This is a genomic window from Streptomyces sp. CMB-StM0423 (genome assembly GCF_002847285.1).
Classification (GTDB): domain Bacteria; phylum Actinomycetota; class Actinomycetes; order Streptomycetales; family Streptomycetaceae; genus Streptomyces.
Genome location: NZ_CP025407.1, coordinates 5,450,344 through 5,504,319, shown reverse-complemented (window position 1 = coordinate 5,504,319; position 53,976 = coordinate 5,450,344). Strand labels below are relative to the sequence as shown.

The window sequence follows — 53,976 nt, the reverse complement described above, 5'->3', positions numbered from 1 at the left end:
CGGGGACCGGATCGGCGTAGTGCCGCCGCCGTACGGATGCGCGGGGCGCCCGCGTCGCGACCCTGGGAGTGAGAGCTCCCGGAGGTCCCATGCGCCCGGTCCGTGTCTGCCTCGCCGCCGTGCTGCTGCTGACGGGTGGCGGCGCCGTCTCCTGTGCCACCGACGCGTTCGCGCAGGGCGAGGTGACGGTGACCCCGTACCGCGTGCAGCGCGGCGATCCGGTCCAGGTGAGCACCGGCGCCTGCCGGGGCGACTTCGCGTCGGCGGCCTCGGAGGCGTTCGAGGCGCCGGTGAACCTGCGGCCGGAGAACTTCGGCGGGCTCACCGGCCGCGGGAAGATCAAGTGGACCGCGCAGGCGGGTACGTACCCGGTGTGGGTCGACTGCGACGGCGGCAAGCGGGTGGCGCGCGGCCGGGTGGTGGTGGAGGAGCGGCACGAGCGCCCGGAACACTGGAAGAACAACTGGCACCACCAGCCCTGGTCGCCGGTGACCGCGGGCGGCGGCGGCACGGCCGAGAAGACGGACACGGCGCAGGCGCAGGCCCAGGAGAAGAACGGCTCCGTGCCCGTCCTGCCCCTCGCCCTCGTCGGCGGCGGCGCGGCGGTCCTGGCCCTCACCTTCGTACGCCGCCGGAGGCGCACCACCGCTTCCGGCGGGCCGGACGGCGGCACCCCCGATGGCCGATAAGCCCGCCCGCCGTCCGGGTCCCGTCACCGCCGCCGCCTGGGCCGTGCTCCTGCTCGGCCTGGTGCTCTGGGGCCGCGGCCTGAGCGAAGGGGACGGCGGCGGCGCGGTCTCCGACGGCGCCGCCGCCGCGCAGGTGCTACGCGACGGGCCCCCGGCGGCCCGCCCGTTGCCCGGCTCGGTGCCCGCGGGCGTCGCGGTGCCGTCGGTCGGGGTCGAGGGCCCGGTGACCGGCCGCGGGCTCGACGGGGACGGCGCGGTGGCGGCGCCGCCGTTCGGCAACGCGAACGAGATCGGCTGGTACCGCGGCGGCGCGCGCCCCGGCGCGGCCGGCGTCGCGGTCTTCGTCGGGCACATGGACACCCGCGCCAAGCCGGCGGTGTTCTACCGCCTCGGCGACGTGCGTCCCGGCGAGGAGGTCACGGTGACGCGCGCGGACGGCAGGACCGCGGTGTTCACGGTGGAGCGGGTGGAGACCGTCGCCAAGGACGGCTTCGACGCCCAGCGCGTCTACGGGCAGCACAAGCGCGGCCGGGCCGAGATCCGCCTGCTCACCTGCGGGGGCGCGTACGAGTCGATGGCCAGGAGCTACACCGGCAACGTGGTGGTCTCCGGCTATCTCACGCGGGCGAAGTGACGTCGAGATCCTTGAGGAGCTTTGCGACATGACCGGTGGCCTTGACGTTGTACAGCGCCCGCTCGACCTTGCCGTCCTCGTCGACGACGACGGTGGAGCGGATGACGCCGGTCACCGTCTTTCCGTAGAGCTTCTTCTCGCCGAAGGCGCCGTACGCCTCCAGCACCGTCTTGTCGGGGTCGCCCACGAGCGTCACCTTCAGCGACTCCTTCTCCCGGAACTTCGCCAGCTTCGCCGGCTTGTCGGGCGAGACGCCGATGACGTCGTAGCCGGCGCCGGCGAGCAGGTCGAGGTTGTCGGTGAAGTCGCACGCCTGCTTGGTGCAGCCCGGGGTGAGCGCGGCCGGGTAGAAGTAGACGATGACCTTGCGGCCGCGGTGGCCGGCGAGCGACACATCCTTGCCATCCGCGTCCGGCAGGGTGAAGTCAGGGGCGGTGTCGCCGGGCTGCAGTCGCTCGCTCATGGTGCTTTCCCTACTCCTCGGTGCGGGGCGGATGTCGCACCCGAGCGTAACGGCTGACAGACTGTCGAAAAGCAGACGGACGGCGAGGACGGAGGCACCGCGGTGTCGGACGGCAGGAATCCCGCGCAGATTGAGGCGGACATCGCCCGCCGGCGGCAGGATCTCGCCGCGACACTCGACGAGATCTCGCTTCGGGTGAGCCCCAAGAACCTGGTGGACGAGGCCAAGGCCCGGACGAAGGGTGCGGTCGACCGCACCGCCGGGCAGGCGTTCGTGGTCGCGAACCGCGCCGTCGACAGCGCCCGCGGCGTGCTCGTCTCGCCCGACGGCGGCCCCCGGATGGAGCGCATCGTGCCGGTCGCGGTGACCCTCGTGGCGGTGGCCGGGCTGCTGGCGCTGGGCTCGCGCCGGCCGGGGAAGTCCCGGGGCAGGCGACGGCGCCGCTAGTGGCGCGGGTACCGTCGGGTCCGTGAATACGCCCCACGACAAGCTGCCCATCCGGATGCTCCACGACCGGGTGCTCGTCCGCACCGACACCGCGGAGGGCGAGCGCCGGTCGAGCGGCGGCATCGTGATCCCCGCGACCGCGGCCGTGGGCCGCAGGCTGACCTGGGCCGAAGTGGTGGCCACGGGGCAGAACGTGCGGACGGTCGAGCCGGGCGACCGGGTGCTGTTCGACCCGGAGGACCGCGGCGAGGTCGAGGTGCGGGGCGTGGGCTACGTGCTGCTGCGCGAGCGCGACCTGCACGCGGTCGCCTCGGAGCGGCTGGAGGGCACGGAGGACTCGACCGGCCTGTATCTGTAACGGCCGCTGTCTTGTGACGGCCGCCGCCTCCGGCAGCGGCGCCCCGGCGGTCTTCTCCCGCGGCTTGCTACGGTTGGAGTAACCCGACGAGACGCGCCGTACCGGGTCACGCAAAGACGACGCACCCCCGTCAGTCCGATTACGGAGGTCCGTCTCATGGCCTGGATTCTGCTGCTCGTCGCCGGTGTGCTCGAAGTGGGCTGGGCGATCGGCATGAAGTACACCGAAGGCTTCACCCGCCTGTGGCCCAGCGTGTTCACCATCGCCGGCATCGCCGCGAGCATGATGCTGCTCGCGCAGGCCGCCAAGACCCTGCCCATCGGCACCGCGTACGGCGTGTGGGTGGGCATCGGCGCCGGCGGCGCGGCGCTGCTCGGCATGGTGGTGCTGGGCGAGCCCGCGACGGTGGCGCGGGTGTTCTTCGTCGCCCTGCTGCTGGTCGCGGTGGTCGGGCTGAAGGCGACGTCGGGGCACTGATCCCGTACGTCCCCTGCCTGCCCCCGGCCCGCTCCGCCGGCCCACTCCCCCGACCGCTCCTACTGCGGCACCGGCGGCGCCGCGCCCGCGGGTGCCGCGGGTGCCGGTGCCGCCGGGACCGGCGGCGCGGCCGGGGCGGGCGGTGCCGGGAGCGCCGCCGGGGCGGGGACGGGCAGCGGTACGGGGGCCGGATCCGGTGCCGGGGGCGGCACGTACGGCATCCGCTGCCGGTGGCTGACCTCCAGGTCGAAGTCGCTCGCGGGCACGTCCCACAGCGCGTCCCTCGTGTACGCGCCCCAGATCTTCGCCGGCACCCCGCCGCCGCTGATCCGGTCCTCCCCCAGCACCCCGTGCAGCGACTTCTGCGCGCCCGTCTCCGGGTCCTGCCCCATCACGCCGACCACCGTCGCCAGCTCCGGGGTGTAGCCCGCGAACCACGCCGAGCGGTCGTGCTCGCCGGTGCCGGTCTTGCCGGCCGCCGGGCGTTCGGCGATCTGCGCCTCCTCGCCGGAGCCGTTCTCGACGACGTTCTGCAGCATCGCGGTCGTCGCGTCCGCCGCGTTGCGGGAGACCACGGAGTGCGGGCGCTGCGGCGGGAGCTGGAAGATCTCGCCGTTGCGGCTGAGCTTGTCCACGAGCCGGTAGCCGCCGTGGTCGCCGTGGCCGGCGAGCGTGGCGTACGCCTGCGCGAGGTCGAGCGCGCTGGGGGTGGCGGTGCCGAGGCCGATGGAGGGGTGGGCCTTCAGCTCCGGGGTGGCGGACGGCAGGCCGAGGCGGACGGCGGTGCCGCGGACCTGCTTGGGGCCGACGTCCTGGGCCATCTGCGCGTAGACGGAGTTGACCGAATCGTTGGTGGCGTCGGCGACGTTGAGGCGGCCGTACGAGACGTCGTCCTGGTTGCCCGGCGCGTAGCGGAGTGCCTTGCCCTTCTTGCCGATCACCCGGCGGCCGGTGTCGCCGTCGTACATCGTCCGCGGCGTGATCCGCTTGCCCTCCCAGTTCTTCGCCTTCTCCTGCACGGCGGCGGTGAAGACGAACGGCTTGAAGGTGGAGCCGGCCTGGTAGTCGCGGCGGGTGGCGTTGCTGACGTACTGCTGGGTGTAGTCGGTGCCGCCGTAGAGCGCGACGACCTTGCCGCTGGCCACGTCGATGGAGGCGCCGCCGACGCGCACGTAGGCGTCGGCGGGGTTGGACTCCGGGTCGAGCTGGTACGTTAGTTGCTCCTCGACGGCGCCGACGAAGGCGTCCTGCTTCTCGGGCTGGAGCGTGGTGGCGATGCGGAAGCCGCCGGCGGCGAGGGTCTTCTCGTCGATGATGCGGTGCTCGGTGAGGTAGCTGTTGATGGCCTCGACGAGATAGCCGCGCTGCCCGGACAGGCCGGGGTCGAGCCGGGACGGCCCGGGCACGGGGAACTTCAGGCTGCCGCGGCTGCCGGGCGCGAGCCAGCCCTCCTTGACCATGCCGTCCAGCACGTAGTTCCAGCGGGCCTCGGCGGCGGGGCGGTTGTCGGGGTGCACAGCCACGTCGTACGTGCTCGGGGCCTGGAGCAGCGTCGCGAGGAACGCGCCCTCGGCGACGGTCAGTTCCTCGACGTCCTTGTCGTAGTACGCCTGGGCGGCGGCCTGCACGCCGTAGGCGTTGCGGCCGAAGTAGCTGGTGTTGAGGTAGCCCTCCAGGACGTCGTCCTTGGTGACCTCGCGGTCCAGCTTGATGGCGATGAACGCCTCGCGGAGCTTGCGGCTGATCGTCTGCTCCTGGTCGAGGTAGTAGTTCTTCACGTACTGCTGGGTGATGGTCGAGCCCGACTGGGTGCCCTTGCCGGTCAGGGTGTTGAAGCCGGCCCTGACCATCGCCATCGGGTTGACCGCGGAGTCGGAGTAGAACTCGCGGTCCTCGGCGGCCAGGACGGCCATCCGCACGTGGTCGGGCACGCGCCGCAGCTCCACGCTCTCGCGGTCGACCTCGCCCTTGTCGGCGAGCTTGGTGCCGTCGGCGTAGAAGTAGTGGTTGCTCTGGGCGGTCGCCATGTCGTTGGGCCGCGGGATGTCGACGGTCAGATAGCCGACGGCGAACGCCCCGGAGGCCAGCGCCACCGTCAGCATCGCGGCGCCCAGCAGCACCTTCCACCAGGTCCTGCGGTACGTGCGCCGCCGGCGGTCCTGCGCGGGGCGGCCGGCGGGCGGGGCGGGCGGGGGCGCCGGTTCGGGGTCCGTGCGCTCGCCGTCCTCCGGCTCCGCCTGGGGGCCGAAGCTCCGGGTGCCCTGTCGCATCTCCGTGTGGCTCATCTGCCGTCCGTGGGCTCGATCCATCGTCTGATATGACACTTGCGAGCAGTTTGTCATTAAGAATGCAGATATCCGGTAGGTGTAGATAATCGGTCGCAGTCCTCAACCCGACTGGACTAGAGTCGGGCTCTTTGTGCGCGGGGCTCATCGGCGGAGCCCCCGGGGAGAGCGGGGGTGGCGGGAGCATGCGCGGCTCGGAGGCCCTGCGGGACGCGCCCGCCGTGCAGGCGCTGCGGCTCTACGGGCTGGTGGCCGCCGGCGGCTTCCGCCGGTTCTCGACGTACCGCGCGGCCACCGCCGCCGGCGTCTTCACCAACACCGTCTTCGGCTTCATCCTGGCGTACACCTTCGTCGCGCTCTGGCACGAGCGCCCGCAGCTCGGCGGCTACGACCAGGCGCAGGCGCTCACCTTCGTCTGGATCGGCCAGGCGCTGCTGGCGCCCGCCGCGCTCCTCGGCTACGGCTTCCAGGAGGACCTCCAGGAGCGCATCCGCTCCGGCGACGTGGCCGTGGACCTCTACCGGCCCGCGGACCTGCAGCTCTGGTGGTGCGCCCACGACCTGGGCCGGGCCGCGTTCCAACTGCTCGGCCGCGGCATCGTGCCGATGGCGGTGGGCGCGCTGGCGTTCGAGCTGGCGCTGCCCACGGCGGCGCACACCTGGCTGCTCTTCCTGCTCTCCGTGACGCTGGGCTGCCTGGTGAGCTTCGCCATCCGCTACCTGGTCGGCCTCACCGCCTTCTGGCTGCTCGACGGCCAGGGGATCAACCTGATGAACTCCCTGGTGGCGATGCTCCTGTCCGGCACCCTGCTGCCGCTGACCGTCTTCCCCGGCGCCGCCGGCGACATCGCGCAGGCGCTGCCGTGGGCGGCGATGCTCCAGGTCCCCGCCGACGTGCTGCTCGGCCGGCACACCGGTGCGGGCCTCGCCGGGGCGCTGGCGTTCCAGGTGGCGTGGGCGGTGGCGCTGCTGGCCGCCGGGCGGGCGATGCAGGCGCTCGCCACCCGCAAGGTGGTGGTGCAGGGTGGCTGAGCTGGCCGCGGGGGTCCGGGGGTACGGGCTGATCGTCGCCATGTGGGTGCGTACGACGATGACGTACCGCATGTCGTTCGCCATGACCGCGCTCGGCAACCTGCTGATGACCGCCGCCGACTTCGCCGCGATCGCGATCATGTTCTCGCATACCGACGTGCTCGGCGGTTTCACCTTCGCCGAGGTCGCGCTCCTCTACGGCACCACCTCCACCTCCCTGGGCCTGGCCGACCTGCTGCTGGGCAACCTGGACCGGGTCGGCCGCCGGATCCGCGACGGCACGATGGACACGCTGCTGGTCCGGCCGGTGCCGGTGTTCGCGCAGATAGCCGCCGACCGCTTCGCGCTGCGCCGGATCGGGCGGGTGCTCCAGGGGCTGATCGTGCTGGTCTGGTCGCTGACGGCGCTGGACGGCGTGGCGTGGACCCCGGTCCCGGTGCTGCTGGTCCCGGTGATGGTGCTGTCGGGGGCGGCGATCTACGGGGCGGTGTTCGCGTGCGGCGCGGCGTTCCAGTTCTGGGCCACGGACGCGGCCGAGGTGCAGAACTCCTTCACGTACGGCGGCAGCACGCTGACCCAGTACCCGCCGACGATCTTCAGCAAGGAGCTGGTGCGCGGCGTGACGTTCGCCGTGCCGCTGGCCTTCGTCAACTGGCTGCCCGCCCTGCACATCCTCGGCCGGGACGACCCGCTGGGCCTGCCCGGCTGGGTGGACTTCGCCTCGCCGCTGGTGGCCGCCGCGTGCTGCGCGCTGGCCGGGCTGGCGTGGCGCACGGGGCTGCGCGGCTACCGCAGCACGGGAAGCTGACGCCACGGTGCACACGACGCGAAGGAGGGGCACGTGATCGAGGTCGAGGACCTGGAGAAGGTCTTCGTCGTACGCCGCCGGGCGGGCCGGCTGCGCCGTACGCGGCACGAGGTGCGCGCCGTCGGCGGCATCAGCTTCTCCGTGCCCCGCGGCGAGATGGTCGGCTACATCGGCCCCAACGGCGCGGGCAAGTCCACCACCATCAAGATGCTCACCGGCATCCTCACCCCCAGCGGCGGCCGGCTGCGCGTCGCGGGCATCGACCCGGCGCGCGAGCGGACGAGGCTGGCCCGGCGCATCGGCGTCGTCTTCGGCCAGCGCACCACCCTGTGGTGGGACCTGCCGCTGCTCGACTCGTACCGGGTGATGCGCCGCATGTACCGCATCCCCGACGACCGGTACCGCGAGAACCTGGAGCGCTGCACCGAACTGCTGGGCCTCGGCGACCTGCTGGAGGTGCCGGTGCGGCAGCTCTCGCTCGGCCAGCGGATGCGCGGCGACATCGCGGCCGCCCTGCTGCACGACCCCGAGGTGCTGTACCTGGACGAGCCGACGATCGGCCTGGACGTACTGAGCAAGGCGAAGGTGCGGGAGTTCCTGCGCGAGCTGAACACCGAGCGCGGCACGACCGTGCTGCTCACCACGCACGACCTGTCCGACATCGAGCAGCTCTGCAAGCGGGTCATGGTCATCGACCACGGCCGGCTGATGTACGACGGCGACCTCGACGGGCTGCACGCCGTCGGCGAGAGCGAGCGGATGCTCGTCGTCGACCTGGAGCGCGAGCTGCCGCCCATCGACCTCGCCGGCTGCCGCACGGTGAAGGTGGAGGGCCCGCGGCAGTGGCTCGCGTTCCCGGCGGGGGCCAGCGCGGCGCCGCTCGTCGCGGAGGTGGCCGCGCGGTGGCCGCTGGTGGATCTCTCGGTGCGGGAGCCCGACATCGAAGACGTCATCGCCCGCATGTACGCATGACGGCCCCGCCCGCGAGAGGACGTGGAGTAGCGAGCGGCGTCAGACGCGGTGCATCGCAAGGCGGAGGGTCGATCTCATACCGGGCGTATTCGATCGAACCCGACAACGCAGCGAGGCGCCGTGACCGGCGTCGGGAGCCCGCGTCCTGTCGTGGGCGGGGCCGTAAGCTCGATGCCATGACGAGCGATGAGCACCTGCCGGAGCTGCGCGCCTCGGACGCCGACCGGGAGCGGGTCGCCGACATCCTGCGTGACGCGCTGGCGGAAGGCCGGCTCGCGATGGACGAGTTCGAGGAGCGGCTGGAGGAGACGTACCGGGCGAAGACCTACGCCCAGCTCGAACCGCTCACCCGCGACCTGCCCGCCGCGGGCACCGCGCCCGCGCCGCGCGAGACGGCCCCCGCGCCCCGGCCCGCATCCGGCTGGGCCGGCCGCATCGGCGGCGAGGCGACGTCGCACCGGGGCATCGCGATCATGAGCGGCTTCCAGCGCAAGGGTGCCTGGACGGTGCCGCGGCGCTTCACGATGTTCTCGTTCTGGGGCGGCGGCGAACTGGACCTGCGCGAGGCGGACTTCGAGGCCGCGGAGGTGGAGATCCGCTGCATCTCCATCATGGGCGGCGCTCACGTCATCCTGCCGCCCGACCTGGCACTTGAGGTGCGCGGCATCGGCATCATGGGCGGCTTCGACCACTCCCAGACCGGCGTCCCCCACACCCCGGGCGCCCCGCGCGTCACGCTCACCGGGTTCGCCTTCTGGGGCGGCGTGGGGACGAGCCGGAAGAAGACGAAGGCGGCCAGGCGCGCGGAGGCGTCGGCGGCCAGGGAGCAGCGGCGGCTGGCGCGGGAGGAGCGGCGCCTCTCGCGCGAGGAGCGCCGCAAGCGGCTGGAGTAGCACGGGACTTGCCCGGCGCCCGGGTCAGAGCACGGCCTGGGCGCGGGGCTTGAGGTCCGCGGGGTCCAGGGTCAGGGCCATCTCGTGGAAGCCCAGGTCCGTCAGGTGCAGATGGTCGCCCGAGTCGTACGCCGGGTGCAGGCGCGCGGGCCGGTCCGGGTCGCGCAGGGCGGCGTCGAAGTCGAGGACCTCGTCGAAGACGCCGCCCGCGCGGATCAGCTCGTTGACCTGCTGCCGTACGCGCTCCGCCCGCGGCGTGTACGCCGGGTGCCCCCGGAACGGCATCAGCGTCGCGCCGAGCACCCGCAGGCCCCGGTCGCGGGACTGCCGGGCGGTCTCGCGCAGGCCGGCGACGATGGCGTCGGCGTCGGCGGTCCCGGGGGACTTGAGGATGTCGTTGATGCCCAGTTCGACGACGACGGCCTTGACGCCGGTGCGGGAGAGCACGTCGCGGTCGAGGCGGTTGAGCCCGGAGGGGCCGTTGTCGGGGAACTCGGTGCCGCCGTCGGTGAGGATCCTGTTGCCGCTGAGGCCGAGGTTGAGCACCCCGTAGCGCGGCGCGCCGGGCTCCTCGCGCAGGCGGACGGCGAGGTAGTCGGTCCAGCGGCGGTTGGCGCCCGGCGTGGAGGTGGTGCCGTCGGTGAGCGAGTCGCCGAGGACGGCGACGGCGCCGGTGACGTGCTCGCTCCAGACGTCGACGGCGGTGACGTAGCGCCAGGACCGGAACTCCCGGTCGTACGCGGCCCCTTCGGCGTCCCGGGTGTGGTCGCCGGCGGCGAGGTAGGAGGTCTGCAGCGCGTGCGGGTGGTACGTGACCGGGCCGGCCGGCGCCGGCGCGTACGTCGTCACCAGCAGGTCGGAGTCGGCCGGCACCCGCAGCCGTACGGGGTCGCTGGTCACCGTCCGGCCGGCGGGGATCGTCACCGCGCCGCCGCCGCCGAAGGTCAGCGGGCGCATCGTCTCCGGCTGCGCCGCCGGGGCGCCGGCCCCGGCGGCGACGGCGACGCTGGCGCGGGTGAGGGTCAGCGGCGTCTCGCCGTACTCGTTGGACAGTTGTATCCGGGCCCGGGCGCCGCCGATGGAGGTGTGCACCACGTTGCGTATGGACATCCCCGCGAAGCCGTCCCGGGTGCCCGGCTCCGCCGCGGCCTGCGCGGCGGCCCAGGTGCCGGCCCAGCCGCCGACGGACGCGGGGGCGGCGGCGTCCGCGCTGCCGCCGGCGCCCGGGGGCGCGGGCGCGCCGGGGCGGTCGGTGAGGGCGTGGACGCCGGCGACGAGCAGCGCCACGACCGCCACCAGGGCGGCGAGCACGGCGTAGCCCGTCCTGTTCCTCACGTCAGCCTGCTCCCCCGGGAGTTCGTCGTCCGCGCCGTCTCCGGCGGTCCGCCATCCTAGCGATGGGAGGGAGGCGTTCCGGTCACAGCCCCGGCGTCGTCCGGTCCGCCGCCGGGGGTCTCGTCCTCCTCCGGCGTCGCGGTGGCGGTGCGGTGGCCGAGGAGGAGGCGGGCGGCGACGCCGCCGGCGGCGAGCACGGCGACGCTGATGACCAGCGTGAGCGTATAGCCGTTGTCGAAGGCCGCAGCGGCGCTCTCCAGCAGTGACCGCGAGCCGTCCGGCGGGAGTTCACCGGCGACCGCGCGGGCCTCGTCGATGCTGTCGGAGGCCGCCTCGGGGGTGCCGGCGGGCAGGTCGACGGTGGCGGTGTAGACGGCGGTCAGGACGCTGCCCAGGACGGCGACGCCGGTGAGGCTGCCCAGTTCGAACGAGACCTCCTCCACCGACGACGCCATGCCGGCCCGGTGCGGCGGCGCGCCGCCGATGATCGCGGCGGAGGCCGCGGTCATGACCGCGCCGAGCCCGAGACCGGTCAGGATCACGCCGGGCACCACCCAGCCCGCGGCCCGCCCGGCGTCCAGCAGCGGGCCGATGCCCGGCGTGAGCAGCAGGGTCAGCACGACGCCGAGAGCGCCGACGAGCAGGCCGCCACCGATGAGGTGCCGCGCGGGTACGCGGTAGACCAGGCCGCCGACGACGACGCCCGCCGGGATCGCGCCGACGGCCGAGCTGGCGACGACCAGCCCGGCGTGCAGCGGGCTGAGGCCGAGCACGAGCTGGAGGCGCTGGGCGAGGATCAGCTCGACGCCCGCGGTGGCGAACATGGAGAGCCCGGCGCCGAGGACCCCGGCGAGCAACTGCCGGTTGCGGAAGAGCGCGAAGTCGATCAGCGGGTACGTGCGGGTGCGCTGGCGGCGTACGAAGACGGTGAACCCTGAGGCCGAGACGAGCAGCGCGGCGACGATGTGCACCGGGTCGGGCTCCGGCCGGGCGCCCTCCTTGATCGCGTACACCAGGCCGACGAGCCCGGCCATGACCTGCACCGAGGCCACCGGGTCCCACGGCCGGTCCTTGCTGCCGGAGCCGCCCGGCGCCAGCACCGCGGTGGCGACGAGCGCCGCCAGCACCACGGGCACGTTCACGAGGAAGACCGAGCCCCACCAGAAGTGGGCGAGCAGCAGCCCGCCCGCGACCGGCCCGAGCGCCGCGCCGACGACGGCGACCGTGCCCCAGATGCCGATGGCGATGCCGCGCTCGCGCTCGTCGTCGAAGGTGATCCTGACCAGCGCCAGCGTCGCGGGCATCATCGCCGCGGCGCCGACCGCGAGGAACGCGCGGGCGCCGATCAGCACCGCCGCCGAGGGCGCGAACGCGGCCAGCGTGGACGCGGCGCCGAAGAGGACGAGCCCGGTCAGGAACATCCGCTTGTGGCCCACGCGGTCGCCCAGCGTCCCGGCGCCCAGCAGCAGCCCGGCCATCACCAGCGGATAGGCGTTGATGATCCAGAGCTTCGCGGACGCGTCGGCGTCCAGGTCGGCGGTGAGGGTGGGCAGGGCCGTGTAGAGGATCGTCACGTCGAGCGAGATCAGCAGCAGTCCCGCGGAGACGGTCGCGAGCACCCACCAGCGTCGCGCCTGGACCATGGAGCACCTTGCTTTCTGCCTGTGTGTACGTGCGCGTGTGTACGTGCGCGGGCGGGCGTCAGGACGCCGGGTCGGTCAGCGCGGCGAGCCGGCTGCGCACCGCCTCTTCCACCTCGGGGGCGAGCGTGGACTGCGCGGTGGCGTGGAACAGCCACAGCCCGTCCGCCGCCACCCGGGCCAGGAACAGGTCGACGGCCTCCGGATCCGGGTCGGGGCCCGGCGGCTCGGGCGCCCAGCGGTCCGCGAACTCGTCCCAGATCCGCGCCAGCTCCGGCCGGGTCGCGGACGCGACCATGAAGACGAAGTCCGCCGTCCCGCCGCTCTGCCCGCAGCACCGCACGTAGGCCGCGGCCCGCTCGCGGGCGGTGGCCTCCTCGAACGGCTTGCCCAGTTCGGCGCGGAGGTGCTCGTCCAGGGTCTCGGTCAGGTGCCGCTGGATGGCCAGCAGCAGCGCGTCGCGGTTGGGGAAGTGGTACATCAGCCCGGGCTTGGTCAGCCCGGCCTCGGCCGCGACGGCGTCGAGCGTGAGCGCGGTGATCCCCGCGCGTTCGACCACGCGGACGGCGGCTTCGAGGAGCTGGGTGCGGGAGCTGGGTCGCATGGAACGTAACTTTACCATCCGGAAGGTAAAGTTACGGGGAGCGCCGCCCGGCCGCGCCCGGCACACCGGGAACCCGCGATCCGTTCCTGAAGTGAAAGATGGTGCCGAGCCCGGGGACAATGGCCCCCGGGGAACGGCGTGAGCGGACGGAGCGCGATGGATCTGCCGGCAGCGGACGGACCGGGTGGCTTTGCCTATACGGACGCCGACGCGGAGAAGCGGCGCGGCGTGCGCCGGATGAAGACCATCGCCACCGGCCTGCTGCTGCTGGCCGCCGTGGTCTTCACGCTCGCCCGCTGGGCGCAGCACAACGGCGCCGGCGCCTGGTCCGGCTACGTGGCCGCGGCGGCGGAGGCCGGCATGGTCGGCGCGCTGGCGGACTGGTTCGCGGTCACGGCGCTCTTCAAGCGGCCCCTCAGGCTGCCCATCCCGCACACCGCGATCATCCCCACCAAGAAGGACCAGCTCGGCCAGAGCCTCGGCGACTTCGTCGGCGAGAACTTCCTCTCCGCCGACGTCGTACGCGCCCGGCTGCACGCACTCGGCCTCGGCAGCCGCGTCGGCGGCTGGCTCGCCGAGCCCGACAACGCCGACCGCGTCACCGCCGAGGCGTCGACCGTGCTGCGCGGCGCGCTGACCGTGCTGCGGGACAACGACGTGCAGGCCGTCGTCGGCGAGGCCATCAACCGCCGGGCCGCCGCCCTGGAGGTCGGCCCGGGGCTCGGCAAGCTGCTGGAGAAGGTCGTCGCGGACGGCGGCCACCGCCGCGTCGTGGACCTGGTCTGCGAGCGCGCCGAGTCCTGGCTGATCCTCAACGGGCCCTCGGTCGTCGGCGCCGTCACCGGCGGCGCGCCCGGCTGGACCCCGCGGTTCGTCGACCGCCGGGTCGGCGAGCGGGTCTACAAGGAACTGCTGCGGTTCATCGGCGAGATGCGGGACTCGCCCGAGCACCCGGCGCGCGGTGCGCTCGACCGGTTCCTCTCCGACTTCGCCGCCGACCTCCAGGGCGACACCCCGACCCGGGCGCGCGTCGAGCGGCTCAAGGGCGAGATCCTGGCCCGCGACGAGGTGCAGGACTTCATCGCCTCGGCGTGGACGTCGCTGCGCGGCGTGATCGTCGGCGCCGCCGAGGACGAGCGCAGCGAGCTGCGGCTGCGGGCGCGGACGGCGCTGCTGTCGTTCGGGCAGCGGATGGCGGCGGACGAGCGGCTGCAGGCGAAGGTCGACGGCTGGGCGGAGGACGTCGCGACGCATGTGGTGACGACGTACCAGCACCAGATCACATCGCTGATCTCGGACACGGTCGCGGGCTGGGACGCGGACCAGACGTCGCGCAAGATCGAGGCGAACATCGGCCGGGACCTCCAGTTCATCCGCATCAACGGCACGGTGGTGGGCTCGCTCGCGGGGCTGGTCATCTACACGGTGTACCGGGCCGTCGCGGGCTGAGCGGGGGCCGGTCCGCACCGGCGCCGCGTTAGGATGCGCGCAGACGTCGCGTACGCCTCATACGGGACGGCGAACAGAAGGGAGGACGGCCCGATGCTCCGCATCCTCGATGCCGCCACACGCTGGCGCATGGTTGCCGTCGCCCTGCTCCTCCTCGCCGCCGACATCGTCCTCGACGAGACGGGCGTCGCCACCGGCCTCGCCGGTGCCGCGGCCTCCGCCGCGTCCGCCGCCCTGACGCTGCTCGCGGGGCTCGCGCTCTGCGCCGCCGCCGCGCCGCCGGCGTCCGCCGCCGGCATCCGTACCGCGCTCCGCGAACGCGCGCTGCGCACCGCCTTCCTGTCCCAGCGGGACCCCGACGCCGCGGGCCGCCCGCGGCCCCGGGCGCCCGGCCGTCGCCTGCCGACGGCCGTGTAGGCGCCACCGGTTCGGTCCGCCCGCAGCCCCGCAGCCCGTTCGCTGCCCGCTGCCCCCGCGACGCCTCGCCCGCCGGGCGCCCCGCACGGCTCGTCACGCCGCCCCTCATCCGGCACGACGAGACCTGTGGAGTCCTTCCATGTCCGTATTCGGCGCGCTCTCCTCCCTTCTGTCCAGCCTCGCCGACACCCTCGACCCCCTCTTCGGCGCCTCCGCCACCGGCGTCGCGATCATCGTCTTCACCCTGTGCGTACGCCTCGCCCTGCACCCCCTCGCGCGGGCCGCCGCGCGCGGCGACCGGGTGCGCAGGGACCTCGCGCCGCAGGTGGCGGAAATCCAGCGCAAGCACCGCCACGACCCCGAGCGGCTGCGCCGCGCGCTCACCGAGACGTACGCGGAGGCCGGCGCCTCGCCGCTGGCGGGCTGCGGCCCGATGGTGCTGCAGATCCCGGTGTTCATGGTGATGTACCGGCTCTTCACCGGCCACGACCACGACCTGCTCACCCATACCCTGCTCGGCGCCCCGCTGGGCGGGCGGTGGTCCGACGCGCTCGCGGACGGCGGGGTGTTCGGGGCGCACGGGATGGTCTACGCGGGGCTCTTCGCGGTGATCGCGGGAGTGGCCGCGTACACGTTCTGGCGCAGCCGCCGGATGATGGCCGAACGCAAGGCGGAGACGGAGGCCATACGGAAGGCGGCGGCCGCGAAGAGCGCGGGAACCGGGAAGGGCGGGAAGGGCGGGAAGGGCGGGAAGGCGCAGCTCGCCACGCCGCCGCCCGAACTCCCGGGCCCCGCCGCGGGGCTGACCCGCTGGCTGCCCCTGCTCGCCTTCGGCACCCTGGTCACGGCCGCGATCGTGCCGCTGGCCGCGGGCCTCTACCTGGCGACCACCACCGCCTGGACCGCCGCGGAACGCACCCTCCTCTACCGCCGCCCGGGTCCACGGGCTGAACAGGGTATTGCGGAATGAACAGCGGTCAACGGATGATCGATCGACCGCGGAGAGGGGAGTCATCACATGAAGCTGCTGCGTGTCGGACCGCCGGGGAGCGAGCGCCCGGCCCTGCTTGACGACGGAGGGGCCCTGCGGGACCTGTCCGGAGTCGTGTCCGACGTGGACGGAGCGCTGTTGTCCGACGACGCGGCGCTCGCCCGCGTACGGGACGCCGCCGCGGCCGGCGACCTGCCGGTGCTCGACGCCGAAGGGCTGCGCACGGGCCCGCCGGTGGCCCGGATCGGCAAGATCGTGTGCATCGGGCTGAACTACCACGACCACGCGACCGAGACCGGCGCGGCCATCCCGGCGGAGCCGATCCTCTTCATGAAGGCCCCGGACACGGTGGTGGGCCCCGAGGACACGGTGCTCGTGCCGCGCGGCAGCGAGAAGACGGACTGGGAGGTGGAGCTGGCGGTGGTCATCGGCCGTACGGCCCGCTACCTGGAGTCCGACGCGGACGCGCTGGCCGCGGTCGCGGGCTACGCCGTGGCGCACGACGTCTCCGAGCGCGAGTTCCAGTTGGAGCGCGGCGGGCAGTGGGACAAGGGCAAGAACTGCGAGACGTTCAACCCGCTGGGCCCGTGGCTGGTGACGGCGGACGAGGTGCCGGATCCGCAGGCCCTGGGGCTGCGGCTGTGGGTGAACGGCGAGAAGCGGCAGGACGGCACGACGGCGGACCAGATCTTCCCGGTGGCCCATGTGGTGCGGTACCTCAGCCAGTTCATGACGCTGTACCCGGGCGACGTGATCAACACCGGTACGCCGGCGGGGGTCGCGCTGGGCATGGCGGAGCCGAAGCCGTACCTGCGCGCGGGCGACGTCGTGGAGCTGGAGGTCGACGGCCTCGGCCGGCAGCGGCAGGAGATCAAGGGCGCGTAGGCGCAGCACACACCGAGGGCGCCGCCGGAAGGATCCGGCGGCGCCCTCGGTGTCCGTACGGCGGCGTGCGTACGAGCCCCGCGGGGCGGGCCCGTACGCGGCGCTCAGCCCTTGAGCAGCTCCCGCACCGCAGGGGCCAGCGCGCGGAACGCCTTGCCGCGGTGGCTGATGGCGTTCTTCTCCTCGGGGCTCAGCTCGGCGCAGGTGCGGTCCTCGCCGAGCGGCTGGAGGACCGGGTCGTACCCGAACCCGCCGGTGCCCGCCGGCTCGTACCGCAGCGTGCCCTCCAGCTTCCCCTCCGCGACGCGCTCCGTGCCGTCCGGCAGCGCGAGCGCCGCGGCGCAGGCGAAGTGCGCGGCCCGGTGCTCCGGGCCGACGTCGGAGAGCTGGGCGAGGAGCAGGGCGAGGTTCGCGGCGTCGTCGCCGTGCCGTCCCGCCCAGCGCGCGGAGAAGATGCCGGGGGCGCCGCCGAGTACGTCGACGCAGAGCCCGGAGTCGTCGGCGACCGCGGGCAGCCCGGTGGCCCGGGCCAGCGCGTGCGCCTTGAGGAGCGCGTTCTCGGCGAAGGTGACGCCGGTCTCGGGTACGTCCGGGACGTCGGGGAAGTCGGCGGCGCCGAGGAGTTCGGCGTCGACGCCCGCCTCGCCGAGGATGGCGCGCAGCTCGGTGATCTTGCCCGCGTTGCGGGTGGCCAGGACGAGGCGGTGCGCGGTCACGAGGTGCAGACGTTCGTCAGTTCGCCGGCGGCGTCGCCGACCGGCTGGAAGTCGGGTACGTCGCCGCGGTCGGTGGCCTGCTGAGCGTTGTCGACCGCCCGCTGGAGGTCGTCGACCGCCTTGCCGACGTCGGCGTTGTCGGCCTGGTCGCCGAAGTCGTCGAGGTTCTTGTCGATCTCGTTGAGGGCGTCCGCGGCGGCCTGCGGGCTCTCGCCCGCGCCGGAGACGGCTTCCTGCAACTGGTCGACGTCGGCCGCGATCCTGGTGGCGAGCCGGCCGCAGTCTATGGCCTTGCTCACCGCGTCACACGCGCCGGTGAGCGTCACCGCGGCGGCCCCCGCCGCCAGCGCGACGCCCGCGCGGGTCCAGAGCCTCTTCCCCATCACTGGTCTCCCTCCAGTGCCTTGCGCTGCAGCCCGTCGAGCTGCGCGCAGCCGCCGACCGCGAGGTCGAGCAGCGCGTCGAGTTCGGCGCGGGCGAACGGCTCGCCCTCGGCGGTGCCCTGCACCTCGACGAAGCGCCCGTCGCCGGTGCAGACGACGTTCATGTCGGTCTCCGCCCGCACGTCCTCCTCGTAGCAGAGGTCGAGCAGCGGCACGGAGCCCACGATGCCGACGCTGACGGCGGCCACGGTGCCGGTCAGCGGTGTCGCCTTGGACTTGATCAGCTTGTTCCGCCGGCCCCACGCGACGGCGTCGGCGAGGGCGACGTACGCCCCGGTGATGGCGGCGGTACGGGTGCCGCCGTCGGCCTGGAGGACGTCGCAGTCGAGGACCACGGTGTTCTCGCCGAGGGCCTTGAAGTCGATGACGGCGCGCAGCGACCGGCCGACGAGCCGGGAGATCTCGTGCGTGCGGCCGCCGATCTTGCCGCGTACGGACTCCCGGTCGCCCCGGGTGTTGGTGGACCGCGGCAGCATCGCGTACTCCGCGGTGACCCACCCCTCGCCGCTGCCCTTGCGCCAGCGCGGCACGCCCTCGGTGAAGCTGGCGGTGCAGAGCACCCGGGTGTCGCCGAAGGACACCAGCACGGACCCCTCGGCGTGCATGCTCCAGCCGCGTTCCAGCGCCACGGGGCGCAGCTCGGCGGGGGTGCGTCCGTCGATACGGCCCAAGCCGCCGGAGGTCTCAGAGGTAGCCATGCCCCGACCCTATAGGCCCTTCATGAAGGCCAACCCCGGGTCCCCGCCCCGGGCCGGAGGGCCCTGAGGCCCGTATCGCCGGCTGGCTCATGTCCTCGATCCCGGCGGCCGGCGGATCGGCGTCCGTGCCGATGACGACCTGGATCGCGGTGCCCATGTGGACGACGCCGTGGGCGCCCGCGGCCGGCGACGATCTTCTCAGCCTTGCCGGCCAGGCCACACGCTCCAGTTCCGGCGCCGCGGGCGCCGGCGACTACGGCGTCGCCGACCGGGCGCTGATCCCGGAGCCGGTCCCGGCTCCTCAGACCTCGTACACCGCGCCCGCGCGCGCCAGTTCGACAGGACCCCCGTACGCTTCCTTCGCGTCCCGCAGGTTGACCTGCGGGTCCGTCCACGGCGGGATGTGCGTCAGCACCAGCCGCCCCACCCCCGCCGCCGCGGCGGCCTCGCCCGCCTCGCGGCCGTTGAGGTGCAGGTCGGGGATCTGCTCGCGGCCGTGGGTGAACGCCGCCTCGCAGAGCAGCAGATCGGCGTCCGCGCTCAGCTCGGTCAGCGCACCGCAGGGTCCGGTGTCGCCGGAGTAGACGAGGCTGCGGCCGCCGTGCTCGATGCGGAAGGCGTACGCCTCGACGGGGTGGCTCACCCGGTCGACGTGCACCGTGAACGGGCCGATCTCGAACGCGCCGCGCTCCAGCGCCCGGAAGTCGAAGACCTCGCTCATCGACGTCTCCGAGGGGGTGTCCGCGTACGCGGTGGTGAGCCGCTGCTCCGTGCCCTTGGGGCCGTAGACGGGGAGCACTTCCGCGGGGCCGCCGTCGTGGCGGTAGTAGCGCGCGACGAAATAGGCGCACATGTCGATGCAGTGGTCCGCGTGCAGGTGGCTCAGCAGGACGGCGTCGAGGTCGTACAGTCCGCAGTGCTGCTGCAGTGCCCCCAGCGCGCCGTTGCCCATGTCGAGCAGGAGCGCGTAACCCTCCGCCTCGACCAGGTAGCTCGAACACGCGGAGTCCGCGGACGGGAACGAGCCCGAGCAACCGACGACGGTGAGCTTCATCGGGGAGGGACCTCCGGCACGGTCGGGACGGGGCGACGATGCCCCGCCGGCTCTGCCGAGGGTAAGCCGGGACGGACCGGAGCGGTCCCCCGGCCATCCCGGTTGTGGGCGGAATCACCAGTATGGCGACGGGGTAAGGCGCGCGCGCCGACCTGCGCGGCGCCGCCCGCGGACGCGGTCGGCATCTACGATCGGGCGCATGGACGCCTCGTGGTGGCCGGCCATCGTGGCCGTGGTGGTGCTGGCCGTGATCGCCGGGCTCGTCGACAGCTTCGGCCGGGTGCGGCGCGCGCACCGGCGGCCGACCGAGCCGGCGGGCGGAACCGAGCCGGGCGCGGGCCCGGCGCCTGAGCCGGAGCCCGGCGAGGTGTGGTGGGCCCTCGTGCCGTACGGGAACGCGGAGACGGCGGACGGCGAGGACCGGCCCTGCCTGGTGCTGAAGACCGCGGCCGGGACGGTGACGGTGGCCTGGATCACCACCCGGGAGGACGGCGGGCGGCCGGACAGGATCCCGCTGCCGCCCGGCTCCACCGGCGAAGGGGAGGACCGCCCGGCGTTCCTGGAGACGGACGGGCTGCACGAGGTCGCCCTCCGGGACCTCCGCCGCAGCGCCGGCCCTGTGGACCCGGCGGTGTGGGACCGGGTACGCCACCTGTCCGACACCTGACCTCCCGGAAAGACTCCCGGATCCTCCCGGGAAGTACCGCCCGGCATCCGAACGGATTCGTCTCAGCGTTCGGAACGTACCAGGTAAGTCCGCCGCGGCCGTGCCATCCTTCCCCCATGCTGACCATCACGGAGGAGCTGTACGAGCAGATCGTCGCCCACGCCCGCAAGGACCACCCCGACGAGGCGTGCGGCGTGGTCGCGGGCCCGGCGCCGGCGCCCGCCGACGGCCGGCCGCAGCGCTTCATCCCCATGCTCAACGCCGCCCGCTCCCCCACGTTCTACGAGTTCGACTCGCAGGACCTGCTCCGCCTCTACCGGGAGATGGACGACCGCGACGAGGAGCCGGTGGTGATCTACCACTCGCACACCGCCACCGAGGCGTACCCCTCCCGCACCGACGTCTCCTACGCCAACGAGCCCGGCGCCCACTACGTCCTGGTCTCCACCGCCGAGTCCGGCGACGGCGAAGGGCCGGTCTCCTTCCGCTCGTTCCGCATCGTGGACGGTGTGATCACCGAGGAGGACGTCACCGTGACCGCCTCGTACGACGACGCCCCCGCGGGCTGAACCCCCGGTCCGCATCATGAAACGGCGATCCGGCAGGCGGACGGGGAATCGATACGATGACCCCATGGTTGTCCACGACGTGACCCGGAAACCCCCGGGCAGGCAGGTGCTGCTCGTCGCCCGTCTGCACGTCGACCTCTGCCGTCTCGCCAGCGCCGCCTGTACGACCGCGCCGCCCCGCGCGGCCGGCCGCGCCTGGGGGCACCGCCCACGCGCGTAAGCGCTGTGGGGGAGTCCGCCGACCCCGGTGTCCGGCGGCCCCCGGCCGCGTACGTCCCCGCCCGCCTGCGGCGCGGCCGGCCCGCGTCCGCAAGCGCCCGCAGCCCGACTCCCCGCATCCCACAGGAGCCCCGAAATGGCCATCGAGGTCCGCATCCCGACCATCCTCCGCAGCTACACCGACGGCGAGAAGGCCGTCGAGGGCGACGGCACCACGCTGGCCGAGCTGATCGACGACCTGGAGTCCCGGCACACCGGGATCCGCGCGCGCCTGGTCGACGGCGACGACCTGCGCCGCTTCGTCAACGTCTACCTCAACGACGAGGACGTCCGCTTCCTCGACGGCATCGCCACCAAACTCACCGACGGCGACAGCGTGACGATCCTGCCCGCCGTCGCCGGCGGCTCGGTCTGATGCGCTACGAGAGCACCCTGGCGGCCGTCGGCGACACGCCCCTGGTTCACCTCCCCCGCCTCTCCCCCGCCCCCGACGTGCGGATCTGGGCGAAGCTGGAGGACCGCAACCCCACCGGCTCCGTGAAGGACCGCCCGGCGCTCTTCATGGTCGAGCAGGCGGAGAAGGACGGCCGGCTCACCCCCGGCTGCACGATCCTGGAGCCCACCTCCGGCAACACCGGCATCTCGCTCGCCATGGCGGCCAGGCTCAAGGGCTACCGCATCGTCTGCGTGATGCCGGAGAACACCAGCGCGGAGCGCCGCCAACTGCTCGCCATGTGGGGCGCGGAGATCATCTCCTCGCCCGCGGCCGGCGGCTCCAACACGGCCGTACGCGTCGCCAAGGAGCTGGCCGCCGAGCACCCGGACTGGGTGATGCTCTACCAGTACGGCAACCCCGACAACGCCGGCGCGCACTACGCCACCACCGGCCCCGAGATCCTCGCCGACCTGCCGTCGATCACCCACTTCGTGGCCGGCCTCGGCACCACGGGCACGCTCATGGGCGCCGGCCGGTTCCTGCGCGAGCACCGCCCCGGCGTGCAGATCGTGGCCGCCGAGCCGCGCTACGACGACCTCGTCTACGGGCTGCGCAACCTCGACGAGGGCTTCGTCCCCGAGCTGTACGACGAGTCGGTGCTCACCACCCGCTACTCCGTCGGCTCCGAGGACGCCGTGACCCGTACCCGCGAACTGCTCCGCGAGGAGGGCATCTTCGCGGGCGTCTCCACCGGCGCCTCGCTGCACGCCGCGATCGGTGTGGGCCGCAAGGCGGTACGGGCCGGGGAGAGCGCGGACATCGCGTTCCTCGTCGCGGACGGCGGCTGGAAGTACCTGTCGACGGGCATCTACACCGCGGAGACCACGGAGGAGGCCGTCGCCGCGCTGCACGGCCAGCTCTGGGCGTAGCCCGCGGGCGTACGCGCCGCGTATGCGGCGGGAACGGGGGCGCGGTCGGCTACTGCGCCCCCGCGACGTACTCCGGTGCCGCCTCCCGGGCCGCGGCCCGCCGCCGGCTCACCGCCCAGCCGCCCGACAGCAGCACCGCCCACCCCGCGCCCACGTACAGCGAGACGCGGGCGTCGGCGTCGAGCGCGGTGAGCACGGTGACGAAGGCGAGGAACACCAGCGCCAGCCAACTGCACACCACCCCGCCGGGTGCCGGGAACGACGAGGCGGGCAGGTGTCCCGCGGCGACCCGGCGGCGGTAGCGGATGTGGCTGAGGAGGATCATCGCCCAGGTCCAGATGCCGGCGGCGGTGGCCACGGACATGACGTACCCGAACGCCTTCTCCGGCACGAGGTAGTTGAGCACCACGCCGACGGACATGACCACGACCGACATGGCGATGCCCGCCGCCGGCACCCGGCGCGGGCTGAGCCGGCCGAAGACCCTGGGCGCCTCGGAGTTGGCGGCCAGCGCGCGCAGCATGCGGCCGGTGGAGTACATGCCGGAGTTGCACGACGACAGGGCCGCGGTGAGCACGACGAAGTTGACGATGCCGGCGGCCAGCGGGATGCCGATCTTGCCGAAGGCGGCGACGAACGGGCTGATGCCCTCGCTGAACTCCGTCCACCGGACCACCGACAGGATGACGATCAGCGAGCCGACGTAGAAGATGACGATCCGCCAGGGCAGCGTGTTGATCGCCTTGGGCAGGGTCTTCTCGGGGTTCGCGCTCTCGCCCGCGGTGACGCCGACGAGTTCGACGGCGAGGTAGGCGAACATCACGCCCTGGAGGGTCATGAGGCTGTCGCCGATGCCGTTGGGGAAGAAGCCCCCGTGGTTCCAGAGGTTCGTGGTGGTGGCGGTGTTGCCGGCGGCGGAGAAGCCGAGGGTGAGGACGCCGACGCCGATGACGATCATGCCGATGATCGCGGTGACCTTGACCATCGAGAACCAGAACTCCAGCTCACCGAAGATCTTCACCGAGATCAGGTTGACGCCGAAGAGGAGCACGAGGAAGCCGAGCGCGCTGCCCCACTGCGGGACGGCCGGCCACCAGTAGTTGATGTAGATGGCGGCGGCGGTCAGCTCGGTCATGCCGGTGACGGCCCACATCAGCCAGTACGTCCAGCCGGTGACGTAGCCGAAGTAGGGGCCGAGGAACTCGCGGGCGTACTCGGCGAAGCTGCCGGAGACGGGGCGGTAGAGGAGCAGTTCGCCCAGGGCCCGCATGATGAAGAAGATGACGACGCCGGCGAGCGCGTACAGGAATATGAGGCTGGGCCCGGCCTTCTCGATGATCTTGCCGGCGCCCAGGAAGAGGCCCACACCGATGGCGCCGCCGATGGCTATCATCTGGATCTGGCGGCTGCCGAGCCCGCGCTCGTAGCCCTCCTCGGAGGACGGAGCCGCGCCGCCGCCCTCGGGCACCTTCGCAGTGGTCATGTGGAGTTGGGCCCTTTCCCGTGCAGTCCCCCGTCTGCAGCTTTACCACGGGAAAAGGGTGATTATGTGCACATTCACCCGAACGGGGGCCCGGCAGGGGGCCCACGGGCCTAGCCCATCAGCGTCTCGATCAGGGTCTCCTGGAGTCCGCCCAGCCACAGGTACGCCATCACCATCGGCTTGCGCTCGTCCTCGTCCGGCAGCCGGAACAGCACCTCGCCGTCGTCGTCGTCCCGGATGTCGAGCCGCGCGCCTATGGCCAGCCGCAGGTCGTTCAGCGTCGCGAGCCACTGCCGCGACTCCTCCGGGCCGACCTTGAGCACCGCCCCGCCCTCGCCCCGCACGGAGAGCAGGTCGAGCCCGCGGACGACCGCCAGCGCGTTCTCCCGCTTGCTCTCCCGCAGCTCCGGCTCGGTGTAGCGGCGGAACTCCGCCGAGCGGGCGCGCTCCTCGCCGTCCGGGCCCTTGCCGGGCTCGCCGTACGCGTCGGGGAAGAGCCGCGCCAGCGCCGGGTCGGACGGCGGCTTGCTGGGGCCCTCGGCGAAGAGCGCGTCCAGCGGGTCGGCGGGCGGCGGGGCGTCCGCGGGGGCGTCGCCGGGGCCGATCAGCTCCAGCAACTGCACGGTCAGGGTGCGCAGGATGGAGATCTCCAGCTCGTCCAGCGCGACGGCCGCGCCGCCACCCGGCACCGCTTCGAAGTGCCCGGCCATCAGCGGTCCTGCTGGAGGGTGGCCCACAGGCCGTAGCCGTGCATCGCCTGCACGTCCCGCTCCATCTCCTCGCGGGAGCCGCTGGAGACGATGGCCCTCCCCTTGGTGTGTACGTCCATCATGAGCTTGCGGGCCTTCTCCCTCGGATATCCGAAGTACGCCTGGAAGACGTACGTCACGTAGCTCATGAGGTTCACCGGGTCGTTGTGGACGATCGTCACCCAGGGGACGTCCGGTTCAGGCACCGCCGCGGGTGACTGGGACTCGACGGTCTCCGGGCGCTCGATCTCCGTGGGTGCGACGCTCACGGTTGGCGGCAACTCCTCGTTAGCTCCGGCTGCGATCGCAGCCCTGACGGTCCCCATGCTGCCACCCGAGGCGGTGCCGCAGCCATTCGGACACCGGAAATCGTCAGAGTGACGAGTATGGGCGTAGGATCAGGTGCATGTCGGAACTGAAGCTGCCGGTCACCGTCCCCTCGACGGCCCTCTTCACCGATCACTACGAGCTGACCATGGTCCAGGCGGCGTTGCACGCCGGCACCGCCGGCCGGCGCTCGGTCTTCGAGACCTTCACCCGCCGGCTGCCCGAGGGCCGCCGCTACGGCGTCGTCGCCGGCACCGGACGCGTCCTGGACGCGCTGGAGAGCTTCCGCTTCGAGCCCGAGGTGCTCAGCTTCCTGCGCGCGCACGACGTGGTCGACGCCCCGACGCTGGACTGGCTCGCGGACTTCCGGTTCACCGGCGACATCTGGGGCTACCCCGAGGGCGAGGTGTACTTCCCCGGCTCCCCCGTGCTGCGCGTCGAGGGCAGCTTCGCCGAGTGCGTGCTGCTGGAGACGGTGGTGCTGTCGATCCTCAACCACGACTCCGCCATCGCCGCCGCCGCGTCCCGGATGGCCGTCGCCGCCGCCGGCCGGCCGCTGATCGAGATGGGCGCCCGGCGCACCCACGAGCTGGCCGCGGTGGCCGCCTCCCGGGCCGCGTACGTCGGCGGCTTCGCCTCCACCTCCGACCTGGCCGCCGGCTTCCGCTACGCCATACCCACCGTCGGCACCGCCGCGCACGCCTTCACGCTGCTGCACGACAGCGAGCGCGAGGCGTTCACCGCGCAGGTGGAGTCCATGGGCGTGGGGACGACGCTGCTGGTCGACACGTACGACGTGGCCGCCGCGGTCCGTACCGCCGTGGATGTCGCGGGGCCTGAGCTGGGGGCCGTGCGCATCGACTCCGGCGACCTGCTGCTGATCGCGCACCGGGTGCGCCAGCAGCTCGACGAGCTGGGCGCGGAGCGCACCCGGATCATCGTCACCAGCGACCTCGACGAGTACGCCATCGCCTCGCTCGCCGCCGCCCCGGTGGACGCGTACGGCGTGGGCACCCGGCTGGTCACCGGCAGCGGGCACCCGACGTGCTCGATGGTCTACAAGCTGGTCGCCCGCGCAGCCTCCGACGCCCCGGACGCGCCGCTGGTGGCGGTGGCGAAGCGGTCGACGGGCGGGAAGACGTCGATCGGCGGGCGGAAGTGGGCGGCCCGGCGGCTGGACGCGTACGGGGTCGCGGAGGCCGAGGTCGTCGGCACCGGGGAGGTGCCGGCGGAGCTGGCGGGCCGGGAGCTGCTGGTGCCGCTGGTGCGCGGCGGGAAGGTCGTGGGCCGGGAGCCGATGGACGACGCCAGGGCCCGGCACGTCGTGGCCAGGGACGGGCTGCCGCTGTCCGCCACCCAGCTCTCCAGGGGCGAGCCGGTCCTGCCGACGGAGTACGTATGACGCCCGGCCCAGCGGGCAGAGAACCGGGACGCGCGGCGCTTGGCTCCCCAGCGGTCCGCCCGTCCGACGCCGACTCACGAAGGGCATCGCACCATGCATCGTGCACTGATCGTCGTTGACGTGCAGAACGACTTCTGCGAGGGCGGCAGCATGGGGGTGACCGGGGGCGCGGACGTCGCCGCCGCGATCACGGACCTGATCGGCCGGTCCACCGCCGGTTACCAGCACGTCGTCGCCACCCGCGACCACCACATCGAGCCGGGCGACCACTTCTCGGCGCACCCGGACTTCGTGCACTCCTGGCCGACGCACTGCGTGGCCGGCACGGAGGGCGTCGGCTTCCACCCGAACTTCGCCCCGACCGTCGCCTCCGGCGCGATCTCGGCGGTCTTCGACAAGGGCGCGTACGCGGCCGCGTACAGCGGGTTCCAGGGGGCGGACGAGAACGGCGTGCCGCTGGCGGACTGGCTGCGTGCCCGGGAGGTCACGGAGGTCGACGTGGTGGGCATCGCCACCGACCACTGCGTGAAGGCGACGGCGCTGGACGCGGCCGCGGAGGGCTTCCGCACCCAGGTGCTGCTGGACCTGACGGCGGGGGTGGCCGAGGACACCACCCAGCGGGCGCTGGGGGAGCTGTCGGAGGCGGGCGTGGAGCTGACGGGCAAGCCGGTCGTCGGCTGACGCCACGGGCGCCCTCAGGGCCGCCTGCGGGGCCCTCGGGGCCGCGCCTGTGCGCTGCTGCGTCCCAGCAGCCCGCGGCCGCGCCCCCACGCCTACGTCGCCAGCCGGAACAGCGCCGCTATCGGGTGCCAGGGCTCCGTGTCGTCGTCGAGCGAGCCGCGCCAGACCAGGCCGTCCGGATGGCACAGCACGGCGGTCACCTCGTCGGGCGTGGGCGGGTGCGCGTTGCCGCGGAGGTAGACGGAGCGCAGGCCCAGGTTCCGCAGCCGCGTCAGGGCCCTGGCGCGGTTCGCGGCGTGGACGAGCACACGTATCCGCCGGCCCTCCACGGGAGCCGGCAGGGAGACGGCGACCACCATGCTGCCGTCCGGCAGCTTGGTGAATCCTCCTCCGCCCATGGCGCTCCTCACGTGGTCGTCCCTCGGCCAGCCTACTCACGCCATCTTTACGCGATCGGCCGCCGCCCCGCCAGGGGCAGCGGCCGATACGTCTCTGACCTGCGATTTTATCGAATCACCCGACGGAGGGCGCCACCTGGATTGTCATGGTCCGGCCATCACTGGGCTCCTGGACGATGGAGATCCTGGTGTTGGTGTCCGGCACCTTCACGCTGCCGCCCGGGTTCCCTTCGGCCCAGTACGACCCCTTGCGGTCGTCGAAGACCGAGACGCCCCTCTTCGACGTGATCTTCGCCGGCTTCCCGTCCTTGTGCAGGGTGAAGCCGTCGGTCCGCTGGGTGCTGAAGGTGGCGTCGTACGCCTGGATGCGGTTCCGCATCACCGAGCCGTCCGCCCACTTCTCCGGCTTCGGGTGCGCGTCGACCGGCAGCACCAGGCCCTCGCCGGGGTGATCGCTGGTGTTGTTGTCGAGCTGCGAGGTGTCCCACAGCCAGACGGCCAGGCCGTTCTGGTACGGGAAGTGCTCCACCCAGTCCGGCTTGTCGGTGACCCAGCCGAAGTTGTACGGGCCGCTCTTGAGCGTCTTGTCGTACGACACGTACTGCCGGTTCTCGGCGATGTAGTACTGCGGGTAGTCCTTGGTGAAGGACTCCCCGACGCGCGAGAAGCCGTCCGCCGTCCAGCCCGCGTCGTCGCCCTCGGCGCCGTCCGCGAAGACCTCCGCGCCGTCCGCCGTGATCGTCAACGCGTCGGCGGCGAAGCCCTTCTGCGCCACCCCGCCGTCGGTCTGGTAGCGGAAGCGGAGCTGGACCTGCTGGCCCGCGTAGGCGTCGAGGGAGTACTCCAGGTCGCGGTACTCGCCGGAGACGCCGGTCAGCGCGGGCCGGTCGCCGCCGTCGCGCGGGATCTGCGCGCCGTTCGCGGTGCCGTCGAGCGGGGTGAAGCCGGCGCCGCCGTCCGTGGAGACCTCGGCGTAGAGGTAGTCGTAGTTCTCCTCGATGTCCCACCAGCCCTTCAGACCCAGCGAGGCGCTGGACTTGCCGGTCAGGTCGACCGTACGGGTCAGGGAGTTGGACAGGTCGTCGCCCATGCCGCTCCACCACTGCCCGGCGCCCTCGGCGGGCGCGGTGATGGTGGTGGTGACGGCCTTCTCCGGCAGTTCGACGACGAGCGCCTGCGGCTTGCCGTCCTTCTGCTCCTCGGCGCGGCCGAGGGTGTGCTTGGAGCGGGTCGCCGCCTTGGCCGTGTCGTAGTCCAGCCAGCCGAGTTGGAGCTTGTCCCAGGCGGTCATGTCGCCGGGCAGGTCGCCGATGGCGTCCTTGCCGCGGCCCAGCCAGGAGCCGGAGGACATGAGCGTCCAGAAGGCGGTGGAGTTCTCCCCGCCCGCGGTGTCGTACAGGTCGGGCAGGCCGAGGTCGTGGCCGTACTCGTGGGCGAAGACGCCGAGTCCGCCGTTCTCCGGCTGGACGGTGTAGTCGCCGACCCACACGCCGGTGTCGCCGATCTGGGTGCCGCCGGACCTGTTCTCGCCGGGGCCCGTGCTGCCCGCGTCGGTGCCGTAGGCGTACCAGCGGTGCGCCCAGATGGCGTCCTCGCCCTGGACGCCGCCGCCGGCGGACTCGTCCTCGCCCGCGTGCACGAGCTGGAAGTGGTCGATGTAGCCGTCGGGCTCGTCGAAGTTGCCGTCGCCGTCGAAGTCGTAGCGGTCCCAGACGTCGTACTCGGCGAGCTGCGCCTTGATCTCGGCGTCGGTCTTGCCGGCGGCCTTCTGGTCCTCGGCCCACTTGGCGGTCGCGTCGCGCACCAGGTCCCAGACGGAGGCGCAGGTGGAGTCGCCGCAGTAGTTGGAGCCGTAGCGGGCCTCGTTCCACTTCACCGAGACCCAGTCGCTGACCTCGCCGTCCACCGTGTACTTCCCGGAGGACTGCTTCTCGTAGTACTTCGCCACGGACTGCTTGTCCGCGTCCTTGGAGAAGTAGAGGTCCTGGTAGTGCTGCCGGTCGTAGTCGGCCTTCCAGTCGGTGGAGTTGTCCACCGCCCGGTCCGGCTCGGCTATCCGGTTGTGCGCGGGGCCGGCGTCGCCGCCGTACTTGACGACGGGCGGCTTCGGGCCGTTGCCGTCCGGGTCGTACATGGTCTCGTTGTCGACGTCGTCGCCGAACTCGACCAGCACGGTGAAGATCTTGTCGGTCTTCGCGCCCCGGCCGAGCTCCGCGTACTTGCCGTCGTCGAGCTTGACGACGGTCGAGCCGTCCTTCTTCGCCCGCGGCTGCGCCTCGGTCTCGCCGGAGAGCAACTGCTGCAGCGCGGCCTCCTGGCGCGCCTCCTGTTCCTTGCTGAACGGACCGTCGAGATCGTGCTCCTGATGCTTCGGAGCCCGCGCCGGGTCACGGCGTTCGAGCTGGGCCGCGCCGTCGCCGGGGTCGGCGGCCGCCTGCCCCAGGGGGAGCAGAGCCGCCCCGAGTGCGGCTGCAACCACCGTGGTAACGGCAGTTTTTGACAACTTTCTTTGCCTGCTCTTCACGTTTGCGCTGTCCCTCCCGCGTCGCCGCACGAATAGGTGTGCCAGCATTCGACCGGAGTGAACAAAGAAATGACAGTCTTGACTTGGACACTTCAGAGGGCTACGGCACCCGAGCCCCTGGTGACGGCATTGCCCACCCCGGCATGACACCGTGCGCCCCCTCGTGCACCCCCCGAGTGGGTAAGGTCACGCTTACTTGCATCCCCGGGCGGGCAACGCCTTGGGTAGTGGGGGGCGGCTGCACGCACGGGGCCGCCCTTCGGCACGTTCACCACCCGTCCGTACCGATGCTGAGCCCACCAGGGGGGCTGCCATGCCGCGTCCGACTCTCACCCAAATCCTGTACGGGTCGGCCACAGTCATCGCCTCAGCCGCAGCCATGCTGCTGCTCTCGCAGGCCGGCGCAGCCATCGCCCTCGTGGCGATCTGCGTCACCGCCCTGGCGCTCGGAGTGCTCGTCGCACTGACCGCACCCGTGCCGCGCTCCCGCCGCGCTCCCGCCTTGACGGCGGAGCACGTGGTGGCGGCGCGGCCGGACGGTATCGCCGCACCCGCGGCGGACCGGCGGCCGGTCGGCGCGCAGTCCGCGCCGCACTGAGACGGCACGGGGGCGCCCGCGAGGACGCCCACGGGGGACGGCCGAGGCACCTACCGAACAGGAAGCGGCCGGCGACCACTTGGTCGCCGGCCGCTTCGGTGTGCCGGTCCCGGGGGCGGCTGTGGTCAGGGGGTGTAGCGCCGGCCCTCGGTCGAGACCACGACGGTCTTGGCGGCCTTGTCGTGCACGCACTGGCGGTACGGCCTGTCCCAGGTGCAGGACAGCACGTTGTAGAGCCAGAACAGGGTGCCGATGCACGGCACGATCGCCGGCAGCGTGTAGACCGCGGCGCGGAGCCAGCCGGGGCCTCCGGCGGGGACGGCGCCGTTCTCCAGCATGCCGACGCGGATGCCCATGAGCTTCTTGCCGACGGTCTGGCCGCTGCGGGTGAGCATCAGGCCCTCGTACACGAGGTACACGAGGATGCCGAAGATGCCCCAGGCGTACTGGGCGCCGGTGTTGTCGCTGTCGGCGAACTCGTCGATGCGGCCGATGAGGGTGAGGAAGACCGACACCGGGATGTAGACGATCAGGGCGTCGATGATGCGGGCCAGCAGCCGGCGGCCGAGACCGCCGAGCGGGGGCATCCCGGCGAGCCGGGGATCGGGGGCGCCGTAGGCGGAGCCGGCGGGGCCGCCGCCGTACGGGGGCGGGGGCGGGGGCGGGGGCATGGAGCCGGGGGGCTGGTCGTAGGGGGAGCCGCCGGAGGGCGGGGGGCCGTAGCCGTGCCCGCCGCCGGAGCCCGAGCCGGGCGGCGGGGTGCCGCCGGGGGTGCCCTGGCCGGAGTCCGGTGCGGCGCCCGGCTGTTGCTGCTCGCCGCCGCCGCTGTCTCCGTGCGACGGGAGCCCGCCGTGCTCCGGTCCTCCACCGCCGTGCGGCGGCGTGCCCGAGCCCCCCGTGGGCGGAGGCGGCGGCGGGGGTGCCGCCCCGTGCCCCTCCGACGAGGTCGGGCCGTCCACCGGCCGTGTCGAACCGCTCCCCCGCGCCCCGTGCGCCCCCTGTGCCCCGTGCTCCTCACCCGGCGGCGGCTCCGCCTCCGCCTCCTGCCCCTGCGTGCCGCCGGGGGGCGCGCCGTTCTGCGGGGGCTGCGAGCGCGTGGGCTTGCTGCGGTGCGGGTCGGCGCCCTCGCCGTGGTCGGAGCTCATGCACCGAGTCGACCCCGGGCGCCACCGCCCCGCATCCCGGGGGCGGCCGAACGGCTCAGCCGCGCGCCACGTACGTGCGCCCCGCCTTGTCGTGCCAGCACTGCCGCCACGGCTTGTCGAAGGCGCACCAGACGACGTTCAGCAGCCCGATCAGCGGCAGCAGCAGGAACACCGCGTACGTCAGCCACCGGCGCAGCGCCGAGCCGGTCGCCGGCGGGTCCTGCGACTCGATGTCCAGCACCCGCACGCCGAACAGCCTCTTCCCGGGCGTACGCCCCCACTTCGCGGTCGGCAGCGCCTCCACGACGAGGCCGAGCACGAGGAAGAGGCCGAGGACGAGCGCGAGATAGGGGCCCGTGGTGCCGTCGATGAGCCAGACCGTCACGGTCTTGCCGGACGCCTCGGCGGCGTCGATCTTGTCCTGTACGTGGTCCACGGACTTGCTCACCAGCGGCACCGCGACCGCGGAGAGCACGCCGCCGACCAGCAGCGCGTCGACGAACCGGGCGCCGAGCCTGCGGCCGAGCCCGGCGGGCGGCGCGGTGCCCTGCGCGGCGCTGAGGAAGGGGTCGCTGGCCGGCGGCCGCCAGGGCACGACGGGCGGCTCGCTGCCGCCGCCGCCCTGCGGCAGCTCGGCGCGGGCCGCGGCCCGCTCGGGGAGCTGCGCGGCGGGCGGCTGCTGCGGGGTGGGGGCGGGGCCGTGCGCGCGGCGGGGGTCAGCGGCGGCGCCGCGTGGCCGCCCTGCGGCGCGAGCTGCGGCTGTGCGGGCCGGGGCTGCGGGAGTTCGGGCGTCGTCGGCGACGGCGGGGCCACCGGTACGTCCGGGGCCGTGGGCGCCGGACGCGCCTGCGGCAGGTCGGGGGTGGTGGGCGCGGGGAGGGCGTCGGGCGTGGTGGGCGCGTACGCCGCCGCGGCCTGCCGCGGGTCGGCGGCCCCCTGCCCGAACCCGGAGGCGGCGGCCCCGGAGCCCACACCGGACCCGGACCCTGACCCGGCCCCGGTGTCGGCCTCCTCGCGCGTCTCCCCAGGCGTCCCGGGTGCCGGTACGGGCGCGGGCCCCGACAGCCGGCGCACCTGCTCGCCCCACGAGCCGCCCCCGACGCGCGGGTCACGCCCGAGCGGCACGCCCGGCCGGTCCTGCCCGTACGTCCCGGGCGTGGCCTGTCCGCCCTCCTGCCCGGCGCCGCCGTCCGCGGCCCCGGCGTCGTCCGCCCGGCGCGCGGCGGGCAGCCGGGGCTCCTCCTCGGCGCGGCCCGGCTCCGGCGCGCCGCCGCCCAGCTCGGCCGGCACGGTGAGCGCCGGCGGGTCCTGCGCGCCCCAGGCGACGCGGCTCTCGGCCCGGTCCGCCACGTCCACGACGTCGACCGCCTGCCACGCGCCCCGCGCGTCCGCCGGCTCCTCGGCGGCCGCCGGCGGCTCGGCCGACGCGGCCCGCTCGGCTGCGTCCCGTACGCCGTCCGCGTCGTCGCCCCCGCGCGCGTGCCGCCCGCGGGAGGAGGGCACGGAGTCCCGCGGCTCCTCCTCGTCGAGGAAGACCGGGCCGGTCTCGCTCAGCGACGGGCCCGGGGCGGCGGGCTCCGCGGGCGCGGCGTCCGCGGGGCTCTCCGCGCCGCCCGCGCTCGCGGACTCCGCGTCGGCGGTCTCCTGCACGTCCGCGGCCGGCTGCTCCTCGCCCTCTTGGGCACGGCGGCTGGTGCCGGGGACCCACGCCGCACCGTTCCAGTACCGGACGTAGCCCGGGATGGAGGGGTCGGGGTAATAACCGGGGCCGGGGATCCCGCCTCCGGAGGGTGGTGTCGGGGCGCTCATGGGGTCCACATCTACCAGAACCGGCGGACCGCCGGGTCCGCCTCACCCCCGTTCCGCCTCAAGTGACTTGTCGAACGATAGGAGGAAGTCTGCGGAAGTCGCGTAAGAGCGCGACGGTTTGGCCCTCTCTTCCTCCGCAGGCCCGTCGGACCTGCGTGACGTTCGACAAGAGAGGTGCCACACCATGCAGACCGTGGTGGAACGCGAACTGGAGCTGCGACTCGTCCTGTCGCCGGAGAGGAGCGTTCCGGTGCCGTCCAGACTGACGTACCGGTCGTCGGATCCGTACGCCGTCCACATCAGCTTCCACATCGGCTCGGCGGCGCCGGTGAGATGGTCGTTCGCCCGGGAGCTGCTGGTGGAAGGGGTGTTCCGGCCGTGCGGCCACGGCGACGTGCGGGTCTGGCCGACGAAGTCCGGGTCGGGGAGCGTCATCTGCCTGGCGCTGACGTCCTCGGACGGGGACGCGCTCATCGAGGCGCCGAGCGCCGCGGTCTCCACCTGGCTGGAGCGCACGCTGCGGGCCGTGCCCCCGGGTTCCGAGTTGGCTCAGCTCGGTCTGGACGAGGGGCTGGAGGAGCTGCTGGGGCCCGCGACGCGGGACGAGTTGTGGCTGAGCGACCCGTGGCCGTCGGACGAGTCCGGCGATACGTGAGCGCCCGTACGCCCCGCTGCGCGCCCCCGCGCCGTCCCGCGCAACCGTGCGGCGCCCGGCCCCCGTTCGGCGCTACGCCGCCGCCCCCGCCGGAAGCTGCCCCGGCCCGCGGAACGTGCCCCGGTACGCGGTCGGCGAGACGCCGAGCGCCGCCTGCATGTGCTGCCGCAGCGACGCCGCCGTGCCGAACCCGGCGTCCGCCGCCACCCGGTCGACGCTGCGGTCGGTCTCCTCCAGCAGGTGCCGCGCCCGCTCGACGCGCTGCCCGGTGAGCCACCGCAGCGGCGTCACACCGGTCTCCTCGCGGAACCGGCGGCTGAAGGTCCGTACGCTCATCGACTCCTGCGCGGCCAGCTCCCGCAGGGCGATGGGGCGGTCGAGGTGCGCCAGCGCCCAGGCGCGGGCGCGGCCGGTGGTGCCCAGCTCCGGCCCGGCCACCGGCCGGGACACGTACTGCGCCTGCCCGCCGTCGCGGTGCGGGGGCACGACGGTGCGGCGGGCGACGTCGTTGGCGACGGCGGCGCCGTGGTCGGCGCGGATCATGTGCAGGCACAGGTCGATGCCGGCGGCCTCGCCCGCGGAGGTGAGGACGCCGCGGTCCTCGGTGTAGAGCACGTCGGGCTGGAGCCGTACGGCGGGGAAGCGGCGGCGGAACAGCTCGGCGGACTTCCAGTGCGTCGTGGCCCGGCGCCCGTCGAGCAGGCCCACGGCGGCGAGCACGAACGCGCCGGTGCAGACGGACGCCACGCGCGCGTCCGGCCGCACCCGCCCGAGGGCCGCCCGCAGCGCGGCCGACGGCTCCCCGCGCCCGGCGCCCCCGGTCCCGTCCGCGCCCGCGCTCTCGACCGCGCTCTCGACTGCGCTCTCGACTGCGTCCTCGGCATGCGACGCGGGCACCACGACGGTCCCGGCCCCGTCCAGCGCCTCCGGGCCGCGCTCGACGAGCACCGGGAAGTCCGCGTCCGTACGCACCGGGCCCGGCCGCAGCGCGCAGGTGACCACCTCGTACAGCCGCCGCCCCCCGGCCTCGGCGGAGCCGAACATCTGGTGGACGAGGCCGAGTTCGAGAGGCATCACGCCGTCCCGGACGAGGACGGCGACGCGGTGCGGTCCGGTGGGGGAAGTCTCTGCGGAGCCGGTCATGGCACGATTCTTTCATGTGGGCTTAATCCGGCCATTCACGGGCATTGCGCCAGGCGCAACGATCACGGAAAGCGACGGACGTGCAAGATCCTGACCGGATTCTGGACGGGGTCTTCCGCTGAGCGGTGCCGCTCGCTAGGTTTCCGCACACCCCCGCCGAGCAGGCGGAGGCGGGGCTCCGAGATCCGCGGCAGAGCCGCCGCGGACACATGCCGGTGCCACCTGGGGCCGGCGGCTCCAGACGCCGGGGCTGCAAGGGACGGGTGCGCCGGCGCGGGAAGGGCCGCACATCACTTGAGGAGGCGGCGTGCCCGCAGAGACCTCCCAGACCCTCGACCGTGGACTCCGCGTGCTCAAGCTGCTCGCCGACACCGACCACGGCCTGACCGTCACCGAGTTGTCGCACAAACTGGGCGTCAACCGCACCGTGGTGTACCGCCTGCTCGCGACCCTGGAACAGCACGCCCTCGTCCGCCGCGACCTCGGGGGCCGCGCGCGCGTCGGGCTCGGGGTGCTGCGGCTGGGCCGGCAGGTGCACCCGCTGGTACGCGAGGCGGCGCTGCCGGCGCTGCGCGCGCTCGCCGAGGACGTCGGCGCGACGGCGCACCTGACGCTGGTCGACGGCAGCGAGGCGCTGGCCGTCGCGGTCGTCGAACCGAGCTGGACCGACTACCACGTCGCCTACCGGGCCGGCTTCCGGCACGCCCTGGACCAGGGCGCGGCGGGCCGGGCGATACTCAAGGGCCGCGGCCTCGGCCCGGGCGCGTGCGAGACGGACGCGGAGCTGGCGCTGGCCCTGACGCACGGCGAACTGGAGGCGGGCGCGAGCGGCGCGGCGGCCCCGCTGCTGGGGGTGTCGGGGATAGAGGGCAGCGTGGGCGTGGTGATGCTGCACGAGATCGTCCCGGGCGAGGTCGGCCCCCGCGTCGTCTCGGCCGCCCGCGAAGTGGCCCAGGCCCTGCGGTAGCCGGTACGAGCGGGGAGGCCGTACGACGCCGGGTGTCCCCTGGCCTTAGATTGGGGGGCGTGCCACCTCGTCGTGTGACCCTCGCGCTCTGTGCCGCGCCCGTCGCCGGGCTGATCGCCGCCGCGGCGTTCGCTCCGCTGCCCTTCTCGCTGGCCAAGCCCGGGATGACCGCCGACGTGCTCGGCGACCACCAGGGCAGCCCCGTCATCACCGTCTCCGGCGCGGAACAGCACGCCACCGACGGCGAGTTGCGGATGACGACGATCGCCGCGACCGGACCCGAGGTCGATCTGCGGCTCGCGGACATCGCCACCGGCTGGTTCGCCACCGACGAGGCCGTGATGCCCAAGGAGGCCGTGTATCCGGTGGGCGACTCCCGCAAGGAGATCCGGGAGTACAACGCGGAGCAGATGCGCGAGTCCCAGAACACCGCCGTCACCGCCGCCCTGAACCACCTCGGCCGCAAGCCCGGCAGCGTCGACGTCGAGCTGCGCCTCACCGACGTCGGCGGGCCCAGCGCCGGGCTCTTCTTCGCCCTGGGGATCGTCGACAAGCTCGGCCCCGACGACCTGACCGGCGGCCGGGTCATCGCCGGTACGGGCACGATCGCGCGGGACGGCACCGTCGGCGCGGTCGGCGGCGTACCGCTGAAGACGCAGGCCGCCAAGCGCGACGGCGCGACGGTGTTCCTGGTGCCGAAGGCGGAGTGCGCCGACGCGCAGTCGGAGCTGCCCGAGGGGCTGCGGCTGGTGCCGGTGGAGAAGCTGTCGGACGCGGTGACGTCGCTGAAGGCGCTGGAGTCGGGCGGCGGCGTACCGAGCTGCTGACGCGCTACCCGTACGCGGTCAGACCGCCCCGGAATTCGCGTGCGGTCCGTACGCGATCTCCGTACCCTCGACCCGCGTGGAACCGCTCAGTGAGAAACAGATCGTGACGAAGGTCACCGCTCCGGCCGCTCCGTAGCACCTTCCGGGCCGGCACCCCCCGCAGAGCCGCCCACCGTGGAGCCGCCCGCCGCCTGCCGTACGAGCGGGACGATCCGCAGCGGCACCGGGTTCTCCATCACGATCGCCGTCGACGCCCGCACGATCCCGTCGAACCCCACCACCAGGTCGATCACCCGCTGCAGATCGGCGTTCGACCGCGCCACCAGCCGGCACAGCATGTCGCCGTGCCCCGTGATCGTGTGCAGCTCCAGCACCTCCGGCACCCGCGCCAGATGGCTGCGGACGTCCGTGCCCTGGCCCTGCTTGATCTCCAGGGTGGCGAACGCCGTCACCGGGTAGCCCAGGGCCGCCGGGTCGACGTCCGGGCCGAAGCCGCGGATGACGCCGCCGGAGCGCAGCCGGTCGAGCCGGGCCTGCGTGGTGCCGCGGGCGACGCCCAGGCGGCGGCTGGCCTCCAGCACGCCGATGCGCGGCTCGTTCGCGAGCAGCTCCAGGAGCTTGCCGTCGAGCTGATCGATCATCCCGCACGCTCCTCGTTGGTCAGCTTGTACAGATAGCCCGGCCTGGCCCGCGTCTCACCGGTCAATCTGTCCAGTGATTTCGGCAACTATTGCACACCTTGCCAACCGGAGAGACCCTTTTGAGCATGACCGAGACCATTGATCAGCCCGCTCCGCAGATCCGGCAGGACGACCCCTTCCCGGTGAAGGGGATGGACGCCGTGGTGTTCGCGGTCGGCAACGCCAAACAGGCCGCCCACTACTACTCCACGGCGTTCGGCATGAAGCTGGTCGCGTACTCCGGACCGGAGAACGGCAGCCGCGAGACCGCCAGTTACGTCCTGGAGAACGGCTCCGCCCGTTTCGTCTTCACCTCCGTCATCAAGGCCGCCACCGACCGCGGCCGGTTCCTCGACGCACACGTCGCCGAGCACGGCGACGGCGTGGTCGACCTCGCCCTCGAAGTCCCCGACGCGCGCGCCGCGTACGCGCACGCCGTCGCGCAGGGCGCCACCGGCCTCCAGGAGCCGTACGAGCTGAAGGACGAGCACGGCACCGTGGTGCTCGCCGCCATCGCGACGTACGGCCAGACCCGCCACACCCTCGTCGAGCGCACCGGCTACGACGGCCCGTACCTGCCCGGCTACGCCGCCGCGGAGCCGCTGGTCGCGCCGCCCGCGCGGCGGACCTTCCAGGCCGTCGACCACTGCGTCGGCAACGTCGAGCTCGGCAGGATGGACGAGTGGGTGGCCTTCTACAACAAGGTCATGGGCTTCACGAACATGAAGGAGTTCGTGGGCGACGACATCGCCACCGAGTACTCCGCGCTCATGTCCAAGGTCGTCGCGGACGGCACGCTGAAGGTCAAGTTCCCGATCAACGAGCCGGCGCCCGGCAAGAAGAAGTCGCAGATCGACGAGTACCTGGAGTTCTACAACTCCCCAGGCGTCCAGCACATCGCGCTGGCCACGAACGACATCGTCGGCACGGTACGGACCATGCGCGCGGCCGGCGTCGCGTTCCTCGGCGTGCCGGACGCGTACTACGACACCCTCGGCGAGTGGGTCGGCGACACCCGCGTACCGATCGACGAGCTGCGGGAGTTGAAGATCCTCGCCGACCGCGACGAGGACGGCTACCTGCTGCAGATCTTCACCAAGCCGGTGCAGGACCGGCCCACGGTGTTCTTCGAGATCATCGAGCGGCACGGCTCCATGGGCTTCGGAAAGGGCAACTTCAAGGCCCTGTTCGAGGCCATCGAGCGCGAACAGGACATGCGCGGCAACCTCTGAGCCGCGAGTGACTCCTGCCTCGTCCCTGTCAGTTTTCCCACCCCGGCTTGGCCGTTCCGCGACAGGGATGATACGCAATTGTGATGCGTATCGAGCGGGAGCAGCAGGAGGCTGCGCGAGACGACGAGCGAGACGAGCGGCGCCGCCCGGCGTTCCGCCCCGACGTGGAGGGGCTCCGGGCGGTGGCGCTCGGCCTTGTCCTGCTCTACCACGCGGGCGTCCCCTGGTTCCCCGGCGGATACGTCGGCGTGGACGTCTTCTTCGTCGTCTCCGGCTTCCTCATCACCGGCCTGCTGCTGCGCGAGGCGGAGCGGCACGGCAAGGTGTCGCTGCTGCGCTTCTACGGCCGCCGGGCGCGCCGGCTGCTGCCCGCGGCGGCGGTCGTGGTGCTGGCGGTGTGCCTGGCGGCGGTGCAGTGGATGCCGCCGCTGGAGCGGCGGAACGTCGCGGCGGACGCGGTGGGCGCGGCGCTGTACGCGACGAACTGGCAGCAGGCGGGGCGGGCCGTCGACTACTCGGCGGCGGACGCGGAGGCGAGCCCGCTCCAGCACTACTGGTCGCTGGCGGTGGAGGAGCAGTTCTATCTGGCGTGGCCGCTGCTGGTGCTGGCGGTGCTGTGGACGTTCCGGAAGGTACGGGGCGGGGGTAAGAAGCCGGTACGCGCGGGCGATACCGGCCGTGCGCCCCTCCCGGCCCGCTTCGGGCTGCGGGCGCGGCTGGCGGTGGTGCTGGGGGCGCTGGCGGCGGTGTCCTTCGCGCACGCCGTGCGGCTGAGCGCCGAGGAGGGCGGGGTCGCGTACTTCTCGACGTTCACCCGCGGCTGGGAGCTGGCCGTCGGCGGGCTCCTCGCCCTGGTCCCCGCCGCCGCCTGGCGCCGCGCCCTGCCCGCCGCCGGGACCGGCGCCGGTCCCGGCGCCCGGACGGGTGCGCTCGCCGCCGGTGCGCTGGCGGCGGCAGGGCTTGCGGCCGTCGCGTACGCCGGACTGCGGTTCGACGACGCCACCCGCTTCCCGGGTCCGTGGGGCCTGCTGCCGGTGCTGGGCACCGCGGCCGTCATCGCCGCCGGCTGCGGGCCCGCCGCCCACCCCGTGGCCCGGCTGCTGTCCGTGCCGCCGCTGCGGTACGCGGGGCGGATCTCGTACTCCTGGTACCTGTGGCACTGGCCCGCCGTCGTCTTCGTGCCCCTCGCGCTGGACCGCGAGCTGTCCGTGCGCTGGATGCTCGTCGTGGTCGCCGCCGCCGCGCTGCCCGCGGCGCTCACGCACCGGCTCGTGGAGGAGCCCGTACGCCGCGCCCGCGTCCTCCTGCCCACCCCCCGCGCCCTGGCCGTCGGCGCCGCCTGCACGACCGCCACGGTGCTCGTCGCGGCCGGCTCCTGGATCTCCGCCCCGACCATCGCGCTGGCCTCCGCGGAACAGGCCCGCGGCGCCGCCGCCCTCGCCGACGAGGACCAGCCGCAGAAGTCCGCGAAGGCGCTGCGCCCGCTCCCGGAGAAGGCCACCGACGACCGCGGCAAGGTCCACGACGACGGCTGCCTGGCCGGGCAGCAGGAGACGGAGTCGGGGGACTGCGCCTACGGCAACAAGGGCGGCAGCGACACCGTCGTCCTCTTCGGCGACTCGCACGCCATGCAGTACTCCCCCGCGCTGGAGAAGATCACCGAGCGGCGCGGCCTGCGGCTGGTCACCCTCACGAAGTCGGCCTGCACCCCGGCCCAGGTCACGGTCTTCAACAACCAGCTCCAGCGCACGTACACCGAGTGCGACGAGTGGCGCGACAACGCCCTGGACCGGATCGAGGAGGAGGATCCCGACCTGATCATCACGGGCACGCAGGACGTCAAGACGGTCGTCGAGGACGGCAAGCGGCTCGGCGGCAAGGAGAGCGCCAAGGCGCACCAGAAGGGCTACGAGGAGACCATGGACGACCTCCTCGGCACCGGCGCCACCGTCCTCACCCTCGCCGACAACCCGTACCCGCCCGAGGACATCCCGTCCTGCGTCTCCGGCGCGGTCAGGGATCTGGAGGACTGCGCGTTCTCGGAGGCGGACGGGTACGGGTACGAGCCGGTGAGCGCGCGGGCGAACGCGAAGTTCGACGAGGTGGGGCTCATCGACCCGAAGCCGGTGATGTGCAAGGACGGCACCTGCCCCGCGGTGATCGGAAACGTGATCGTCTACCGGAACGGGGCACACATCACGGCGTCGTACATGGAGACCCTGACGGACTGGCTGGACGGCCAGCTACCGCGGGTGACGTGAGGCGGGCGGGGTTTCGCGGCGGGCGGAGGCGTTGCAGTCTGGAGCCATGAGCGATGAGGCAGCAGCCGGACACGCGACCCGGGACGAGGCAGTGCGTACCGCCCTCCGTCGGGGCCTGCCCGCCGCGGCGGTGCTGACGGACCCGGACGTCACCGTGGCGTACGCCGGCGACATGGCCGGGTTCTGCCCCTCCGGCACGCCCGCGGCGGTGGTGCTGCCGCAGACGGTCGAGCAGGTGCAGCACGTGCTGCGGACGGCGACGGAGCTGCGCGTCCCGGTCGTCCCGCAGGGCGCCCGTACGGGCCTGTCCGGCGCGGCCAACGCGGAGGACGGGGCGATCGTGCTCTCGTTCGTGAAGATGGACCGCATCGTGGAGATCGACCCGGTCAACCGGATCGCCGTCGTCGAACCGGGCGTCGTCAACGCCGCGCTCTCCCGCGCGGTCGCCGCCGAGGGCATGTTCTACCCGCCGGATCCGTCGAGCTGGGAGACGTGCACGATCGGCGGCAACATCGGCACGGGCTCGGGCGGGCTGTGCTGCGTGAAGTACGGCGTCACGGCGGAGTACGTCCTCGGCCTCGACGTCGTCCTCCCCGACGGCCGCCTGCTCACCACCGGCCGCCGGACGGCCAAGGGCGTCGCGGGCTACGACCTGACCCGGCTCTTCGTCGGCTCGGAGGGCAGCCTCGGCGCGGTCGTCGGCGCCACCCTGGCCCTCAAGCCGGCGCCGGGGCCGCAGTTGGCGCTGGCGGCGGAGTTCCCGTCGTCGGCGGCGGCGTGCGACGCGATCTGCCGGATCATGGCGGGCGGGCACGTGCCGTCGCTGCTGGAGCTGATGGACCGGATGACGGTACGGGCCGTCAACTCCCTCACGAAGATGGGCCTCCCGGAGACCACGGAAGCCCTCCTCCTCGCCGCCTTCGACACCCCGGACCCGGCCGCCGACCTCGCCGCCGTGGGCGCCCTCTGCACCGCGGCGGGCGCCACGGAGGTCGTCCCGGCGGCGGACGCGGCCGAGTCGGAACTGCTGCTCGCCGCCCGCCGCGCCGCCCTCCCCGCCCTGGAGGCGGTCAGCGGCACCACGATGATCGACGACGTCTGCGTCCCCCGCAGCCGCCTCGGCGCCTTCCTCGACGGCGTCGCCGAGATCGCCGCGGCGTACGACCTGACCATCGGCACCTGCGTCCACGCGGGCGACGGCAACACCCACCCCAACGTCTGCTTCGACCCGGCCGACCCGGACGAGTCGGCGCGGGCGCGCAAGTCGTTCGACGCGATCATGGCCCTGGGCCTGGACCTGGGCGGCACGATCACGGGGGAGCACGGGGTGGGGCTGCTGAAGAAGGAGTGGCTGGCGAAGGAGCTGGGCCCGGTGGGTCTGGAGCTGCAGCGGCAGATCAAGGCGGTCTTCGACCCGCTGGGCATCATGAACCCGGGCAAGCTGTTCTGAGGCGGCGCCCCACCGGGCGGGACGCTACCGCCGGACCTCGGCCCAGACGGTCTTGACGACGGCGTCGGCCTGGAAGCAGCCCCAGCGCTCGGCGAACGCGGCGACGAGGACGAGCCCGCGGCCGCGGTCGCTCTCGGGGTGAACCGCGCCGGGCGGGGCGGCCGTGGGGAGAGGCCGTTCGGGGCGGGCGTCGGAGATTTCGATCCGTACGACGTGCTCCATCAGCCGCAGCCGCAGCCGGAAGCACCGCCCCGGATGCCGTCCGTGCACGGCCGCGTTGGCGGCCAGCTCGGCGGTCACGACGGCGACGGCCTCGGCGGTGGCAGTCGTGCGGGGGATGCCCCACGCGGCGAGTTGGTGCACGGCGAGCAGCCGGGCACGGCGGGCGCCGCGGGGGGTGGGGCTGAAGAGCGCGGCGAGGGTGGGGTCGGCGGTTGGTGCGTGCATGGAGCAACGGTGGCGGGGGTGGAGAGGGGGCGGGCAGGGCAGCCGGGCCTCAGGGGCGTTGTGTACGAGAAGGGGGCTGTTTTGTACGGGCCGATGCCCGAAACCCGTGCCGATACGTGTCGTTGTACCCGGATAGCACGCGCGTACGACAGACAGGGGCGTGGGTCAGATGGGAAACAACCGCCGCCGGGGAAAGCGCATCGACGACGACGGCAGGCCGGGGAGCTGGGTCGCGTACGGCAGGCTGCTGAAGTTCTTCCGCACGAAGGCGGGGCTGACGCAGGAGGAGTTGGCCGAGCGGATGGGGTACTCGCTGGACCACTGCGCGTCGGTGGAGCAGGGACGGCGGCCGGCGAAGGCGGAGTTCACGGAGCGGGCGGAGGAGGTGGTGGAGGCGGGGGGTGTGCTGGCGGAGTTGCAGGATGAGGTGGATTTCGCGCAGTTACCGACGTTCTTCCGGGACTTGGCGACGTTGGAGAAGGAGGCGGCGATCCGGTTCTCGTACGACCCTCTGGTGATCCCGGGTCTGTTGCAGACCGAGAGTTACGCGAGAATCCTTCTTGGCGGTGCGTACCCGCCTATCGACGACGAGACGGTCGACGACTGGTTGACCGCCCGCCTGGCACGTCAGTCGCTACTCACCCGCAAGAAGCCCCTGGTTGCGTTCGCCTTCATCATCGAGGAGGCGACGCTGCACCGCATGGTGGGGAGCCGTCAGGTCATGAAGGCGCAGCTCCGCCGACTACTGGAGTGTGCGGAGCTGCGCAATGTCGACATCCAGGTGATGCCCTCGGCACGCGCAGTGCATGGCGGCCTGAACGGCCACATGGTGCTGCTGGAGGCAGCCGACGGAAAGCAGTCCGTCTACGTCGAGTCCCAAGGCTGCGTGATGTCCCGGGTTGGCCGGGAACAGACCAGCGCCTTCTGGCTCCGTTACGGTTCAATGCGCGCGTTCGCCCTCAGTAATGAGGATTCGGCCCGCCTGATCGAGGAAGTGGCAGGAGACCTATGAGCACCACTGACCCAGGGGTGTCCTGGTTCAAGTCGAGCTACAGCAGCCAGGACGGCGGCGACTGCATCGAGGTCGCACCCACCCCGCACACCGTCCACGTACGCGACTCGAAGGACCCGGAGGGTCCCATACTCCGCTTCACCCCCGATGCCTGGACCCGGTTCGTCGCCCTCGTCGTCGCTACAGACCAGGAACCGCGTACCCATTGAGGACCCACAGCGGCGCCGAGTACCACAGCACCCCGATGGCGGCGAACAGCGTGCTGCCCGCCGCCGGGAGCAGCCAGCCGGGCAGGCGGCGGCTGTGGACGACCAGAACCTTGGCGACGAAGGCTCCGTGCAGTGGGCTTTCTGCGGATCACGGTTCGGGTGGGCGCCGCGAGATTCACTGAGCTGGCGGAAGGCACGACAACGGAGGTGGCGCGGGGGCCGTCGAGGCAGCGATCCGTCGGTCCGTCGGTCCTCAGGAGGATTCAGCGGAGCGCCGCCGCCTCCGTACCGCCTTCGGCCTCCCGGGGGTCGGCAGACCCGGTGGCGTAGGCGAGGGGCGGGGCTATCGCTTGGGCGTCTGCGCCTTCGCCTACCCAGAGAGCGATGAACAGCGCGGCGGTCGCTTCGAGGAGCCCGGCGCGTTCGAGGCCGCCGCCGGGGACGGGTTCGCAGCCGACGTCGCGTATCAACTCGTGTACGAGCGCGAGGGCTGTCGGGTCGTCGCCGCACAGCGGTACGGCGAGGGGGCGTCCGTCGAAGACGGGCGGCCGCATGCGCCAGACGTCTTCGTGGCAGAGGTTGAACGCTTTGACCACGTGGGCTCCCGGGGCCGCGGCGGCGAGGAGCTGGGCGGCTGAGGGGCCGCGGTCCGTGAGCAGGCGGAAGCCGGGGCCGACGGGGTTGGAGCAGTCGAGGAGCACCTTGCCGTCCAGGGCGGTGCGGAGGTCCCGTACGACGTGTGCGCCAGCGTCGAAGGGCAGGGCGGCCAGGACTACGTCCTGGCCGGCCCCGGCGGCGGCACGGAGGTCGCCGGCGGTGGTGCTGCCGCCGAGGCGGGCGGCGAGGTGCTGGGCTTTGCGGATGTCGCGTCCGCCGATGGTGAGGTGGTGCCCGGCGCGTACCCAGTGGGTGGCGAGGGCGTGGGCCATGTTGCCGGTTCCCAATACGCCGATCTTCATTGCGTGTTCCGTTTCGTGTGGGTGTTGGAAGGGGGGTCCGGAACGACGTTAGAAGGCGGGGCGGGCACCATTTGGTACGTGACGACTGACGCGTTTCTCGCCGACTGCCGGGCCCGCCTCGCCTTCGACCTGCTCTCCAACACGTGGAACGCCGTGGTGCTGTGGGCGCTGCGCGACGGCCCGAGGCGGCCGGTGGAACTGCGGGAGAGGATCGGCGGCATCAGCTCCAAGGTCCTGACGGAGACGCTGCGGCGGCTGCAGTTCAACGGCTTGGTCGAACGGGATGAGTGGCCCGGGGCGGCGGGGCGGGTGGAGTACGGGCTGACGGAGTTGGGAGAGAGCTTGCTGACGCCGATCGGCGCGTTCGGGGCGTGGGCTTTCGCGCACGGGGACGAGGTGATGGCGGCCCAGGAGGCGTCGTGCGCGTCGCCGCGGGAGGGGTAGGCACGGGGATCATGTGCGACCGGTTTTCCCTTACGCTCACCCAGGGGTACGCGCCCGGTTCTCCCTCACGCCCGCCCAGGGATATGCGCCCGGTCTTCCCCTCACACCCGCCCAGGGGAATGCACCCGGTCTTCCCCTCACACCCGCCCAAGCGTTCCCCCGGGTCATCCCCTCACGCCCGCCCAGGAGAATGCGCCCGGTCTCCCCTCACACCCGCCCAGGGGAATGCACCCGGTCTTCCCCTCACACCCGCCCAAGCGTTCCCCCGGGTCATCCCCTCACGCCCGCCCAAGGGTATGCGGCTGGTCTGACAATGCGGGGGGCTGCAGGGCGCTGAGCTGGTACGTCGTGTTTGTGCGGGGCGGGTGCGGGGGTACGGCGCCGGGGTGGCGGTGCTGCGTTGGGGGTGCCGGCGTACGGGGGGTACGGCGCCGGGCTGGCGGTGCTGCGTGGGGGGTGCCGGTGTGCGGGGGAAGCGGCGAAGGGAGTAGGGCGTCGCTGGGGCTCCCCCCGGGCCACCCCACTCCTGAGTGTGCGGTCCTCCGTCCGGTGTCAAGGGCGTCCCCTCCGCTTCGCTGCGGGAACGTCGCTTCGCGATGGGGCTTCGCCCCACCCCTGACACCGGACTCCGGCCCGAAAGACCGGCGGCTATGGGTGGCCCGGAGGGAGCGGGCACCCTCGAACAGGACTACGGATGCCGAGCCCTGCGACCGGGGCGGCCGGGCCGCCGGCCGCCGGGGTCTGATCCGATCGCCGAGGTTCCCGGCAGACGTGGGGCGGAGGCCGGAAGCAGGCCGGGCCCGGTCGCCGATGCCCCGGGCGACGGAGAGCGGAGGTCGGAGGCGCCGGGCCCGGTCGCCGATGCCCCGGGTGACGGAGGGGAAGAGACCGGAGGCAGGCCGAGCCCGATCGCCGATGTCCCGGGCGACAGAGGGGGCGGAAGCCGGAGGCGGGCCGGGCTCGATCGCCGATGTCCCCGCTCGACGGGGGGCGGAAACCTGAGACGGCTGCGCTCCATCGCAGTTGCCTGGGCGGGCGGGGGCGGACCCCACGGATCCGGGCTCAGTCCGATCACCGATCCCGCCGACGGCCGGGGCCGAAGCCCGGAGACGGGCCGGGCCCAATCGCGGATACCCCCGCCGCCCCGGGGGACCAAAGCAACGGATCCGGACCCACCCCCCGTCGCCAAAGCCCCCGGCAGACGTGGGCCGAAGCCCGGAGACGGGCCGGGCCCAATCGCGGATACCCCCGCCGCCCCGGGGGACCGAACCAACGGATCCGGGCTCACCCCGTCACCGAAGCCTCCGGCAGACGTGGGGAGAAGCCCGATAATGGGCCAGGAACCGAGCGCGGATACCCCGCCGTCCTGGGGGCGGCCCAGCAGTTCCGGGCACGCCCCCGTCGCCGACACCGCCGGCGGGCGGGGGCCCAGGCCGGTGCCGGGGCTGAACCTGTCGCGGGCGACCCTGGCGGGCGGGGGCCCAGGCCGGTGCCGGGTAGAACCGGTCGCGGACCCCCGCCTGAGCGGGGCCGGGGCCCCGGCGCGTGCGTGCCACTGGGCGAAAGTCGGGCTCCGGGGTCCGATCCGGCCCGGATCCCGGGGTGTTACCGCGAGTTACGACCCATTTCCTCCGCCCAGCGGCCACAAACGCCGGTCACCAGCCCCAGAACCGGCCGCGCGCACGCCGATGGGCGAAAGTCGCCCCACGAGGGCGATATGCCCAGTCCACGGGGAGGGTAACTGCGAGTTCGACCCGATTCCCTTCACCCCGAGCGGCCTTAGGGCGCGCCGGCCCGCCTGAAGTCCAGTGACTGCACGCGAGTGGGCGAATGCCAGGCCAGACGGGCGATTTAGGTTAGTTCCGCCGACTGACCGCCGCGAGTTTGCCGCAGTCGCGCTCACTCCAGACGCCCCGGGCAGGGCTGGCGCGCCCAGGTGGGCAAAAGCCGGGCCCCGTGGGCGATTTGGGCTGATCCTCTGGCCGGATCACCAGGAGTTCAATCCCAGCCATCTGCGTTCCGAGCCGCCCGCGGGCGCGCCCCACGCTCCAGCACAGTCGGCACGGCCCGTCCGCGCGTTCCGAGCCGCCCAGGTAGCGGGTGGCCGGACGGGTACGTCCGGGTGGGCAAAAGTCAGCCCTTCGAGGCCGATTCGGGCCGCATCCGGGAGTGTTACCACGAGTTACGACCCAATTCCTCCGCTGCCGCGATACGGACAGTCCCCCGGCGCGCACCGTCGCCGGGCGGATGCACGTCGTGCGGCGGGGAGTCGGGCACTGCTTCCCCGGGCAGGCAGGTTCCGGATACCGGCGGGCACGGGTGGCCCCGTATCATCGCCGCTGCGGCCGGAGCCCGTTCCCTCAGGGACGCGGCTGGGCCCCTAGCCGGGGGGCCCAATGCTCCAAAACCCACGTCGACCCGTTCATCTACGAGACCGCCCACCCCGACGCCCGCCCTCCCCACGACGCCGCGCAGTCCGGCGACAAGGCCCCCCGCCAACCGCGCCGCCGCCCCCGGTGCCGGGAGCATCCCGTCCATGCGGCCACCGCGTACCGGCCGCGCCCCCGGCGCCGGGAGCACCCACCCCCGCATCCACCACGCACCAGACCGCCACCCCCGGCGCCGCAGCATCCCGTCCCCGAGTCCGCCCACGCACCAGGCCACCACCCCGGCGCCGCAGCATCCCGCCCCCCGGGGCCACCACCCACCGCGCGGCGCCGGGAGCATCCGCCGCCCGGTCCAACCACGTACCAGCCCCCGCCCCGTGCCCGCAACATCCGCCGCCCGGTCCGCCACGCACCAGGCCCCCGCCCACTGCGCCGCAGCATCCCACCCCCGGAGCCACCACCCACCGGACCTGCGCCCCCGGCGCCCGGATCATCCCGCCCCCGGCCCACCACATACCAGGCTCCCGCCCCCGGCGCCCGGATCATCCCGCCCCCGGGTCCACCCACGCACCAGGCCACCACCCCGGCGCCGTAGCATCCAGCCCACCACCCACCAGGCTCCCGCCCCCGGCGCCGCAGCATCCCGCCCCGGGGCCACCCCGCACCAGGCCCCCGCCCCCCGCGCCCCTCCCCCGCGCCGCGGCCCCCCGGCCACGGCCCGTGCACGCGCGTGACGCAGACTTCCGCTTCCGTAAACCGCTCCCCCCGTTTCGGACTCCGTCCCGCCGCGAGTTCCGCCCCCTCCCCACCCCTCCCCCGCTACCCCCCCTCTCGCCCAACGCAGCGCCTCGTCCCTACGGATAGGCGACAGGTCCCCGAAAGCTACGTGCGCGCGCCCCCGTTGATCGTCATCCCCCTGGCGGCACTGCGGCCACGTCCCGCGACGCACCCGCGCGGCGCGGCGTACGCCGTCCGGCCCGCGGGCGGTGAACGCTCCGGCTCCCCGCTCCGTACCCCGGGGAAAGCGCGTACTTCCGTACGTGCTCCATCGGAACGAGAACCGGAGGAACCATGCACCGCACCACGATGTCCCCGCGGCGTAGGCGCGTCCCCGCCCCGGCGCTCGCCCTCCTCGGCGGGCTGCTCGCCGCCGCCCTGACGGTCCCCGGCGTCGTCCCCGCCGCGGCCGCGGGCGACGACGAGCCGCCGCAGACGCCCGTACCACCGAAGTTCGTGGACCGGACCGGTACGAGCGTCACCATGGAGTTCGACTTCTGGGATCCCACCACGGCGCCGGACAACGTCGGCGTCACCGAGTTCCTGGTCAGCAACGGCGAGACGACCAAGGTCGTGTCGGCGGAGAGATGGGGAACCGAGTTCACCGGGCTGCGGCCGGAGACGAGCTACTCCTTCACCGTGCGGGCCCGCGACGCCGCCGGCAACGTCTCCGGCACCAGCTCGCCGGGCACGATCTCCACCGGTGTCGACCCCGACACCGAGCCGCCGTCGCCCGTGACCAGGATCCAGCCCGAGGAGGTGGCGGACGGGGCCAACTACGTGTGGTGGAGCGGCGCCAGTGACAACGTCAACTTCCCGCGCGGGCTGCGGTACCGGATAACCACCGACGGCGGCACCGACCACATCATCGCCGGCAGGACCTTCTACGGCGACCATCCGAACATCGGCGACCCGCCGCTCACCGGCTGCACCATCACCGTCCGCGCCATCGACCGCTCGGGCAACGTCTCGGCGCCGCGCTCCGCCGACTTCTGCTGAACCACCGGACTGCTCTCCACCGGTCCATCCGCGGTGGCGGGGAAGCACCGTCTCCCCGCCACCGCGGCCGTCCGTCCCGGCCCTCCCGCCCCCGCAACGTACCGATGAAGTGGGCTTTCGGACCCCTTGCCGGATTTTCCCTCGGCGGGGCCGGTTCCCCTCATGGATGAAGGAGACGTGAGAACTGCTTCATACAAGGGCACCCCGGGCAGTTCACCCGCGTCCCCTGCCGTTAATCTCCGCGATTATGACCGACCTTGAGATACACCAGCCGGACGCGGACGGCACCGGCGGGCGACCCGCCGATTCCGCGTCCAAGACCAAGGCTGACGCCGACGCCGACGGGGGTAGCGGGGGGAACGGGGGTGACGGGCCCGGCCGGGCCCGCGAAGGGGTCCGCCCGGGTGCCGAAGCCGCCGAAGTCGCCGAGCCTGCCGAAGCCGCTGCTACGGGCGTAGTCGCTGCAACGGGCGTAGTCGCTGCGGACACCGCCGAAGCCGTCGCCCCACCCCCCACCCGCCGCTGGGTCCTCTGGGGTGCCGGGGGTATCACCGTCCTCGTCCTCGCCGCCGATCTCCTCACCCGCGGCTTCAACCACTTCGAGCCGATACCCAGCGTCCGCCGCATGGTCAACGTCGACCTCGAAGCCAACCTCGCCACCTGGTGGAACAGCACCCTCCTCCTCGCCGTCGCCGGCGTCGCCCTCGCCGCCGCGCTGCTCAGCGGGCGCGATGCCCGCCCCGGGCGGCTGTCGTGGCTCGGGTTCTCCGCCGCCACCGCGCTGCTGAGCATCGACGAGACCGTCTCCCTCCACGAACGCCTCGGCGAGGTCGGCAAGTCGTGGAAGGACACCGCCGGGGTGGCGCTCCCGTCGCACGCCTGGGTGCTGCCCGGGGCGATCCTCGCCGTGGCGGGCGTCGTGGTCGCCGTGGTGTGGGCGCGGCGGCTGCCGCGGGATCTGCGGCACGGGCTGCTGGGGGCGCTCGGGGTGTATCTCGGCGGCGCGCTGGTCGTCGAAGCGTTCAACGGCTGGGCGCACAAGAACGACCACAGCCTCACGCTCATGCTCGGCACCCTGGTCGAGGAGGGCCTGGAGATGGGCGCCTGCGTCGTGGCCCTCGCCGTCCTGGGCCGCTACGTCGTCGTGGAGCACGACCCGGTCACCGGCCGGATCTCCGCCTTTCTGCGCTACGAGCGTTCCCGGCCCCCCGGGCGCGCGGTCACTCCGCCCGTTCGACAGGCTGTCTGAGTACGGTCTTCAGCCTCTCCGGCCGGGCGCGCCGCGGGTCGCTCAGGTAGACCTCGTGGTGGTGCCCGGTCATCCGGAGGCCGTTCGCGGCCAGGTACTCGTCGTGGAGCCTGGCCAGCGCCGGCCCTTCGTCGTCGTACGGGCCGACGTGCAGGAGCTGCGCGCTGGTGCCCTCGCGAAGCGATTCGACGCGGACCAGCGGCAGCGCGGACAGGGCGGCGGCGCCCTTCTTCGCCGGCGCCGCCTGCTTCGCCTCCTTCGCCTCCTCGACGAAGCCGTCGGTGATCCACTCCGGCAGGCTGATCAGCATGCGCCACTGCCAGGCGCCCTTGTCCCGCGCCACGAACACCTCCGGGCGGTCCGCCCACCACAGCCCTTCGAGCGGTCCGACGACGAAGTCCCGGCCCAGGGTGCGCTTGCTGGCGAACTTCACCGTGTACGCGACCGCGTAAAGCGCTTCGACGGCCCGGGTGTAGTCGGCGTTCGTGTTGGGGTCGCCCTTGCCGTCGACGGCGAGGAAGCGCTGCGCAGGTACGTCGACCAGCTCCCAGTCGGTGTTCCCCGGCGCGTAGAACTGCCTGAGCGCGCGCTTGACGTCGTACTTGCCGTCGGACCGGCGGTCGGAAGAGGGCATGGCGCAGCCTAGCCCAGCAGTCCCGTGCTGCCGGAGCTGGAGGCGGCGGCGAAGGCGTACGGGAGCCGGACGGGCGCTGCGCCCGCTGCTGGTGGAGCTGTACCGCACCGGGGCGGAACTGACCCGCCTCCGCGGCTGATTCCCCGCCCCCGGGCGTCACTTCATCCGGGTGGCCCACTCCCGCACCTTGGCTATCCGCTGCCGGATCTGCCCCGGCGTCGCCTCCGCGCTCGGCGGGCCGCCGCAGACGCGGCGCAGCTCCGTGTGGATCACCCCGTGCGGCTTGCCGCTCTGGTGGACGTACGCGCCGACCAGGGAGTTCAGCTCCTTGCGCAGCTCCATCAGCTCGCGGTGCGTGACCACGGGCCGCCGGGCGGCGGGCAGTTCCAGCAGGTCCGCGTCCTCCGCGGGCTTCTTCCTGCTGTGCGCGATCTGGCGCGCCTGCCGCTTCTGCAGCAGCATCTGCACCTGGTCCGGCTCCAGCAGCCCGGGGATACCGAGGTAGTCCTGCTCCTCCTCGCTGCCGGGGTGGGCCTGCATGCCGAACTCGGCGCCCTCGTAGACGACCCGGTCGAAGACCGCGTCCGACTCCAGTGCCTCGAAGGGCAGTTCGTCCTGGTCGCCGGTGTCCTCGTCCTGCTGCTTCTCCGCCTCCGCGAGTTCCTTCTCGCTCTCGGCGTACGGGTCCTCCTCGCCGTCCGGCTTCGGCTTGTCGAGGACGTGGTCGCGCTCGACCTCCATCTCGTGCGCGAAGCCGAGCAGCGCGGGGATCGTCGGCAGGAATACGGACGCGGTCTCGCCGCGCCTGCGCGACCGTACGAACCGGCCGACCGCCTGCGCGAAGAACAGCGGCGTCGAGATCGTCGTCGCGTACACCCCGACCGCGAGCCGCGGCACGTCCACGCCCTCCGACACCATCCGCACCGCGACCATCCAGCGGTCCCCGGAGTCCGTGAACTCGTCGATGCGCTTCGACGCGCCCGCGTCGTCGGAGAGCACGACGGTGGCGCGGTGCCCGGTGATCTCCTTGATCAACTTGGCGTAGGAGCGGGCGGAGTCCTGGTCGGCGGCGATGACGAGGCCGCCGGCGTCGGGGATGCCGCGGCGGATCTCGGTGAGGCGGCGGTCGGCGGCGCTGAGGACGTTGGGCATCCAGTCGCCGCGCGGGTCGAGGGCGGTGCGCCACGCCTGGGCGGTGGCGTCCTTGGTCATCGGCTCGCCGAGGCGGGCGGCGACCTCGTCGCCGGCCTTGGTGCGCCAGCGCATGTTGCCGCTGTACGAGAGGAAGATGACGGGGCGGACGACGCCGTCGCCGAGGGCGTTGCCGTAGCCGTAGGTGTAGTCGGCGGAGGAGCGGCGGATGCCGTCGTTGCCCTCTTCGTAGACGACGAAGGGGATGGGGTTGGTGTCCGAGCGGAAGGGGGTGCCGGTGAGCGCGAGCCGCCGGGTCGCGGGCTCGAACGCCTCCAGGCACGCCTCGCCCCAGGAGCGGGAGTCGCCGGCGTGGTGGATCTCGTCGAGGATGACGAGCGTCTTGCGCTGCTCGCAGCGGTTGCGGTGCAGCATGGGCCGTACGCCTACGCCGGCGTAGGTGACGGCGACGCCCTGGTAGCTCTTGCCGACCGGCCCCGCACTGTACTCGGGGTCGAGGCGGATGCCGATACGGGCGGCGGCCTCGGCCCACTGGGTCTTGAGGTGCTCGGTGGGGGCGACGACGGTGATCTGCTGCACGACGTGGTGGTGCAGCAGCCAGGAGGCGAGGGTGAGCGCGAAGGTCGTCTTGCCGGCGCCGGGGGTGGCGACGGCGAGGAAGTCGCGCGGCTGGGACTGCAGATAGCGGTCCATGGCCGCTTCCTGCCAGGCGCGCAGCTTGCCGGCCGTGCCCCAGGGGGCACGGCCGGGGAAGGCCGGTGAAAGGTGATGAGAGGTGGTGCTCACGGTCTCCGGGGGTCGTTCTCAGTCGGGCGGCAGGGCGGTCGGTCGGGCCGTCGGTGGCGTGCCGGCGGCGGCAACCGCGTCAGCCTACCGGTGCCCTGCGGGCCACTCCCGGGTCGACCGCACGAGATTCGGCTCACAGGAAACGCGGGCGCGGGCCGCCTGTTTCGCCTCCTTCCCTCGTCAGCAGGAGCCGGCCGCGCCGCTGGACCGCGGCGCATGAGACACGCAGCCGTACAGCCGGGTGCGGAACCGGGGCCGTGCCCCGGTTCCGCAGGCCGGCCCGAGAGCTCTGCGCCCTCGCGGCCGGCTCAGCCGGGACTGCTGACATAGGCGAACGACTGCGAGGAGTCGCTGCCCCCCACGCTGGTGACGGTCACGGTGACCGTGCCCGTGCCGCCTGACGAGTAGGCGACGATGGTGGTGTCGTCGATGATGTTGTAGGCGCACGAGTCGGGGCCGTACGACACGTCCACGACATCGC

At 73.2% G+C, this 53,976-nt stretch carries 55 protein-coding genes, 2 pseudogenes and 1 riboswitch (1 of these 58 only partly in view); of the genes and pseudogenes, 32 read left to right on the top strand and 25 right to left on the bottom strand.

Annotated features, from left to right (window positions below; all coding sequences use genetic code 11):
- Nucleotides 1–89 precede the first annotated feature (89 nt).
- Together CXR04_RS24015 and CXR04_RS24010 are read left to right on the top strand one after the other, a co-directional pair.
- Nucleotides 90–689, top strand: a complete 600-nt coding sequence (locus CXR04_RS24015) for a hypothetical protein (RefSeq protein WP_101424359.1) — start codon at nucleotides 90–92, stop codon at nucleotides 687–689.
- Complete coding sequence (locus tag CXR04_RS24010) at nucleotides 679–1,323, top strand: class F sortase (RefSeq protein ID WP_101424358.1); 645 nt, start codon at nucleotides 679–681, stop codon at nucleotides 1,321–1,323. The genes CXR04_RS24015 and CXR04_RS24010 overlap by 11 nt, the downstream gene beginning before the upstream one ends.
- On the opposite strand, the gene bcp is transcribed toward CXR04_RS24010, so the two are convergent.
- Nucleotides 1,307–1,786, bottom strand: coding sequence for a thioredoxin-dependent thiol peroxidase (bcp, locus tag CXR04_RS24005; RefSeq protein WP_101424357.1), 480 nt, complete (start codon nucleotides 1,784–1,786; stop codon nucleotides 1,307–1,309). The two genes, CXR04_RS24010 and bcp, sit on opposite strands and share 17 nt — an antisense overlap.
- 102 nt (nucleotides 1,787–1,888) lie before the next feature.
- On the opposite strand from bcp, the gene CXR04_RS24000 reads away from it, so the two are divergent.
- The 3 genes from CXR04_RS24000 (at nucleotide 1,889) to CXR04_RS23990 (ending at nucleotide 3,068) form a co-directional block, all read left to right on the top strand.
- Nucleotides 1,889–2,233: a DUF3618 domain-containing protein gene (locus CXR04_RS24000; protein ID WP_101424356.1), complete on the top strand. Its 345-nt coding sequence runs from the start codon at nucleotides 1,889–1,891 to the stop codon at nucleotides 2,231–2,233.
- 55 nt (nucleotides 2,234–2,288) lie between these two features.
- Nucleotides 2,289–2,591, top strand: coding sequence for a GroES family chaperonin (locus tag CXR04_RS23995; protein WP_101426562.1), 303 nt, complete (start codon nucleotides 2,289–2,291; stop codon nucleotides 2,589–2,591).
- Between the two features lie 61 nt (nucleotides 2,592–2,652).
- A riboswitch (guanidine-III (ykkC-III) riboswitch) is annotated at nucleotides 2,653–2,717 on the top strand.
- Nucleotides 2,718–2,747: 30 nt separating this feature from the next.
- The gene (locus CXR04_RS23990; RefSeq protein WP_101424355.1) at nucleotides 2,748–3,068 is read left to right on the top strand and encodes a DMT family transporter; all 321 of its coding nucleotides are present in this window, start codon (nucleotides 2,748–2,750) and stop codon (nucleotides 3,066–3,068) included.
- A 59-nt stretch (nucleotides 3,069–3,127) separates the two neighbouring features.
- On the opposite strand, the gene CXR04_RS23985 is transcribed toward CXR04_RS23990, so the two are convergent.
- Entirely contained in the window at nucleotides 3,128–5,353 is a 2,226-nt protein-coding gene (locus CXR04_RS23985; RefSeq protein ID WP_101424354.1) for a transglycosylase domain-containing protein, read from the bottom strand.
- 185 nt (nucleotides 5,354–5,538) lie between these two features.
- On the opposite strand from CXR04_RS23985, the gene CXR04_RS23980 reads away from it, so the two are divergent.
- The 4 genes from CXR04_RS23980 to CXR04_RS23965 all read left to right on the top strand — a co-directional run bounded on the left by CXR04_RS23980 (nucleotide 5,539) and on the right by CXR04_RS23965 (nucleotide 9,057).
- Nucleotides 5,539–6,384 carry an ABC transporter permease gene (locus tag CXR04_RS23980; RefSeq protein ID WP_101424353.1) on the top strand — a complete coding sequence of 282 codons (846 nt, stop codon included), beginning with the start codon at nucleotides 5,539–5,541 and terminating at the stop codon, nucleotides 6,382–6,384.
- Nucleotides 6,377–7,192, top strand: coding sequence for an ABC transporter permease (locus CXR04_RS23975; protein WP_101424352.1), 816 nt, complete (start codon nucleotides 6,377–6,379; stop codon nucleotides 7,190–7,192). The genes CXR04_RS23980 and CXR04_RS23975 overlap by 8 nt, the downstream gene beginning before the upstream one ends.
- Before the next feature lie 33 nt (nucleotides 7,193–7,225).
- Nucleotides 7,226–8,164 (top strand): ABC transporter ATP-binding protein, encoded by a 939-nt coding sequence (locus tag CXR04_RS23970; RefSeq protein ID WP_101424351.1) that lies wholly within the window; start codon nucleotides 7,226–7,228, stop codon nucleotides 8,162–8,164.
- Between the two features lie 176 nt (nucleotides 8,165–8,340).
- Nucleotides 8,341–9,057, top strand: coding sequence for a DUF1707 SHOCT-like domain-containing protein (locus CXR04_RS23965; protein ID WP_101424350.1), 717 nt, complete (start codon nucleotides 8,341–8,343; stop codon nucleotides 9,055–9,057).
- Nucleotides 9,058–9,081: 24 nt separating this feature from the next.
- Here CXR04_RS23965 and CXR04_RS23960 read toward each other — a convergent pair whose 3' ends face one another.
- Genes CXR04_RS23960 through CXR04_RS23950 form a run of 3 tightly spaced genes read right to left on the bottom strand, consistent with a single transcriptional unit; the run spans nucleotide 9,082 to nucleotide 12,636 of the window.
- Nucleotides 9,082–10,392: an SGNH/GDSL hydrolase family protein gene (locus tag CXR04_RS23960; RefSeq protein ID WP_101424349.1), complete on the bottom strand. Its 1,311-nt coding sequence runs from the start codon at nucleotides 10,390–10,392 to the stop codon at nucleotides 9,082–9,084.
- Between the two features lie 56 nt (nucleotides 10,393–10,448).
- Nucleotides 10,449–12,035 carry an MFS transporter gene (locus tag CXR04_RS23955; RefSeq protein ID WP_101424348.1) on the bottom strand — a complete coding sequence of 529 codons (1,587 nt, stop codon included), beginning with the start codon at nucleotides 12,033–12,035 and terminating at the stop codon, nucleotides 10,449–10,451.
- A 58-nt stretch (nucleotides 12,036–12,093) separates the two neighbouring features.
- Nucleotides 12,094–12,636, bottom strand: coding sequence for a TetR/AcrR family transcriptional regulator (locus CXR04_RS23950; RefSeq protein WP_101424347.1), 543 nt, complete (start codon nucleotides 12,634–12,636; stop codon nucleotides 12,094–12,096).
- A 156-nt stretch (nucleotides 12,637–12,792) separates the two neighbouring features.
- Here CXR04_RS23950 and CXR04_RS23945 point away from each other — a divergent pair, with 156 nt between their 5' ends.
- The 4 genes from CXR04_RS23945 (at nucleotide 12,793) to CXR04_RS23930 (ending at nucleotide 16,378) form a co-directional block, all read left to right on the top strand.
- The gene (locus tag CXR04_RS23945; protein ID WP_101424346.1) at nucleotides 12,793–14,085 is read left to right on the top strand and encodes a DUF445 domain-containing protein; all 1,293 of its coding nucleotides are present in this window, start codon (nucleotides 12,793–12,795) and stop codon (nucleotides 14,083–14,085) included.
- 93 nt (nucleotides 14,086–14,178) lie between these two features.
- Entirely contained in the window at nucleotides 14,179–14,502 is a 324-nt protein-coding gene (locus tag CXR04_RS23940) for a DUF6412 domain-containing protein (RefSeq protein WP_234380449.1), read from the top strand.
- A gap of 139 nt (nucleotides 14,503–14,641) precedes the next feature.
- A complete protein-coding gene (locus tag CXR04_RS23935) occupies nucleotides 14,642–15,472 on the top strand; it encodes a YidC/Oxa1 family membrane protein insertase (RefSeq protein ID WP_101424344.1) in 831 nt (276 codons plus the stop codon).
- Nucleotides 15,473–15,520: 48 nt separating this feature from the next.
- Nucleotides 15,521–16,378: a fumarylacetoacetate hydrolase family protein gene (locus CXR04_RS23930; protein ID WP_101424343.1), complete on the top strand. Its 858-nt coding sequence runs from the start codon at nucleotides 15,521–15,523 to the stop codon at nucleotides 16,376–16,378.
- Between the two features lie 104 nt (nucleotides 16,379–16,482).
- Here the strand turns inward: CXR04_RS23930 and rdgB are convergent, their stop codons facing one another.
- The 5 genes and pseudogenes from rdgB to CXR04_RS23905 form a co-directional block, all read right to left on the bottom strand.
- Nucleotides 16,483–17,094 (bottom strand): RdgB/HAM1 family non-canonical purine NTP pyrophosphatase, encoded by a 612-nt coding sequence (gene rdgB / locus CXR04_RS23925; protein WP_101424342.1) that lies wholly within the window; start codon nucleotides 17,092–17,094, stop codon nucleotides 16,483–16,485.
- A complete protein-coding gene (locus tag CXR04_RS23920; protein ID WP_101424341.1) occupies nucleotides 17,091–17,477 on the bottom strand; it encodes a hypothetical protein in 387 nt (128 codons plus the stop codon). The genes rdgB and CXR04_RS23920 overlap by 4 nt, the downstream gene beginning before the upstream one ends.
- Nucleotides 17,477–18,208, bottom strand: a complete 732-nt coding sequence (rph, locus tag CXR04_RS23915; protein ID WP_324843329.1) for a ribonuclease PH — start codon at nucleotides 18,206–18,208, stop codon at nucleotides 17,477–17,479. Before rph ends, CXR04_RS23920 begins: the two co-directional genes overlap by 1 nt.
- 115 nt (nucleotides 18,209–18,323) lie before the next feature.
- A pseudogene (locus tag CXR04_RS23910) lies at nucleotides 18,324–18,419 on the bottom strand (PTS sugar transporter); the annotation flags it as partial.
- Between the two features lie 117 nt (nucleotides 18,420–18,536).
- Nucleotides 18,537–19,289 (bottom strand): MBL fold metallo-hydrolase, encoded by a 753-nt coding sequence (locus CXR04_RS23905; protein WP_101424339.1) that lies wholly within the window; start codon nucleotides 19,287–19,289, stop codon nucleotides 18,537–18,539.
- A gap of 199 nt (nucleotides 19,290–19,488) precedes the next feature.
- Here CXR04_RS23905 and CXR04_RS23900 point away from each other — a divergent pair, with 199 nt between their 5' ends.
- From CXR04_RS23900 to CXR04_RS23880, 5 genes are all read left to right on the top strand, one after another.
- Nucleotides 19,489–19,956: a type II toxin-antitoxin system PemK/MazF family toxin gene (locus tag CXR04_RS23900; protein ID WP_101424338.1), complete on the top strand. Its 468-nt coding sequence runs from the start codon at nucleotides 19,489–19,491 to the stop codon at nucleotides 19,954–19,956.
- Nucleotides 19,957–20,072: 116 nt separating this feature from the next.
- Nucleotides 20,073–20,525, top strand: coding sequence for a Mov34/MPN/PAD-1 family protein (locus CXR04_RS23895; RefSeq protein ID WP_101424337.1), 453 nt, complete (start codon nucleotides 20,073–20,075; stop codon nucleotides 20,523–20,525).
- A gap of 64 nt (nucleotides 20,526–20,589) precedes the next feature.
- Nucleotides 20,590–20,745, top strand: a complete 156-nt coding sequence (locus CXR04_RS23890) for a putative leader peptide (protein ID WP_324842703.1) — start codon at nucleotides 20,590–20,592, stop codon at nucleotides 20,743–20,745.
- 135 nt (nucleotides 20,746–20,880) lie between these two features.
- Nucleotides 20,881–21,159 carry a MoaD/ThiS family protein gene (locus CXR04_RS23885; protein ID WP_047015961.1) on the top strand — a complete coding sequence of 93 codons (279 nt, stop codon included), beginning with the start codon at nucleotides 20,881–20,883 and terminating at the stop codon, nucleotides 21,157–21,159.
- A complete protein-coding gene (locus CXR04_RS23880; protein ID WP_101424335.1) occupies nucleotides 21,159–22,109 on the top strand; it encodes a PLP-dependent cysteine synthase family protein in 951 nt (316 codons plus the stop codon). The genes CXR04_RS23885 and CXR04_RS23880 overlap by 1 nt, the downstream gene beginning before the upstream one ends.
- 49 nt (nucleotides 22,110–22,158) lie before the next feature.
- Here the strand turns inward: CXR04_RS23880 and CXR04_RS23875 are convergent, their stop codons facing one another.
- The 3 genes from CXR04_RS23875 to clpS form a co-directional block, all read right to left on the bottom strand.
- On the bottom strand, nucleotides 22,159–23,592 hold the full coding sequence (locus CXR04_RS23875) for an amino acid permease (protein ID WP_101424334.1): 1,434 nt from the start codon (nucleotides 23,590–23,592) through the stop codon (nucleotides 22,159–22,161).
- A 110-nt stretch (nucleotides 23,593–23,702) separates the two neighbouring features.
- On the bottom strand, nucleotides 23,703–24,302 hold the full coding sequence (locus CXR04_RS23870; RefSeq protein WP_101424333.1) for a DUF2017 domain-containing protein: 600 nt from the start codon (nucleotides 24,300–24,302) through the stop codon (nucleotides 23,703–23,705).
- On the bottom strand, nucleotides 24,302–24,610 hold the full coding sequence (clpS, locus tag CXR04_RS23865; RefSeq protein ID WP_018834043.1) for an ATP-dependent Clp protease adapter ClpS: 309 nt from the start codon (nucleotides 24,608–24,610) through the stop codon (nucleotides 24,302–24,304). The genes CXR04_RS23870 and clpS overlap by 1 nt, the downstream gene beginning before the upstream one ends.
- 137 nt (nucleotides 24,611–24,747) lie before the next feature.
- On the opposite strand from clpS, the gene CXR04_RS23860 reads away from it, so the two are divergent.
- Complete coding sequence (locus CXR04_RS23860) at nucleotides 24,748–26,070, top strand: nicotinate phosphoribosyltransferase (protein ID WP_101424332.1); 1,323 nt, start codon at nucleotides 24,748–24,750, stop codon at nucleotides 26,068–26,070.
- Nucleotides 26,071–26,163: 93 nt separating this feature from the next.
- The gene (locus CXR04_RS23855; RefSeq protein ID WP_101424331.1) at nucleotides 26,164–26,751 is read left to right on the top strand and encodes an isochorismatase family protein; all 588 of its coding nucleotides are present in this window, start codon (nucleotides 26,164–26,166) and stop codon (nucleotides 26,749–26,751) included.
- A 92-nt stretch (nucleotides 26,752–26,843) separates the two neighbouring features.
- Here the strand turns inward: CXR04_RS23855 and CXR04_RS23850 are convergent, their stop codons facing one another.
- Together CXR04_RS23850 and CXR04_RS23845 are read right to left on the bottom strand one after the other, a co-directional pair.
- The gene (locus CXR04_RS23850; protein WP_101424330.1) at nucleotides 26,844–27,149 is read right to left on the bottom strand and encodes a hypothetical protein; all 306 of its coding nucleotides are present in this window, start codon (nucleotides 27,147–27,149) and stop codon (nucleotides 26,844–26,846) included.
- Nucleotides 27,150–27,264: 115 nt separating this feature from the next.
- Nucleotides 27,265–29,445, bottom strand: coding sequence for an immune inhibitor A domain-containing protein (locus CXR04_RS23845; protein ID WP_101426561.1), 2,181 nt, complete (start codon nucleotides 29,443–29,445; stop codon nucleotides 27,265–27,267).
- Between the two features lie 541 nt (nucleotides 29,446–29,986).
- On the opposite strand from CXR04_RS23845, the gene CXR04_RS23840 reads away from it, so the two are divergent.
- A complete protein-coding gene (locus CXR04_RS23840; RefSeq protein WP_234380447.1) occupies nucleotides 29,987–30,271 on the top strand; it encodes a hypothetical protein in 285 nt (94 codons plus the stop codon).
- A 125-nt stretch (nucleotides 30,272–30,396) separates the two neighbouring features.
- On the opposite strand, the gene CXR04_RS23835 is transcribed toward CXR04_RS23840, so the two are convergent.
- Nucleotides 30,397–31,416, bottom strand: coding sequence for an RDD family protein (locus tag CXR04_RS23835; protein ID WP_101424329.1), 1,020 nt, complete (start codon nucleotides 31,414–31,416; stop codon nucleotides 30,397–30,399).
- A gap of 55 nt (nucleotides 31,417–31,471) precedes the next feature.
- Nucleotides 31,472–33,225, bottom strand: a pseudogene (locus tag CXR04_RS23830) (RDD family protein).
- 184 nt (nucleotides 33,226–33,409) lie between these two features.
- On the opposite strand from CXR04_RS23830, the gene CXR04_RS23825 reads away from it, so the two are divergent.
- Complete coding sequence (locus CXR04_RS23825) at nucleotides 33,410–33,880, top strand: SsgA family sporulation/cell division regulator (protein WP_101424328.1); 471 nt, start codon at nucleotides 33,410–33,412, stop codon at nucleotides 33,878–33,880.
- 72 nt (nucleotides 33,881–33,952) lie between these two features.
- Here the strand turns inward: CXR04_RS23825 and CXR04_RS23820 are convergent, their stop codons facing one another.
- Nucleotides 33,953–35,023: a GlxA family transcriptional regulator gene (locus CXR04_RS23820; RefSeq protein ID WP_101424327.1), complete on the bottom strand. Its 1,071-nt coding sequence runs from the start codon at nucleotides 35,021–35,023 to the stop codon at nucleotides 33,953–33,955.
- Between the two features lie 307 nt (nucleotides 35,024–35,330).
- On the opposite strand from CXR04_RS23820, the gene CXR04_RS23815 reads away from it, so the two are divergent.
- On the top strand, nucleotides 35,331–35,990 hold the full coding sequence (locus CXR04_RS23815) for an IclR family transcriptional regulator (RefSeq protein WP_101424326.1): 660 nt from the start codon (nucleotides 35,331–35,333) through the stop codon (nucleotides 35,988–35,990).
- A gap of 74 nt (nucleotides 35,991–36,064) precedes the next feature.
- A complete protein-coding gene (locus tag CXR04_RS23810) occupies nucleotides 36,065–36,817 on the top strand; it encodes a S16 family serine protease (protein WP_101424325.1) in 753 nt (250 codons plus the stop codon).
- A 113-nt stretch (nucleotides 36,818–36,930) separates the two neighbouring features.
- On the opposite strand, the gene CXR04_RS23805 is transcribed toward CXR04_RS23810, so the two are convergent.
- Nucleotides 36,931–37,458, bottom strand: coding sequence for an Lrp/AsnC family transcriptional regulator (locus CXR04_RS23805; RefSeq protein WP_101424324.1), 528 nt, complete (start codon nucleotides 37,456–37,458; stop codon nucleotides 36,931–36,933).
- A gap of 125 nt (nucleotides 37,459–37,583) precedes the next feature.
- Between CXR04_RS23805 and hppD the strand changes: the two genes are divergently transcribed.
- From hppD to CXR04_RS23790, 3 genes are all read left to right on the top strand, one after another.
- Nucleotides 37,584–38,729: a 4-hydroxyphenylpyruvate dioxygenase gene (gene hppD / locus CXR04_RS23800; protein WP_101424323.1), complete on the top strand. Its 1,146-nt coding sequence runs from the start codon at nucleotides 37,584–37,586 to the stop codon at nucleotides 38,727–38,729.
- Between the two features lie 83 nt (nucleotides 38,730–38,812).
- The gene (locus CXR04_RS23795; RefSeq protein ID WP_101424322.1) at nucleotides 38,813–40,990 is read left to right on the top strand and encodes an acyltransferase family protein; all 2,178 of its coding nucleotides are present in this window, start codon (nucleotides 38,813–38,815) and stop codon (nucleotides 40,988–40,990) included.
- Between the two features lie 46 nt (nucleotides 40,991–41,036).
- The gene (locus tag CXR04_RS23790) at nucleotides 41,037–42,440 is read left to right on the top strand and encodes an FAD-binding oxidoreductase (RefSeq protein ID WP_101424321.1); all 1,404 of its coding nucleotides are present in this window, start codon (nucleotides 41,037–41,039) and stop codon (nucleotides 42,438–42,440) included.
- Between the two features lie 24 nt (nucleotides 42,441–42,464).
- On the opposite strand, the gene CXR04_RS23785 is transcribed toward CXR04_RS23790, so the two are convergent.
- Nucleotides 42,465–42,887 (bottom strand): ATP-binding protein, encoded by a 423-nt coding sequence (locus CXR04_RS23785; RefSeq protein WP_101424320.1) that lies wholly within the window; start codon nucleotides 42,885–42,887, stop codon nucleotides 42,465–42,467.
- A gap of 169 nt (nucleotides 42,888–43,056) precedes the next feature.
- On the opposite strand from CXR04_RS23785, the gene CXR04_RS23780 reads away from it, so the two are divergent.
- Both CXR04_RS23780 and CXR04_RS23775 read left to right on the top strand, forming a co-directional pair.
- A complete protein-coding gene (locus tag CXR04_RS23780; protein WP_101426560.1) occupies nucleotides 43,057–43,899 on the top strand; it encodes a helix-turn-helix domain-containing protein in 843 nt (280 codons plus the stop codon).
- On the top strand, nucleotides 43,896–44,108 hold the full coding sequence (locus tag CXR04_RS23775) for a DUF397 domain-containing protein (protein WP_101424319.1): 213 nt from the start codon (nucleotides 43,896–43,898) through the stop codon (nucleotides 44,106–44,108). Before CXR04_RS23780 ends, CXR04_RS23775 begins: the two co-directional genes overlap by 4 nt.
- Here CXR04_RS23775 and CXR04_RS36940 read toward each other — a convergent pair.
- Nucleotides 44,080–44,181: a DUF6529 family protein gene (locus CXR04_RS36940; protein WP_234380814.1), complete on the bottom strand. Its 102-nt coding sequence runs from the start codon at nucleotides 44,179–44,181 to the stop codon at nucleotides 44,080–44,082. The genes CXR04_RS23775 and CXR04_RS36940 overlap by 29 nt on opposite strands.
- A gap of 190 nt (nucleotides 44,182–44,371) precedes the next feature.
- Nucleotides 44,372–45,067 (bottom strand): NADPH-dependent F420 reductase, encoded by a 696-nt coding sequence (locus tag CXR04_RS23770; RefSeq protein WP_101424318.1) that lies wholly within the window; start codon nucleotides 45,065–45,067, stop codon nucleotides 44,372–44,374.
- A gap of 78 nt (nucleotides 45,068–45,145) precedes the next feature.
- On the opposite strand from CXR04_RS23770, the gene CXR04_RS23765 reads away from it, so the two are divergent.
- The 3 genes from CXR04_RS23765 to CXR04_RS23755 all read left to right on the top strand — a co-directional run bounded on the left by CXR04_RS23765 (nucleotide 45,146) and on the right by CXR04_RS23755 (nucleotide 50,923).
- Nucleotides 45,146–45,511, top strand: coding sequence for a winged helix-turn-helix transcriptional regulator (locus CXR04_RS23765; RefSeq protein WP_101426559.1), 366 nt, complete (start codon nucleotides 45,146–45,148; stop codon nucleotides 45,509–45,511).
- A gap of 3,458 nt (nucleotides 45,512–48,969) precedes the next feature.
- On the top strand, nucleotides 48,970–49,674 hold the full coding sequence (locus tag CXR04_RS23760) for a hypothetical protein (protein ID WP_101424317.1): 705 nt from the start codon (nucleotides 48,970–48,972) through the stop codon (nucleotides 49,672–49,674).
- 247 nt (nucleotides 49,675–49,921) lie between these two features.
- Complete coding sequence (locus CXR04_RS23755; RefSeq protein WP_101424316.1) at nucleotides 49,922–50,923, top strand: hypothetical protein; 1,002 nt, start codon at nucleotides 49,922–49,924, stop codon at nucleotides 50,921–50,923.
- Here the strand turns inward: CXR04_RS23755 and CXR04_RS23750 are convergent.
- The 3 genes from CXR04_RS23750 to CXR04_RS23735 all read right to left on the bottom strand — a co-directional run.
- On the bottom strand, nucleotides 50,895–51,557 hold the full coding sequence (locus CXR04_RS23750; protein WP_101424315.1) for a GyrI-like domain-containing protein: 663 nt from the start codon (nucleotides 51,555–51,557) through the stop codon (nucleotides 50,895–50,897). The genes CXR04_RS23755 and CXR04_RS23750 overlap by 29 nt on opposite strands.
- Nucleotides 51,558–51,713: 156 nt before the next feature.
- Nucleotides 51,714–53,495 (bottom strand): DEAD/DEAH box helicase, encoded by a 1,782-nt coding sequence (locus CXR04_RS23740; RefSeq protein ID WP_101424314.1) that lies wholly within the window; start codon nucleotides 53,493–53,495, stop codon nucleotides 51,714–51,716.
- Nucleotides 53,496–53,803: 308 nt separating this feature from the next.
- Nucleotides 53,804–53,976 carry the final stretch of an IPT/TIG domain-containing protein gene (locus CXR04_RS23735; RefSeq protein WP_101424313.1) on the bottom strand. 562 nt of this gene lie beyond the right edge of the window, so the window shows 173 of its 735 coding nt (coding positions 563–735); its start codon lies beyond the right edge, outside the window — the gene reads right to left on this strand; the stop codon is at nucleotides 53,804–53,806.

Excerpts from the sequence above, each read along its gene's own strand:
- CXR04_RS23920 (WP_101424341.1), bottom strand. The coding sequence starts at position 17,477 with ATGGGGAAGAGGCTCTGGACCCGCGCGGGCGTCGCGCTGGCGGCGGGG.
- CXR04_RS23945 (WP_101424346.1), top strand. The coding sequence starts at position 12,793 with ATGGATCTGCCGGCAGCGGACGGACCGGGTGGCTTTGCCTATACGGAC.
- CXR04_RS23990 (WP_101424355.1), top strand. The coding sequence starts at position 2,748 with ATGGCCTGGATTCTGCTGCTCGTCGCCGGTGTGCTCGAAGTGGGCTGG.
- CXR04_RS23855 (WP_101424331.1), top strand. The coding sequence starts at position 26,164 with ATGCATCGTGCACTGATCGTCGTTGACGTGCAGAACGACTTCTGCGAG.
- CXR04_RS23750 (WP_101424315.1), bottom strand. The coding sequence starts at position 51,557 with ATGCCCTCTTCCGACCGCCGGTCCGACGGCAAGTACGACGTCAAGCGC.
- CXR04_RS23885 (WP_047015961.1), top strand. The coding sequence starts at position 20,881 with ATGGCCATCGAGGTCCGCATCCCGACCATCCTCCGCAGCTACACCGAC.
- CXR04_RS23985 (WP_101424354.1), bottom strand. The coding sequence starts at position 5,353 with ATGAGCCACACGGAGATGCGACAGGGCACCCGGAGCTTCGGCCCCCAG.
- CXR04_RS23795 (WP_101424322.1), top strand. The coding sequence starts at position 38,813 with ATGCGTATCGAGCGGGAGCAGCAGGAGGCTGCGCGAGACGACGAGCGA.
- CXR04_RS23825 (WP_101424328.1), top strand. The coding sequence starts at position 33,410 with ATGCAGACCGTGGTGGAACGCGAACTGGAGCTGCGACTCGTCCTGTCG.
- CXR04_RS23965 (WP_101424350.1), top strand. The coding sequence starts at position 8,341 with ATGACGAGCGATGAGCACCTGCCGGAGCTGCGCGCCTCGGACGCCGAC.
- CXR04_RS23850 (WP_101424330.1), bottom strand. The coding sequence starts at position 27,149 with ATGGGCGGAGGAGGATTCACCAAGCTGCCGGACGGCAGCATGGTGGTC.
- CXR04_RS23775 (WP_101424319.1), top strand. The coding sequence starts at position 43,896 with ATGAGCACCACTGACCCAGGGGTGTCCTGGTTCAAGTCGAGCTACAGC.
- CXR04_RS23820 (WP_101424327.1), bottom strand. The coding sequence starts at position 35,023 with ATGACCGGCTCCGCAGAGACTTCCCCCACCGGACCGCACCGCGTCGCC.
- CXR04_RS23835 (WP_101424329.1), bottom strand. The coding sequence starts at position 31,416 with ATGAGCTCCGACCACGGCGAGGGCGCCGACCCGCACCGCAGCAAGCCC.
- CXR04_RS23875 (WP_101424334.1), bottom strand. The coding sequence starts at position 23,592 with ATGACCACTGCGAAGGTGCCCGAGGGCGGCGGCGCGGCTCCGTCCTCC.
- CXR04_RS23900 (WP_101424338.1), top strand. The coding sequence starts at position 19,489 with ATGGACGCCTCGTGGTGGCCGGCCATCGTGGCCGTGGTGGTGCTGGCC.
- CXR04_RS24015 (WP_101424359.1), top strand. The coding sequence starts at position 90 with ATGCGCCCGGTCCGTGTCTGCCTCGCCGCCGTGCTGCTGCTGACGGGT.
- CXR04_RS23935 (WP_101424344.1), top strand. The coding sequence starts at position 14,642 with ATGTCCGTATTCGGCGCGCTCTCCTCCCTTCTGTCCAGCCTCGCCGAC.
- CXR04_RS23995 (WP_101426562.1), top strand. The coding sequence starts at position 2,289 with ATGCTCCACGACCGGGTGCTCGTCCGCACCGACACCGCGGAGGGCGAG.
- CXR04_RS23840 (WP_234380447.1), top strand. The coding sequence starts at position 29,987 with ATGCCGCGTCCGACTCTCACCCAAATCCTGTACGGGTCGGCCACAGTC.
- CXR04_RS23790 (WP_101424321.1), top strand. The coding sequence starts at position 41,037 with ATGAGCGATGAGGCAGCAGCCGGACACGCGACCCGGGACGAGGCAGTG.
- CXR04_RS23895 (WP_101424337.1), top strand. The coding sequence starts at position 20,073 with ATGCTGACCATCACGGAGGAGCTGTACGAGCAGATCGTCGCCCACGCC.
- CXR04_RS23930 (WP_101424343.1), top strand. The coding sequence starts at position 15,521 with ATGAAGCTGCTGCGTGTCGGACCGCCGGGGAGCGAGCGCCCGGCCCTG.
- CXR04_RS23760 (WP_101424317.1), top strand. The coding sequence starts at position 48,970 with ATGCACCGCACCACGATGTCCCCGCGGCGTAGGCGCGTCCCCGCCCCG.
- CXR04_RS23785 (WP_101424320.1), bottom strand. The coding sequence starts at position 42,887 with ATGCACGCACCAACCGCCGACCCCACCCTCGCCGCGCTCTTCAGCCCC.
- bcp (WP_101424357.1), bottom strand. The coding sequence starts at position 1,786 with ATGAGCGAGCGACTGCAGCCCGGCGACACCGCCCCTGACTTCACCCTG.
- hppD (WP_101424323.1), top strand. The coding sequence starts at position 37,584 with ATGACCGAGACCATTGATCAGCCCGCTCCGCAGATCCGGCAGGACGAC.
- CXR04_RS23950 (WP_101424347.1), bottom strand. The coding sequence starts at position 12,636 with ATGCGACCCAGCTCCCGCACCCAGCTCCTCGAAGCCGCCGTCCGCGTG.
- CXR04_RS23955 (WP_101424348.1), bottom strand. The coding sequence starts at position 12,035 with ATGGTCCAGGCGCGACGCTGGTGGGTGCTCGCGACCGTCTCCGCGGGA.
- CXR04_RS24010 (WP_101424358.1), top strand. The coding sequence starts at position 679 with ATGGCCGATAAGCCCGCCCGCCGTCCGGGTCCCGTCACCGCCGCCGCC.
- CXR04_RS23780 (WP_101426560.1), top strand. The coding sequence starts at position 43,057 with ATGGGAAACAACCGCCGCCGGGGAAAGCGCATCGACGACGACGGCAGG.
- CXR04_RS23755 (WP_101424316.1), top strand. The coding sequence starts at position 49,922 with ATGACCGACCTTGAGATACACCAGCCGGACGCGGACGGCACCGGCGGG.
- CXR04_RS23980 (WP_101424353.1), top strand. The coding sequence starts at position 5,539 with ATGCGCGGCTCGGAGGCCCTGCGGGACGCGCCCGCCGTGCAGGCGCTG.
- CXR04_RS23770 (WP_101424318.1), bottom strand. The coding sequence starts at position 45,067 with ATGAAGATCGGCGTATTGGGAACCGGCAACATGGCCCACGCCCTCGCC.
- CXR04_RS23940 (WP_234380449.1), top strand. The coding sequence starts at position 14,179 with ATGCTCCGCATCCTCGATGCCGCCACACGCTGGCGCATGGTTGCCGTC.
- CXR04_RS23860 (WP_101424332.1), top strand. The coding sequence starts at position 24,748 with ATGTCGGAACTGAAGCTGCCGGTCACCGTCCCCTCGACGGCCCTCTTC.
- CXR04_RS23805 (WP_101424324.1), bottom strand. The coding sequence starts at position 37,458 with ATGATCGATCAGCTCGACGGCAAGCTCCTGGAGCTGCTCGCGAACGAG.
- CXR04_RS23880 (WP_101424335.1), top strand. The coding sequence starts at position 21,159 with ATGCGCTACGAGAGCACCCTGGCGGCCGTCGGCGACACGCCCCTGGTT.
- CXR04_RS23905 (WP_101424339.1), bottom strand. The coding sequence starts at position 19,289 with ATGAAGCTCACCGTCGTCGGTTGCTCGGGCTCGTTCCCGTCCGCGGAC.
- CXR04_RS23870 (WP_101424333.1), bottom strand. The coding sequence starts at position 24,302 with ATGGCCGGGCACTTCGAAGCGGTGCCGGGTGGCGGCGCGGCCGTCGCG.
- CXR04_RS23890 (WP_324842703.1), top strand. The coding sequence starts at position 20,590 with ATGGTTGTCCACGACGTGACCCGGAAACCCCCGGGCAGGCAGGTGCTG.